The sequence below is a fragment of the Actinoplanes sp. L3-i22 genome, from assembly GCF_019704555.1.
GTDB lineage: Bacteria > Actinomycetota > Actinomycetes > Mycobacteriales > Micromonosporaceae > Actinoplanes.
The window spans coordinates 11822282-11879952 of sequence record NZ_AP024745.1; the positions used below are offsets into that span (position 1 = coordinate 11822282).

Annotated in this window: 47 protein-coding genes and 3 tRNA genes (1 of these 50 cut by a window edge); 24 read left to right on the forward strand and 26 right to left on the reverse strand. The window is 70.5% G+C overall.

Annotation, left to right across the window (positions count from 1 at the left end):
• The 7 genes in view from L3i22_RS52410 to L3i22_RS52440 are tightly spaced (at most 23 nt apart) and all read left to right on the forward strand, a layout consistent with a single transcriptional unit that may run on beyond the window.
• Positions 1-698, forward strand: partial view of a hypothetical protein gene (locus L3i22_RS52410; protein ID WP_221324816.1) — the 3' end only. 1924 nt of this gene lie to the left of the window's left edge; 698 of the gene's 2622 nt are visible here — the last part of the coding sequence; the start codon falls outside the window, past its left edge; its stop codon occupies positions 696-698.
• Between the two features lie 2 nt (positions 699-700).
• Positions 701-1909, forward strand: a complete 1209-nt coding sequence (locus tag L3i22_RS52415) for a hypothetical protein (protein ID WP_221324817.1) — start codon at positions 701-703, stop codon at positions 1907-1909.
• A gap of 1 nt (position 1910) precedes the next feature.
• Positions 1911-4235: a GTPase-associated protein 1-related protein gene (locus L3i22_RS52420; RefSeq protein ID WP_221324818.1), complete on the forward strand. Its 2325-nt coding sequence runs from the start codon at positions 1911-1913 to the stop codon at positions 4233-4235.
• 23 nt (positions 4236-4258) lie between these two features.
• Positions 4259-5725 (forward strand): hypothetical protein, encoded by a 1467-nt coding sequence (locus tag L3i22_RS52425; protein WP_255658805.1) that lies wholly within the window; start codon positions 4259-4261, stop codon positions 5723-5725.
• 1 nt (position 5726) lies between these two features.
• Complete coding sequence (locus L3i22_RS52430) at positions 5727-5870, forward strand: hypothetical protein (RefSeq protein WP_221324820.1); 144 nt, start codon at positions 5727-5729, stop codon at positions 5868-5870.
• 20 nt (positions 5871-5890) lie between these two features.
• A complete protein-coding gene (locus tag L3i22_RS52435) occupies positions 5891-8497 on the forward strand; it encodes a CHAT domain-containing protein (RefSeq protein ID WP_221324821.1) in 2607 nt (868 codons plus the stop codon).
• On the forward strand, positions 8497-10326 hold the full coding sequence (locus L3i22_RS52440) for a hypothetical protein (protein ID WP_221324822.1): 1830 nt from the start codon (positions 8497-8499) through the stop codon (positions 10324-10326). Before L3i22_RS52435 ends, L3i22_RS52440 begins: the two co-directional genes overlap by 1 nt.
• On the opposite strand, the gene L3i22_RS52445 is transcribed toward L3i22_RS52440, so the two are convergent.
• Positions 10320-12104 (reverse strand): caspase family protein, encoded by a 1785-nt coding sequence (locus L3i22_RS52445; RefSeq protein WP_221324823.1) that lies wholly within the window; start codon positions 12102-12104, stop codon positions 10320-10322. The genes L3i22_RS52440 and L3i22_RS52445 overlap by 7 nt on opposite strands.
• A 107-nt stretch (positions 12105-12211) precedes the next feature.
• Here L3i22_RS52445 and L3i22_RS52450 point away from each other — a divergent pair, with 107 nt between their 5' ends.
• Together L3i22_RS52450 and L3i22_RS52455 are read left to right on the forward strand one after the other, a co-directional pair.
• Complete coding sequence (locus L3i22_RS52450; protein ID WP_221324824.1) at positions 12212-12724, forward strand: SigE family RNA polymerase sigma factor; 513 nt, start codon at positions 12212-12214, stop codon at positions 12722-12724.
• 28 nt (positions 12725-12752) lie between these two features.
• Positions 12753-13523 carry a hypothetical protein gene (locus tag L3i22_RS52455; RefSeq protein WP_221324825.1) on the forward strand — a complete coding sequence of 257 codons (771 nt, stop codon included), beginning with the start codon at positions 12753-12755 and terminating at the stop codon, positions 13521-13523.
• A 67-nt stretch (positions 13524-13590) separates the two neighbouring features.
• Here L3i22_RS52455 and L3i22_RS52460 read toward each other — a convergent pair whose 3' ends face one another.
• The 3 genes from L3i22_RS52460 to L3i22_RS52470 all read right to left on the reverse strand — a co-directional run bounded on the left by L3i22_RS52460 (position 13591) and on the right by L3i22_RS52470 (position 19293).
• Positions 13591-15912 carry an Ig-like domain-containing protein gene (locus L3i22_RS52460; RefSeq protein WP_221324826.1) on the reverse strand — a complete coding sequence of 774 codons (2322 nt, stop codon included), beginning with the start codon at positions 15910-15912 and terminating at the stop codon, positions 13591-13593.
• Between the two features lie 75 nt (positions 15913-15987).
• Positions 15988-18477, reverse strand: coding sequence for a hypothetical protein (locus L3i22_RS52465; RefSeq protein WP_221324827.1), 2490 nt, complete (start codon positions 18475-18477; stop codon positions 15988-15990).
• 69 nt (positions 18478-18546) lie between these two features.
• Positions 18547-19293, reverse strand: coding sequence for a helix-turn-helix domain-containing protein (locus L3i22_RS52470; protein ID WP_221324828.1), 747 nt, complete (start codon positions 19291-19293; stop codon positions 18547-18549).
• Between the two features lie 226 nt (positions 19294-19519).
• On the opposite strand from L3i22_RS52470, the gene L3i22_RS52475 reads away from it, so the two are divergent.
• Genes L3i22_RS52475 through L3i22_RS52485 form a run of 3 tightly spaced genes read left to right on the forward strand, consistent with a single transcriptional unit; the run spans position 19520 to position 21934 of the window.
• On the forward strand, positions 19520-20182 hold the full coding sequence (locus L3i22_RS52475) for a DUF4097 family beta strand repeat-containing protein (protein WP_221324829.1): 663 nt from the start codon (positions 19520-19522) through the stop codon (positions 20180-20182).
• A 28-nt stretch (positions 20183-20210) separates the two neighbouring features.
• The gene (locus tag L3i22_RS52480) at positions 20211-21155 is read left to right on the forward strand and encodes an ATP-binding cassette domain-containing protein (RefSeq protein ID WP_221324830.1); all 945 of its coding nucleotides are present in this window, start codon (positions 20211-20213) and stop codon (positions 21153-21155) included.
• Positions 21152-21934, forward strand: coding sequence for an ABC transporter permease (locus L3i22_RS52485; protein WP_221324831.1), 783 nt, complete (start codon positions 21152-21154; stop codon positions 21932-21934). The genes L3i22_RS52480 and L3i22_RS52485 overlap by 4 nt, the downstream gene beginning before the upstream one ends.
• Positions 21935-21996: 62 nt before the next feature.
• Here L3i22_RS52485 and L3i22_RS52490 read toward each other — a convergent pair whose 3' ends face one another.
• Entirely contained in the window at positions 21997-24018 is a 2022-nt protein-coding gene (locus L3i22_RS52490) for a hypothetical protein (protein ID WP_221324832.1), read from the reverse strand.
• Between the two features lie 87 nt (positions 24019-24105).
• A complete protein-coding gene (locus L3i22_RS52495; RefSeq protein WP_221324833.1) occupies positions 24106-25710 on the reverse strand; it encodes a chitinase in 1605 nt (534 codons plus the stop codon).
• A 342-nt stretch (positions 25711-26052) separates the two neighbouring features.
• Here L3i22_RS52495 and L3i22_RS52500 point away from each other — a divergent pair, with 342 nt between their 5' ends.
• From L3i22_RS52500 to L3i22_RS52510, 3 genes are all read left to right on the forward strand, one after another.
• Positions 26053-28944, forward strand: a complete 2892-nt coding sequence (locus L3i22_RS52500) for an EAL domain-containing protein (protein WP_255657807.1) — start codon at positions 26053-26055, stop codon at positions 28942-28944.
• Positions 28945-29115: 171 nt separating this feature from the next.
• The gene (locus L3i22_RS52505; protein WP_221324835.1) at positions 29116-30129 is read left to right on the forward strand and encodes a hypothetical protein; all 1014 of its coding nucleotides are present in this window, start codon (positions 29116-29118) and stop codon (positions 30127-30129) included.
• Positions 30130-30322: 193 nt separating this feature from the next.
• Positions 30323-31924 carry a beta-1,3-glucanase family protein gene (locus L3i22_RS52510; protein ID WP_221324836.1) on the forward strand — a complete coding sequence of 534 codons (1602 nt, stop codon included), beginning with the start codon at positions 30323-30325 and terminating at the stop codon, positions 31922-31924.
• A gap of 45 nt (positions 31925-31969) precedes the next feature.
• Here the strand turns inward: L3i22_RS52510 and eno are convergent, their stop codons facing one another.
• Complete coding sequence (gene eno / locus L3i22_RS52515; protein WP_221324837.1) at positions 31970-33229, reverse strand: phosphopyruvate hydratase; 1260 nt, start codon at positions 33227-33229, stop codon at positions 31970-31972.
• A 175-nt stretch (positions 33230-33404) separates the two neighbouring features.
• Between eno and L3i22_RS52520 the strand changes: the two genes are divergently transcribed.
• The gene (locus L3i22_RS52520) at positions 33405-34589 is read left to right on the forward strand and encodes an Ig-like domain-containing protein (RefSeq protein WP_221324838.1); all 1185 of its coding nucleotides are present in this window, start codon (positions 33405-33407) and stop codon (positions 34587-34589) included.
• A 57-nt stretch (positions 34590-34646) separates the two neighbouring features.
• Here the strand turns inward: L3i22_RS52520 and L3i22_RS52525 are convergent, their stop codons facing one another.
• From L3i22_RS52525 to L3i22_RS52560, 8 genes are all read right to left on the reverse strand, one after another.
• Positions 34647-35408: a hypothetical protein gene (locus tag L3i22_RS52525; RefSeq protein WP_221324839.1), complete on the reverse strand. Its 762-nt coding sequence runs from the start codon at positions 35406-35408 to the stop codon at positions 34647-34649.
• Complete coding sequence (locus L3i22_RS52530) at positions 35393-35947, reverse strand: RNA polymerase sigma factor (RefSeq protein ID WP_221324840.1); 555 nt, start codon at positions 35945-35947, stop codon at positions 35393-35395. The genes L3i22_RS52525 and L3i22_RS52530 overlap by 16 nt, the downstream gene beginning before the upstream one ends.
• Before the next feature lie 159 nt (positions 35948-36106).
• Positions 36107-36739: a hypothetical protein gene (locus L3i22_RS52535; protein WP_221324841.1), complete on the reverse strand. Its 633-nt coding sequence runs from the start codon at positions 36737-36739 to the stop codon at positions 36107-36109.
• 10 nt (positions 36740-36749) lie between these two features.
• Positions 36750-37229 carry a sigma-70 family RNA polymerase sigma factor gene (locus tag L3i22_RS52540; RefSeq protein ID WP_255657808.1) on the reverse strand — a complete coding sequence of 160 codons (480 nt, stop codon included), beginning with the start codon at positions 37227-37229 and terminating at the stop codon, positions 36750-36752.
• 179 nt (positions 37230-37408) lie between these two features.
• Positions 37409-38875, reverse strand: coding sequence for a calcium-binding protein (locus tag L3i22_RS52545; RefSeq protein WP_221324843.1), 1467 nt, complete (start codon positions 38873-38875; stop codon positions 37409-37411).
• A gap of 243 nt (positions 38876-39118) precedes the next feature.
• A complete protein-coding gene (locus tag L3i22_RS52550; RefSeq protein ID WP_221324844.1) occupies positions 39119-39445 on the reverse strand; it encodes a hypothetical protein in 327 nt (108 codons plus the stop codon).
• A gap of 100 nt (positions 39446-39545) precedes the next feature.
• Positions 39546-39618: transfer RNA gene (locus L3i22_RS52555), tRNA-Arg, on the reverse strand.
• Between the two features lie 39 nt (positions 39619-39657).
• Positions 39658-39748 (reverse strand) — tRNA-Ser (locus L3i22_RS52560).
• Between the two features lie 568 nt (positions 39749-40316).
• Between L3i22_RS52560 and L3i22_RS52565 the strand changes: the two genes are divergently transcribed.
• Entirely contained in the window at positions 40317-40931 is a 615-nt protein-coding gene (locus L3i22_RS52565) for a hypothetical protein (protein WP_221324845.1), read from the forward strand.
• Here the strand turns inward: L3i22_RS52565 and L3i22_RS52570 are convergent.
• Positions 40880-41662 carry a CPBP family intramembrane glutamic endopeptidase gene (locus tag L3i22_RS52570; protein ID WP_221324846.1) on the reverse strand — a complete coding sequence of 261 codons (783 nt, stop codon included), beginning with the start codon at positions 41660-41662 and terminating at the stop codon, positions 40880-40882. The two genes, L3i22_RS52565 and L3i22_RS52570, sit on opposite strands and share 52 nt — an antisense overlap.
• 107 nt (positions 41663-41769) lie before the next feature.
• Here L3i22_RS52570 and L3i22_RS52575 point away from each other — a divergent pair, with 107 nt between their 5' ends.
• The gene (locus L3i22_RS52575; protein WP_221324847.1) at positions 41770-42882 is read left to right on the forward strand and encodes a globin domain-containing protein; all 1113 of its coding nucleotides are present in this window, start codon (positions 41770-41772) and stop codon (positions 42880-42882) included.
• Here L3i22_RS52575 and L3i22_RS52580 read toward each other — a convergent pair.
• A complete protein-coding gene (locus tag L3i22_RS52580; protein WP_221324848.1) occupies positions 42876-44402 on the reverse strand; it encodes a peptide deformylase in 1527 nt (508 codons plus the stop codon). The two genes, L3i22_RS52575 and L3i22_RS52580, sit on opposite strands and share 7 nt — an antisense overlap.
• A 318-nt stretch (positions 44403-44720) precedes the next feature.
• On the opposite strand from L3i22_RS52580, the gene L3i22_RS52585 reads away from it, so the two are divergent.
• Positions 44721-45437, forward strand: coding sequence for a hypothetical protein (locus L3i22_RS52585; protein ID WP_370644593.1), 717 nt, complete (start codon positions 44721-44723; stop codon positions 45435-45437).
• A 524-nt stretch (positions 45438-45961) separates the two neighbouring features.
• Here L3i22_RS52585 and L3i22_RS52590 read toward each other — a convergent pair.
• Positions 45962-47950, reverse strand: coding sequence for a hypothetical protein (locus L3i22_RS52590; RefSeq protein WP_221324850.1), 1989 nt, complete (start codon positions 47948-47950; stop codon positions 45962-45964).
• A 278-nt stretch (positions 47951-48228) separates the two neighbouring features.
• Here L3i22_RS52590 and L3i22_RS52595 point away from each other — a divergent pair, with 278 nt between their 5' ends.
• Positions 48229-48942 carry a bifunctional 2-polyprenyl-6-hydroxyphenol methylase/3-demethylubiquinol 3-O-methyltransferase UbiG gene (locus L3i22_RS52595; protein ID WP_221324851.1) on the forward strand — a complete coding sequence of 238 codons (714 nt, stop codon included), beginning with the start codon at positions 48229-48231 and terminating at the stop codon, positions 48940-48942.
• A 260-nt stretch (positions 48943-49202) separates the two neighbouring features.
• On the opposite strand, the gene L3i22_RS52600 is transcribed toward L3i22_RS52595, so the two are convergent.
• From L3i22_RS52600 to L3i22_RS52615, 4 genes are all read right to left on the reverse strand, one after another.
• Complete coding sequence (locus tag L3i22_RS52600) at positions 49203-49733, reverse strand: YbhB/YbcL family Raf kinase inhibitor-like protein (protein WP_221324852.1); 531 nt, start codon at positions 49731-49733, stop codon at positions 49203-49205.
• 270 nt (positions 49734-50003) lie between these two features.
• Entirely contained in the window at positions 50004-50645 is a 642-nt protein-coding gene (locus L3i22_RS54250; protein WP_255657810.1) for a C40 family peptidase, read from the reverse strand.
• A 465-nt stretch (positions 50646-51110) separates the two neighbouring features.
• Positions 51111-51725 (reverse strand): DUF4352 domain-containing protein, encoded by a 615-nt coding sequence (locus tag L3i22_RS52610; RefSeq protein WP_255657811.1) that lies wholly within the window; start codon positions 51723-51725, stop codon positions 51111-51113.
• A gap of 153 nt (positions 51726-51878) precedes the next feature.
• Entirely contained in the window at positions 51879-52841 is a 963-nt protein-coding gene (locus L3i22_RS52615) for an NAD(P)H-quinone oxidoreductase (protein ID WP_221324854.1), read from the reverse strand.
• A gap of 77 nt (positions 52842-52918) precedes the next feature.
• Here L3i22_RS52615 and L3i22_RS52620 point away from each other — a divergent pair.
• A tRNA-Ser gene (locus tag L3i22_RS52620) sits at positions 52919-53003 on the forward strand.
• Positions 53004-53093: 90 nt separating this feature from the next.
• Here L3i22_RS52620 and L3i22_RS52625 read toward each other — a convergent pair.
• Both L3i22_RS52625 and L3i22_RS52630 read right to left on the reverse strand, forming a co-directional pair.
• On the reverse strand, positions 53094-53570 hold the full coding sequence (locus L3i22_RS52625) for a hypothetical protein (protein ID WP_221324855.1): 477 nt from the start codon (positions 53568-53570) through the stop codon (positions 53094-53096).
• Positions 53571-53718: 148 nt separating this feature from the next.
• Positions 53719-54633 (reverse strand): hypothetical protein, encoded by a 915-nt coding sequence (locus L3i22_RS52630; protein ID WP_255657813.1) that lies wholly within the window; start codon positions 54631-54633, stop codon positions 53719-53721.
• A gap of 54 nt (positions 54634-54687) precedes the next feature.
• On the opposite strand from L3i22_RS52630, the gene L3i22_RS52635 reads away from it, so the two are divergent.
• The gene (locus L3i22_RS52635; protein ID WP_221330613.1) at positions 54688-54840 is read left to right on the forward strand and encodes a hypothetical protein; all 153 of its coding nucleotides are present in this window, start codon (positions 54688-54690) and stop codon (positions 54838-54840) included.
• A 325-nt stretch (positions 54841-55165) separates the two neighbouring features.
• Here L3i22_RS52635 and soxR read toward each other — a convergent pair whose 3' ends face one another.
• Positions 55166-55627, reverse strand: coding sequence for a redox-sensitive transcriptional activator SoxR (gene soxR / locus L3i22_RS52640; RefSeq protein ID WP_221324857.1), 462 nt, complete (start codon positions 55625-55627; stop codon positions 55166-55168).
• 47 nt (positions 55628-55674) lie between these two features.
• Here soxR and L3i22_RS52645 point away from each other — a divergent pair, with 47 nt between their 5' ends.
• Both L3i22_RS52645 and L3i22_RS52650 read left to right on the forward strand, forming a co-directional pair.
• Complete coding sequence (locus tag L3i22_RS52645) at positions 55675-56316, forward strand: thiamine pyrophosphate-dependent enzyme (protein ID WP_221324858.1); 642 nt, start codon at positions 55675-55677, stop codon at positions 56314-56316.
• A complete protein-coding gene (locus L3i22_RS52650; protein ID WP_221324859.1) occupies positions 56309-57187 on the forward strand; it encodes a transketolase family protein in 879 nt (292 codons plus the stop codon). Before L3i22_RS52645 ends, L3i22_RS52650 begins: the two co-directional genes overlap by 8 nt.
• Here the strand turns inward: L3i22_RS52650 and L3i22_RS52655 are convergent.
• On the reverse strand, positions 57170-57514 hold the full coding sequence (locus L3i22_RS52655) for a hypothetical protein (RefSeq protein ID WP_370644332.1): 345 nt from the start codon (positions 57512-57514) through the stop codon (positions 57170-57172). The two genes, L3i22_RS52650 and L3i22_RS52655, sit on opposite strands and share 18 nt — an antisense overlap.
• Positions 57515-57671: the final 157 nt, after the last annotated feature.

A 57671-nucleotide genomic window follows, 5' to 3' on the forward strand; every position in this document is an offset into this window, starting at 1 on the left:
TGACCCTCCCGATGCCCGCCGGGCGGATCTTCGTCACCGCCTTCAGCGTCGGCGGCGGGCGCGTGGTCGTCGGGCCGACCGTCGCGGTCACCAACCTCGCGCCGGTCACCGGCCTGCAGGCCCGCCGGGTCGGCCCCGCGGTGCGGCTGAGCTGGACCTGGCCGGAGGGTGTCGCGCTGGTCCGGGTCCGCTGGTGGCCGGAGGACGGCTCGCCGGAGCGGGCCGAGCAGGTCGACTGCTGGCTGCGCGCCTACCGCGACGACGGCGGTCTGCAACTCACCACCGGCATCCGGGCGGTCCGGATCTCGGTGTCCACGGTCAGCCGGGACGGCGAGGGCGAGACCGTCGGCACCCCGGTGAGTGCCCGGGTGGGCGGCAGCGGCGTGCCGGTGCACTACAGGTTCACCCAGGCCGGCGTGTTCCGGCGGACGACCCGGCTGGAGCTGACCGCGGACCAGTCGTGCCCGCTGCCCGACCTGGTCGTGGTGCAGTCGCCGGGCCGGGTGGTGCCGCTGCGGGCGGACCAGGGCACGCCGGTCGCGCGGATCCCGGCGCAGCGCCTGGAGCCCGGGCAGCCGCTGACCGTCGAGGTGCCGGTGCAGGGCGCGCGGGGGCCGTACCGGCTCGGCTGTTTCGTCGACGACCACACCGGCGGCGGGTCGGACGTGGTGCTCAAGGGTATTCCGGGGAGCGGCTGACCATGGCGCGACTGACCTGCCCGTACTGCTATCGGACGTTCGCCGAGAAGGAGATGCTGTTCCGCTGCAGCGGAACCCGGGCGGCCGACGGCACGGCCTGCGTGTCGGAGCCCGATCCGGTCCGGGTCCGGCTCGGCGACCGGGACGAGGTGCCACCGGTGGTCGAGGGCGACGGCCGGAAGCTCTCCGCGGTGTGTCAGCGCTGCCGGAACACCGCGACGATCCAGATCTGCCCGCACTGCCACGCCCAGCTGCCGGTGCACTACGGCAAGATCGACACGCACATCATCGCGATGATCGGCGCCAAGTTCAGCGGCAAGTCGGTCTACACCACGGTGCTGATGCACGAGCTGATCCACCGGGTCGGCCGCCGGTTCGACGCGGCCGTGGTCGGGGCGGACGAGCGGACCCGCAAGGAGTTCCGCGGCGAGGAACACGCGCTCTACGCCGAGGGCGTGCTCCCGGTGACCACCCGGCCGGCCGGGGCCGACGAGCAGGGCCGCCAGCCGTTCGTCTTCAAGTTCTCGCTCGGCGAGCGCAAGCGGTTCCGCAGCACGCTGCGGCACACCGTGCTCTCGTTCTTCGACACCGCCGGCGAGGACCTGGAGTCGGCGCGCGGCGTGGCGCAGAACGTCGGCTACCTGAGCAGCGCGAACGGCCTGATCGTGCTGCTCGACCCGCTGACCGTGCCCGGCCTGGTGCAGACCCTCGGCCTGGACCCGGGCGTGCTGCCGGACCGGTCGCAGCGCGAGGCGGCGGTCGGCGACACCCCGATCAACATCCTCACCCGGGTCACCGAGGTGCTGCAGAAACTGCCCGGCGTCGGCCCGAACCGCATGATCGACATCCCGGTGGCGATCGCGTTCTCCAAGGTGGACGCGCTCTGGGACGCACTCCCGGCGGACAGTCCGCTGCGCCAGCCGGCCCCGGACGGCGCGTGGTTCCCCGAGCCGGACAGCCGCGCGCTGCACGATCACGTCCAGGCGCTGCTGCACGAGTGGGACGGCGGGCAGATCGACCAGCTGCTGCACAAGCACTACCGCACCTACCGGTACTTCGGCCTCTCCGCGCTCGGGGCGGTCCCGCCCGCCAAGGAGCCGCAGCAGGCCCGGCAGCGGGTCGCCAAGTCGGGCATCCAGCCGCACCGGGTGGAGGACCCGTTCCTGTGGCTGCTCAGCCGGCTCAAGGTGATCGAGACGGGGAGGGAGTGAGATGGGCGTCCCGCAGATGTACTACACGTCGTGCGAGTCCGGCCTGGCCGGTTTCCCGGGCTTCCAGTTCAACGCGGCCACCCCGGGCGTGCCGGGGGCGGTGCTGCGGCGGGTGGAGCAGGCGACGTCGTACGAGCCACCCCGCTCGATCGGTTACGAGCCGACCGCCGACCAGCTCGCCGCCACCCCGGTCAACCTCTGCTACCTGCCGGGCAGCGGCGGCGAGCCGGCGATCCTGGCGAACACCGTCTTCATCGGCAACGACTACTCGCAGCGCTTCGGGAACTACTTCGTGCACGCGCTCAGCGTCACCCCGCGGGACCTGGGCGGGGCCCGGCCGATCGACTTCTGGGGCGCGGCGTTCTGGGCCCGGGACGAGGTGCGCGGGGCTGAGCTTCCGGAGTTGGAACCCGTACCGTCGCAAGCCTTTGAAGCGGCCTGGACCGACGCCTTCCTGGCCGAAGGCCGCAGCGGCCGGGTGGCGCGGATGCTGACCGCGGTCGAGCGGGCGATCGTCACCGGCGACCGGCCGGTGATCGTGGTGGCCGAGCGGACCGCGGACGTCGCGCACTGGATCGCCGCGCTCTGCGAGCTGCTGCCGCCGGCGATGGTCGGCCGGTTCGCGTTCGCCACCTACCAGTTCCGCCCCGGACGCGGCCGGGAACATCTCGTCGGTACCGTCCCGACCAGCGATTTCACCGTGACCGACGCGGCGCTGCGCAGCTTCGCGGTCTTCGATCTGGCCGGTGGCGCCGAGTCCGGCGGCGACGAGCATCCGCTGGCCGAGCTGGTGGCCGCGATCGGCGCCGAGGACGTCCGGCTGGTCTGGGAGCTGGCCGACCAGCTCGCCGCCGGCACCGAACGGGACTTCGACGGGTGGTACCCGGTGGCCGCGTCCGCCGCGCTCTGCGCCCGGCTGCCGGTCAACGACGGTGACCTGGCCGCGGTCCTGGCCTGGCTGCCCGGCAACGCGGCCCGGCTGGCGCCGGAGACGGTCGCCCAGATCGCCGAGGAGTGTCTCGACCACGAGGCGCTGACCCTGCCGCAGTGCCTGGTCCTGGTCGCCGTCGCGGCCGGCGCGCAGAGCCCGGACCTGCACGCGAACACCGAGGTCAGCGCGTTCGAGCGGCTGCTGCGCGACCCGGCCGCGGCGCCCGCCGACGTGCCCCGGCTGGCCACCCGGGCCGGCGCGGAGTACGCCCGTCAGCAGGTCACCACCCGCCTCGACGGGGCCGCGCCGGACGCCGGCTCGGTGGCCGTGCTGAGCCTGGCCGTACGCACCCGGGTCGAGCTCTCCGACGGCGAGTTCGAGGGCTATGGCCACGACCTGATCACCCCGCTGCTGCTGGCCGACCCGGAGCAGCCGCCCCCGGCCGTCCTGCGCAGCGTCCCGGCCCTGCGGCGCGGCCTGCTCCGCGGGCTCGACGAGGCGCTCGCCGCCCGGGCCCGCGGCGTGCTGGCCGCCCTGGTCCGGCTGGCCGGCGACGCCGTGCCGGAGGAGGAGTTCAAGGCGCATCGTCCACTGTGGCGACTGCTCGCGGTGTCCCGCGCGGCCGACGACCCGCGCGAGCGGATCCCGGCCCTGAAGCGGCTCACCGACGCCGGGCCGCCGGAGCGGGCGGTGGTCGCCGCGCTCTGGCCGCAGGGCTGGCAGCTGGACGACGCGGCCGAGGCGGTCCGGGCCGTACCGAAGCGGTTCTGGGAGTCGGACGCGCTGCTCGGCCTGCTGGACGACGTGCTGTCGGCGACCCGGGTGCCGGCCGGCGGCTGGGCGCATTACGTCACGGCGAGCGACTTCGCCGCCGAGAACGGGCTCACCGGCCGGCTGTCCGAGCCCGCCCGCGCCCACGTCGAGCAGCTGCGCCGGGCCCGGGACCTGGTCCGCAAGCCGAAGTCGGCCCGCGAGGCGATCGCGTACTACGGGCAGATCGAGCCGCCGGCCCGCGCCTGGCTCGGCGGTCAGCTGCCCGGCCTGCTGCTCCGGCTGGACGCCAGGACGCTGTCCGAGGTGCTGCTGGAGGTGCCCTCGGAGATCCGCCGGCACTACCGCGAGCAGCTGGCCGAGGAGCTGAAGGCGGCCGACCTGGACGCCGCGGCGACCGCCTTCGAGCTGTTCCACCGGTTCACCGGCGTCCAGCCGGACCACGCCCGCAAGCTCGACGAGGTGCTCACCGCCACCGTCGCCCGCTGGCGGTCCCGGGACCTGGACACCCTGGAGAAGCTGCTCTCCCAGAGCAAAGTCGACGGACTGGCCGAACACGTCACGGAGTGGCGGGAGACCCGGGTGCCGCGCGGCCTCGGGCGCTTCCTGCCACGCCGGCGTTGAGCGAGGAGCGCCCGGTGTTCTACATGGTCTTCGCCCTCATCTGGTACGTGCTGGTCGCCGCCATCTTCGTGGTGGTCGGCGTCCCGCTGGTGGCCGTGGCCAGCTGCGTCTTCCTGGTCCTGGGCACCCTCGCCTACCTGCGGGCCAGCCGGCTGGCGCTGGGCGACGAGGCGCTGCCGGTCCCGGTGCCCAAGGAGGGCGAGGTGCCGGCCTACGTGCACTACCTCTCCGGGCCGGCCGGGCGGGACATGCAGCATCTCGCCGAGCTGACCGTGCGGGAGATGCGGGAGCTGGCCGAGAAGACCCGGACCTGGATCAAGAACCAGTTCTTCTACTACGGCATGGACAACTACCGGAAGGCCGTCGGCGTGCTCGTCACGGCCGGCGTGGTGGTCGGCGCGCTGATCACCGGGCTGGTGATGGTGGTCGTGACGATCGGCGCGCTGCTCGTCTGGGGCCTGCTCTTCGTGCTGGCCAAGGGGCTGCTCTACACGCTGCGCGGGGTGGACTCCGGGCTGTCGCACCTGCGCGGGGTCAAGCTGACCTGCCCGGCCTGTCATCACCGGGTGGTCTATCCGGCCTACGACTGCCCGAACCCGGGCTGCGCGCACCGGCACGAGGACGTCCGGCCCGGGAAGTACGGCCTGCTGCGCCGCACCTGCGCCTGCGGCTACCGGATGCCGACGCTGCTGCTGCTCGGCAGTCACAAGATGACCGCGTACTGCCCGCACTGCGAGGCGCCGATGGCCGAGGGCGCCGGGACCGTGCGAGAGATCGTGGTGCCGATGCTCGGCGCGACCACGGCCGGCAAGACCCGGATGATGCTGGCCCTGGCCGACACGATGACCGGCACGCTGGCCGCGACCGCCGCGGACGGGCCGACCGCGGGTTCCCTCACCCGGATGCGGGCGGCCCTGGACGCCCGCGGCGACACCGGCAAGACGATCGCGGAGGACGCGGTCCGGGCCTACTCGTTCAACCTCGGTCGCCGGCTCGTGCACATCTACGACCCGCCCGGCGAGGACTTCGCCGACTCGTCGCGGCTGCAGCTGCGGCTCTTCCTGCGCAACGCGCACGCGTTCGTGTTCGTGGTCGACCCGTTCGCGATCCCGGACGTCTGGAACTCCCTCGAACCCCAGGCGCAGCGCGATTACCAGGCGATCCGCTCGTCGCAGCCGCCGAGCTACATCTTCGAGCAGGTGCTCGAGAACCTGACCGGGATGGGCGTGAAGATCGCCGCCACGTCGCTGGCGGTCGCGGTCACCAAGAGCGATCTGACCACGGGCCTGCCGATCTGCGCGGACCTCGACGACGACGTCCGCGCCTGGCTGACCGACCGGGTCGGGATGGCCAACATGGTGCGCTCGATCGAGAAGTCGTTCGGCACCGTGCGGTACTTCCACACCACCGCCCGGAGCACCGCGGACGGCGTCGATCCGCACGTGCGGGACCTGCTCAAATGGACGCTCGGCCGGAACGGGGTGCACTGAGATGGTGGCTGTGAATCCGTACCGGCGCTGGCGCAGAGCCATCCACGTGGCCGGCGTCGCGATGGTCTGCCTGCTCACCGCGGCGGTCCTGGGCACCCTGCTGCTCGTGGTGATCCAGGTGTTCACGAACGGCCGCACGGTGTGACCTTTCAAGATCAACAGCAATTGCGGACGTACGCCGCAATCGCGCTGGCCGCCTCCGGAAACGGCGACCCGATCGAGGCGGTCGCCGCCCTGGAGCGGTTGCCGGCCGACGCGCCCGCCCGTGGCACCCTGGCCACCGCCCTGCTCTGGCCGCTACTGGCGAACCTGCAGGTAGATCTAACGACGCTGGATCGGCTGGCCCGGGTGCTCGCGATCGCCGAGGCGGATCCGCCGGCCACCCCCAAGTGGCCCGGTCTGCGGGCCGGCGCCCGGGTCGCCGCGCTGATGGCGGACACCCTGGCCGACCGGGTCACCGACCCGCACGCCGCCCTGGCCGAGCTGGACCGGCTCGCCACCGAGGCCGGCCCGGACACCCCGTTCGTCCCGATCCTCGAGTCCGCCCGGATCGGTCTCACCCTGATGACCGCCCTGCACGACGGCGACGAGTCGGCCTACCGCCGGCTGCCGGAACAACTGGCGGCGATGCGCGCCCGGGCCGGCCCGGGCGCGCGGTCGCTGCCGCTCGAGCCGCAGCTCGCGCTGATCGACGCGCTCGTCGAGGCGATGCACGCGCGGCGGCGCGGCACCGACCCGGCCGTGGCACTGCGCCGGGTCCGGGCGGCCGCCGAGCGGCTGCCGGCCGACGATCCGCTGCGCGGCATGGCGCTGCAGCACCTGGGCGTGCTGGCCGGCGACACCACGCCGCCCGGCACGGACTGGACCACCGATCAGGACCGGGCCCTGCACCGGGGGTTCGCCGCGGCCCAGATGCTCGGCCGGGGCGAGGAGACCGACCCGGCGAAGATCGAGACGGCGATCGGGCACCTGCGCGAGGCGGTCGCACTGACCCCGCCGGACGACCTCAACCGCGCGTTCCACCTGGCCGGCCTCGCGATGGGCCTGTTCCGGCGGACCGAGGTGACCAACTCGACCGCCGGGCTGGACGAGGCGCTGGCGGTGATCACCGAGGCCCGGCGGCTGGCCGGGGACGCCGACCACCCGCACTGGTCGCTGATCAACGACATCCTCGACGCCGTGCAGCAGCGCCTCGGCCACGCCCCGACCCCGGCCTGGCAGGACGCGATGCGCGGGCACACGTTCCACGTGATGGTCCAGTCCGACCTGGCCGGGGCGACCATGGCGGCCGCCGACGCGGGCCGGGACGCGCTCGACTTCGCCCGCCGCAGCCTGCACGACCGCGACCCGGCCGGCGCGATCCGGGCGCTGGACGCCGGCCGCGGCCTGGCCCTGTTCGCCGCGACCGAGGTGGGCCGGGTCCCGGCCCGGCTGCGCGCGGCCGGGCGGGCCGACCTGGCGGTGCGCTGGGACGCCGCGCTGGCCTCGGGCGACCCCGAACGGTTGCCGACCACGCTGCGCCGGGAGGCGTTCCGGGTGCTGACCGGGCAGGGCATGGCGGCCCTGCTGGACCCGCCCGAGCTGCCGGAGATCCGGGCGGCGCTGCGCAAGCTGGACGCCGACGTGCTGGTCTACCTGGCCCCGGGCGAGCGCGGCCTACCCGGGCACGCGGTGCTCGCCCCGGCCGACGGCCCGCCCGCCTATCTCACCCTGCCGAACCTGCACCTGGACCAGGACGTCGACGTCGAGCGGTACCTGAGCACCGCCGCGCGACGGGACCTGGGCCCGGCCGACGACGAGCCGGACGCGGCGTTCACCGGCAGCCTGGACGCGTTGTGCCGGTGGGCGTGGCGGGCCGCGATGGGCCCGATCGTCGACCAGTACCTGCCCCGCCTGCGGGACCAGCCGTCCGGGCGCCCACCCCGGATTGTGCTGGTCCCGACCGGTCGGCTGGCGCTCATCCCCTGGCCGGCGGCCCGCCGCCCGGACGGCCGGTACGCGATCGAGTCGGCCGCGATCTCCCAGGTGGTCTCGGCGCGGATGCTGTGCCACGCGGCCGCGCTCCCGCCGGTGCCGCTCGCGCCGACCGGCCTGATCGTCGGCGACCCGGACACCGGCGGGGTGGCCGACGACCTGCCGGCGGCGCGCGTCGAGGCGTACGCGATCCGCCGCACCTTCTACCCCGGCGCCCGCTACGTCGGCCGCCGCCGCGACGACAGCGTCAGCCCCACCGGCCCGGGCACCGCCGCCGAGGTCCGGGACTGGCTGGTCTCGTCCTCCCCGGGCGCCGGCGCGGTCCTGCACCTGGCCTGCCACGGTTTCGCCTCGACCGGCACGGGCACGGCCTACCTGCTGCTCGCCGGCGGTGACCGGCTCGCCGCCGAGACGCTCGGCCCGCTGCTGGCCCGCGCGCCGGAGCGGGCGATCGGCCTGATCGTGCTGGCCGGCTGCCACACCGGGCGGGCGATCAGCGGCTACGACGAGGCGTACAGCCTGGGCACCGCGTTCCTGGCGGCCGGCGTGCGCTCGGTGCTCTCCACGCTGTGGCCGATCCCGGACGCCGCCACCTCGGTGCTGATGTTCATGTTCCACCACTACCTGCGGGTCGAGCGTCGCCCGGTCTGGGACGCCCTGCACCAGGCGCAACTCTGGATGATCGACCCGAAGCGGCGGCTGCCCGACCGGATGCCCGGCGAGTTGCGCGACGAGCTGGCCCGCACCGATCCGGCCGAGGCCGCCGCCTGGGCCGGGTTCGTCCACTGGGGACGCTGATGGCCGACGTCGACGACGTGCGCCGGGAGCTGGGCCGTCAGACCGGGGCGGCCCGGGTGCCGCACCTGCAGGAGCTGGCCCGGATCCAGACCGACCGCTACTGGCGGGCCGGGACCGGCCAGGCCCGGGCGCTGCCCGAGCTGACCGAGGCGATCGGGGCGCTGGACGAGGCGTACCGCTGGTTCGCCCCCGGGGACAGCCTGCGCGCGCCGGTCGCGGCCCAGCTCGGCACGTTGCTGGCCGCCCGGTACATCGGGCACAGCGGGCCGGACTCCGACCGGGACAACGGCATCGCGCTGCTCACCGAGGCGCTCGCGAGCCCGCGACTGCCGTTCGGGCCGGGCGTGCTGGCCCGGCTGATGCTCGGGCAGCTCCAGATGCGGGTGGCGCTCGGCTCGGTCCGTACCGGCGGCGTGCTCCCGGCGCTGCGGCCCGGCGGCGGACCGCAGGTCGAGGCGGCCCGCGCCGCGGCCGGGTGTTTCCGCGAGGTCCTCGCCGGGCCGGAACTGTCCCCGCAGGTCACCACGGTCACCCGGACCATGCTGGCGATCGCCGAGGGCTTCGTCGAGGCGTTCCGCGGCGTCGGGATGAACGTCGGCGCGGTCAGCCGCGCGGCCCGCAACTTCCAGCAGGCCCAGAAGCAGTGGCGCGACCTCGGCATGGGCTCGCTCTTCACGGCCGGCACCCGGCTCGCGCGGACCGACCCGCTGGACCGCCCGGTCCTCCTGATCGAGGGCGACGACGAGCCCGCCCAGGAACCGGCGAAACCCGAAGACCGGCCCGCCACCAGGTCCGCCGATCCGCGCCGGGAGCTGCAAAAACTATTTCGGTACGAGGAAGCCGGCGCCCTCCTGGCGCACCCGGACGTGGCCTTCGCCGACGAGTTGGTCGCGCTGGCCACCGCGGTCCTGCACGGCGACGACGCCCGGCCCGCCGACCACCTGCCGCTCGCGCTCGGCCTCACCCTGCGGGCCCGCGCCGACCGCGGCCCCGGCGCGGACGACGACACCACCGACGCCCGCGACAGCCTGCGCGCCGCCGCCGCGAGCGACCTGCCGCCGGACGCGTTTCCACTGCTCCTGCGCCTGTCCCAGGCGCTCGACGAGCCGTGCGTCCCGGACGTCACCGCGGCGCTGCGCACGGTCGGCGCCGACGCCCTGGCCGTCCCGCAGCCGGACGGGACGCTCCTGCTGCACGCCGCCACCGGCCGGGTCGTGCTCGGCACCGGGCGCTCGCTGCCGCGCCGCACGCTGATCGTCACCGACCGCCCGCCGGCCGGCACCGGGTCGATCGTCTCCAGCCTGGCCGGGCACCGGCAGCTGCTCGACCTGGCCCGGCGCAAGCGGCGGCCGATCATCGCGGAGCCGGTGCTGCTGGCCGGCCCGGACCTGGCCCGTGCCGAGGAGCTGCGGCGCTGCTACGGACGCGGCGAGCTGCTGGCGCGGGCCACGCCGGCCGACGTGCTGGACCGGCTCGGCGCGACCGTGCTGCACCTGGACTGCCCGGCCGGGCCGACCGGTGGCCTGCTGCTGGCCGGGCCGGCCGAGCTGACCGCGGCGATGGTCGCGGACGCCCGGATCCGGCGCGGCGGCGGGCTCGTCGTGCTCCCGCCGGGAGTCGCGTTTCCGCAGCTCGCCGACGCGTTCCTGACCGCCGGTCTGGCCGGGGCGATCGGCTGGCTGCACCCCGTCGAGCAGCCCGCCGAGGTCTACCGGGAGCTGCACCGGCGGCTCGGCGTGGAGCGGCAGGAGCCGGCCGCGGCCGTGCAGGCGGTCCGGCGGCAGCTGCGGGACGCCGCCCGCGGCCTGGTCCACCGCGGCGTCTACTGAGGAAGCTCGGTGACCATCGGGACGGTCACAGTGGTCCAGTCGCAGGCGGGCTCGGCGTCCGCCCGGAAGTGCGGCCCGCGCAGCCGGATCGGGCCACGCCGGGGGTCACCGGCCGCGTCGATGCCGGGCAGCTCGAACGGTGCCGAGCCGAACTGCTCCTCGGCGACCAGCAGCTTCAGCCAGTCCCGCAGCGGCTCCACGGTCGGCGCCGGCCGCCACCAGGAGCGGCGGCCCGGCTCGGCGGCCGATCTCGTGATCCGCACCGGTTTGCGGCCCAGCGCCCAGCCGGTCGACCGGGCGTCGAGGAACGCGCCCGGGAACAGCCCGGCGTGCACCCGGTACCGGCTGGTCAGGTTGAGGAGCACGCAGTAGAGCGGACGGTCGGTGCGGTTGTACATCCGGATGTAGACCTGGTCGGACGCCAGGTGGATGACGCCGCCCTCGGGCTCGATCGGCTCGGCGTCCGGATCACCCGGGCGGAGCTCCAGGGCGACCGCCCCGGCCAGGCGGGACAGCGGATTCGCCAGGGCACGGATCTGCCGCCAGCGGGCGACGTGCTCCAGGCGCTGCGGCACCGTCCCGGGACCGGCCGGCACCTCGCCCTCCGGTGACACGATCCGGGCGCCGCCGACCACGCGCAGCTCCGGCTCCTCGTCGGGGGCGGCCGGGCGTACAAAAGCTGATCTTTGAATCTCCTCGGCCGGAAGGCCGGTGACCGTGGTCCTCGGCGGCGGCACCCGGGAGAACACCACCGGGTACTGCCGCTCCGGATCGGGCGCCCAGCCGAGCGGGGTGACCAGACTGCGCTCGGTCAGCACCCGGGTCACCCGGGCCTCGCGCGGCCGGCCGGCATCCACCACCGCGACCCGCAGCTCGTCGTCGCCCACCGGCAGGCCGTGGCAGGCGCCGGCGTCCAGCTCCCAGCCGTCCCGGCCGTGCCGGAGCAGCATCCCGGCGCCGGGCGCGGCCGTCGCGCCGCCGAGAAATGGCTGGTCGGCTAGGCCCGGCAGCTCCGGATCGAGCTGCGGGACCTGCCCGGCCACCCGGGCCTCGACGTCGACCCGGGCCGCGACCAGCAGCCGGCGGTAGGTCGCCGAGCCGCCGAGCCGGCCTAGCGCCCGCAGCAGCGCCCAGCTGAAGACCCCGCGCGGCGCGCCGTCCAGCTCCAGCTCCTGGGCGAGCTCGGTGCGCCGGGCCGCGGCCAGCGCGACGTGCCGGACGTCCGCCCGGCCGACCTCCGCGTACGGCCGCCCGCCCAGCTCGGGCAGCAGCACCGGCGGCCGGTCCGCGACCCGCAGGCTGGGCCGCACCGACCGCACCCGGACCGTCCGCCGGCTCGCCCCCGCGCTGTGACAGCTGTCCAGCACCACCACGACGTGCGCGCCCCGCCCGGCGATCGCGTCCAGCAGCAGCGACAACTCCTTGTCGAGCAGGTCCGGCACGCCCGGGGTGCGGCTGTCCGCGCAGACCAGGGTCTGCATCATCGGGCCGGTCTCCAGGTGCGCCAAGCCCGGCGGCACCCGGACCTGCGAGCCGTGGCCGCTGAACCAGAACAGCGCGGTGTCGCCCGGGCCGGCCTGGCCGAGGTGCCGGTGCAGCCCGTCGATCACGGCGGCCCGGGTGGCCGCCGCGTCGTGCAGCCGCAGCACGCGGGCCGCGGTGCTCCGGCTGGCCAGGAACGCCGCGGCGGCGACCACGTCGTTGCGGCATCCGCGCAGGTCGGGGACGTCTTTCGCGGCGTACGCGTCAATCCCGGCAAGCAGCGCGAAAACCGTCACCGCGCCAGTATCGCCAGGCCGGCGGTCCGCCGTCAGTCCGGTGGAAGCCGGCCGAAGAGCCGGTTCTTCCCGGTAAACCTTTGCCGGGCCACCGGCGTGTAAGCCATGTGACCCCCCGAAGCGAACCGACGGACTCGACCGACGCCGGATACGTGGCTTTCGTCGCGGCCGGCTGGAGCCGCTATCTGTGGATGGCGAGCCTCATCACCGGCGACCGGCACCATGGCGAGGAGCTCCTGCAGGAGTCCCTGGTCAACCTGTACACCAAGTGGAAGCGCGTGGCCCGCGACGGCAACCCGCACGCCTACCTGCGCAAGATGCTGGTGAACGGCAACGTCAGCCGCTGGCGGCGCTGGCGGCGCGAGGAGCCGGTGGCCGAGACGCCCGAGCGGCAGGACGGCCGGTCCGCGCTGATCGAGCCGCACGACTCCCTGCAGCGGGCCGTGCTGCGCCTGCCCCGGCAGCAGCGGGCCGTGATCGTCCTGCGCTATTTCGAGGATCTGTCCGAGAAGGACGCGGCCGCCGTGCTCGGCTGCTCCGTCGGCGCGCTGAAGTCCACCCACTCCCGTGCCCTGGCCAAGTTGCGCGCCGAGTCGGCGCTCCTCGAGACCCGCGGCTGACCCTCCCCAACCCTCGAAAGGAACTCCCGTGAGCGACCTCAAGACCTCCCTGCACGAGTGGGCCGCCCGCACCGATGCCGGCCAGGCACCCGTCGGCGACCTGATCGCGGCCGGTACCAAGCTCCGCAACCGCCGCCGGGCCGGTGCCGTCGGCACCTCCGCCCTGGCCCTCGCCGCGGTGGCCGGTGTCGCGTTCTCGCTGTCCGGCACGACCGCGCCGGCCACCCCGACCGCGGCCGGCGACCCCGGCACCGCCGCCACCCCGGCGATGGAGCTGGCCGCGGCGGCCACCTCGACCGCGGGCTCCAGCTTCAAGTTCGCGGTGAAGTCGACGCTGACCCTGGCCGAGTGGAAGATCGACCACGTCACCTCGGTCTGCAGCGGCGCGCTCGACCCGGGTAAGGAGACCGGCTTCGTCGAGGGCGGCGTGTTCGGGACCCGGGTGGTCGACGGCCACTACTACGTCCGCAAGTCCACGCTCTGGGTGGACCGGGGTAAGGGCACGCTCGCCGAGGCGATGCTCTGCAGCGACGCCAAGGCCCCGGCCGGCCTGGCCGCCGACCCGACCGCCGAGCTGAAGACCCTGGCGAAGCAGACCAAGGTCACCAAGACCGCGACCGGTTACACGTTCGTCGGCGACGAGGTCCACGGCACCGTCAAGGTGTCCGGCGGCAAGGTCACCGAGCTCTCCTACTCGATCGACCACAAGAAGTCGGCCGACTACCCGGCCTACACCCGGGAGACCACCCTCAAGCTGTCCGGCTACGGCGAGAAGGTCTCGGTCAAGAAGCCGCTCTGACCCCCGCTGAAACGGGAAAGGGCCTGAACCGTCCTGGTTCAGGCCCTTCGTGCCGTGATCATGGGGGTCAGCGGCGATAGGTCCGCTTGGTCGTCACCTTGAGGTTGCCCGCCCGGTCGTAGGCGCGCAGTTGCACGGTGAACGTCTTGCCGTACTTCTTCGGGTTGAGCGTGAACGTGTAGGCCGACCTGGTGTCGGTCGCGACCACCTTGCCGTTGACCAGCAGCTGGACCTTGGCGATGCCGTTGCGGTCGGTCGCCGTGGCCTTGACCGTGACAGTCTTGCGCAGCTTCGCCTTGTTCGCCGGCGCGCTCTTGAACGCCACCGCCGGAGCGGTGTTGTCGACGATCACGGTCCGCTTGAGGTACGCGTAGTTGCCCAGCTTGTCGATCATCACCCAGGTGACCGTCCGCGCGCCGTCCCGGCCGGTCCGGACCCGGGCCGAGGTCAGCGGGCCGACATTGTCCGGCGCCTCGAGAGCGGTGTAGGCGATGCCGTTGCGGTCGGTGGCCTTGATCGTGGTGACGAACGTGGTGCCCCGGACCAGCGTGTTCTGCGCCGGGGTCACGGTCGCCGCCGGGGCGGCCTTGTCGATGTTCACCGGGAACGACTTCGACGACGGGTTGCCGGCCGCGTCCCAGATCCGCAGCTCCACGGTCGCGGTCGGCGCGGTGATCGCCTGGGCGTCCCACTCGAACGTCGGGAACGACGTCGAGACCAAAGACCCGTTCACCCACCATTCGGTACGGGTGATCGGCGACTCGTCGGTGACCTCGGCCCGCACGTAGCTACGCGCGCCGACCCACCCGGTGCCCTCGTCCAGGCGGTTCGACGAGTACGAGCCGTCGAACAGCACCTGGTCGATGACCGGGTTCTCGTCGTCGACGATGTAGTCGGTGCAGTGGGTCATCAGGTTGCCGGCCGGATCGGCCGCCTGGAAACACGGCGGGGTCGCGCTGTCGGTGGCGTTCCAGGCGTAGGACCACGGCGCGGCGGTGAGCGTGGTCAGCAGCGGGCCACCCAAGCCGTCCGTCACCTTCACCGAGGTCACGTCGGCCGACATGTCCGGCAGGGTGATGGTGACCGGGCCGGACCGCAACGACGACTTGGCCGCCGGCGACAACGAGTAACTGGGCCGCTTGTTGTCCACGTGGACCGGGACGACGACGGGATCACTGACGTTGCCGGCCGCGTCATAGGCCTTGACGGTGATCGTGCTGTCCAGCTCGTTGTCGAATCCCTGCGTCAGGACGATCTTGCAGACCCACTTGTCGGGCTGGGCGGTCGACTTGCCGCAATTGCCGTACGGACCGACCAGCGACGTCGAGGTGACCTCAAGCCGGGTGACCGCGACGTTGTCCGTCACGGTCGCATAGAACGGGTGGACCGCCCGGACCGGCTGGTTCGCGACCAGACCGCTGTCCCGGATGACCGGGGCGGTGACGTCCGGCACCGCGGCGGTCGTGGTGACCACCAGCGACGCCTTGTCGTTCGACTTGTCGCGGTCCTTGGTCCACCGATCACACTGGCACGTCGGGTTGACCTCGATCGGCACGGTGACGTCGCCGAGCTGGTCGAGCCGCAGGGTGATCTTGAAGGTGGCGGTCTCGCCCACCTTGAACAGGTCCGGGGACTGGCACCCGTAGTGGGTCGGCGCACTCAGCACCTGGTAGCAGCCGGGCGCGCTGACCACCGAGGTCCCGGCCGGGATGGTCACGTCGACGAATCCGGGCGACGTACCGCTCCGGGTCATGTTCAGCGTGGCCGGGCCGTCGTTGCGCACGCCGACCTCGGCCTCGACCACGGTGCCGAGCGTGCCGGTGACCGTGCCACCGATCGCGACCAGGTCGCTGCCCTGCTCGCCGGTCACGGCGACCCCGATGTGCTGCCAGTCGCCGTCCTCGCTGGTCCCGAGCCGGTCGCCGGCCGCCAGCCGCAGGGTCGAGCCGGTGCCCGGGGTGCCGGACGCCTGGTGCCCGGCCGCGGGCAGCCAGTGGTAGACGCCGTAGAGGGTGCTCGGCGCGTAGGTGTCCGCCCGGGCCCGGTACGGCAGGACCACCCGGTACGACGCACCCGGCGCGATGGTCTGGTCGAAGGTGCAGGCCTGGGCCTGGCCACCCGTGTAATCACAGTTGGCGTACTGCTCGAGGTTCTCGAAACCCCAGTCGGTGTCGATGGTGACGGTCAGGCCGTCGACCGGCTCCGCGCCGGTGTTGGTGACCGAGAGCGTCGCGTCGAAACGCCCGCCCGGCGCGGCGGCGACGTTCGCCACGACGCCGGCGGTCAGGGTGGGCCCATCGGCCGCGTAGGCCGGAACGGCGAGCCCGGCGACCGACAGCGCGGACGCGGTCAGGCCGCCGAGGAAAAGACGAGAAATGGGGTGCTGCAACGGGTTCCTCCCCGCCGAAGATCAATTGATTCGCATCTTAAAGATCTTCGGCGAGGCTCGCTGTCCCCGTACGGCTCATTTCTTGATCTTGATGGTCGAGCTGACCGCTTTCCCTGCGTAATGTCCGGTCCGCTTGGCGATCACGGTCACCGTCAGCTTCTTCCCGGCCCATGACTTCTTCAGCTTCAGCGACGACGAGGTCGCCACCAGCACGCCGTTGACCCGCCACTCGTACCCGTAGGAGCTGGCCCGCGGCGACCAGACACCGACCGAGACCTTGACCGTCCGGTTCACCTTGACCGTGCCGGTGATCTTCGGCTTGGTGGTGGCCTTGGCCGCCGGCCCATAACCGACGACGTACGCCGCGGTGGTCACCGTGTTGTCCCGATAGCCGAGGCGGTGACCGATAACGGTCACGGTGAGGCGCTGCCCGCGCAGGGTCGCCGGGATGGTGAACGAGGCGTCCCGCGCCCCGCGGATCGCCTCCCCGTTGGCGTACCAGTAGTAGGAGTAGTAATCCACCGCCGGGCTCCACACGCCCGGCTTCACGGTCACCTTGGCGTCGGCCACCACCGGGCCGCTGATCGTCGGCCCGGTGGTCACCGCGAGCTGCGGCTCCAGCACCGTCACCCGGTCGTCGACGAACGTGCGCTCCGGCCGGCCGTAGGAGGTGGCCGTCACCTCGTACGACCCGGGCTCGACGCCGGTCAGGTCGATCTCGGCGGTGTAGAAGGTCCGGCTCGGGTCGACCGACCGCACCACGATCGGCACGATCTGCCTGCCGTACTGGGTGAGCGTCACGGTGTCCTGCTGGTGCAGGGCGTTGCCGTAGATCTTGACGGTCGCCTTGCTCCCGGCGGTCAGGTTGTACAGGCCGCCGACCGAGAAGCTCGCCCGGTCGCAGAACAGGTCGGCGCACGTCGCCTCGGCCCGGAACGGCCCGGTCCCGGTCGCCAGGAACGCGATCAGCGCCCGGTCGCCGGACGGGGCCGGCCGCGGCGAGCAGGTCCAGGTGGCGCCGTTCCCGGCACAGCGGGCGATGGTGCCCTGGCCGTTGATCACCCACGGGACGGCATTCTCGACGGTGAGCCGGAAGTCGTCCTCCAGGCCCATCGGGACGGAGACGCAGGCGGCGCGGTCGGTGGCGGTGAACGTGCCGGTGATCGGGCCGAAGCCGTACGCCGTGCTGTCGGTGAGCACGTCACAGTCGACCGGCTCGGCGTAGTCGTAGCCGACCGCCCAGGTGTCCAGCCGGTAGTCGACCGGCTCGGCGCCGCTCACGATCACCTCGCCGGACGCCAGGCAGGGCAGCGTCGCGCAGGTGTAGAGGCCACCGTCCCAGCCGAAGCGCCGGACGGTCGGCGTGGACGCGCTGTCCGGCGCGGTCCCGATCCAGGAGTTGTCGGTGACCCGGTAGCAGCGCACGTCGCCGGGGACCGCGATCGAGCCGGCGGTCGGCACGCCGCCGAACGCGGTGGAGGCGGGCGCGGCGCAGTTCGCGGCGATCGCGGTGACCTGGCTGATCCGGAACTTCCCGGCGCCGGTGGCGGACCGCACCACCACCATGTGCGAGGAGTCGCCGAGGGTGCAGCCGATCTGCTGGTACGCCGCGGCGGTCTCGTCGGCACACCGCAGGATGCCGTCGTAGTCGTACACCGAGAGCCGGGCCGTGCCGTCACCCTCGACCCGGTCCAGGGTGAGGACCTCCTCGGAGCCGGACCCACCGGCCGGCACGGCGAAGCAGGTCACGAAGTCCGCGCCGGAGAGCGGCACGGTCATCGAGCCGGGCGCGCCCGGCTTACCCGGCGCCAGGGCGGCACAGGTGTTCCCGCGGCCCAGCCGCTGCAACCCGACCTGGTAGTCACCGGCCGCCGGCCCCTGGTTCACCACGATCAGCCGGGTCGGCCGGTCGATCCGGACGGTGCAGCCGGCCGTGGTCGTGACCGGGGCGTTGCACAGGAACGCGTCGCCCTCCTGGACGAGCTGCGTCAGCGGCTGCCGGCCAGGCGCGGCCGGCGGCAGGGTGACCTGGTACTGGCCGGTCGCCACGGGCAGCTCCAGACAGCCCACCGCGCCCACGTGCGCGAACGTTCCGCGGTACGCGTCGCTGAAGCCCTGCCCGGTCACCGGCTCGCAGCCGGCGCCGAACAGCCCGGCCACGGTCGCCCGGAACGGCTCGGCGTACGGCTGCCCGGCGCCCGGGTCGACCACCAGGTAGTAGGTGCCCGCCGACAGGTTGCAGAACGCCTGCGCGCAGGCCATCGAGCCGCTGTAGCCGTAGACCGCGCTGGGCAGCGTCGCGTTGTCCGCGTCGGCCGCCCGGGCCAGGTAGGAGGTGTAGCCCCCGGTGACGGTGAACCGGCGGCACGCGCCACCGGCCAGTTCATCGGTCGGGGCCGCGCCGAACTCGATCGGCGCGGTGACCGCGCACGCCGCCGGATCGACCGGGATCGTCCCCGGCGGCCCACCCGCGGCGGCCGGCGCACCGGTCAGGACGAGACCGGAAGTGATCACCACCAGCGCGGTCGAGGCAGCGGTCAGCATCCGGCGGATCATGGTGCTCACGTCGTGAATGTCTCCCCCGTGCGTGGACGCCCGAGCATGGCGTCCGGCGGAGATCATAAATGGACTCGGCTACCCATGATCATCAACCGTTTCGGCCTTTGTGTACTCGTCCTTCGTGTAGAGCACCTCGCGCGCCTGCTCCGCGGACCGGAAGATCGCCTCGCTGACGAAGTCGAGGAAGCGGGCGATGTTCATCAGCCGGACGGCGGCCGGGCTGTCCGGGCCGAGGACACTGCCGCCCTGCCGGGCGATCTCGGCGAGCCGCACGTTGGCCTGCGCGCTGGCGATCGTCGACTGGTACCACAGCTCGTTGTCCACCGAGTACCGCTCGCGGCGGCGGTCGTCGCGCACCCGGCGGACCAGCTCCTGACTCTCCAGGAACGCGATCGACTTGGAGATCGTCGCCGGGCTGACCTCGAGGCGCTGGACCAGGTCGGCCGCGGTGAGGCTGCCGCCGTCACTGATGTAGAGGCAGGCCAGCACCCGCGACATCATCTTGGCCAGGCCGGACTGGATGAAGATCTCGGTCAGCGTCTCCTCGTACGCCCGGACCGCCGCGGCGTCGCGCCCGTCCGGCTGGGCCGGCGCCTCGGCGCTGCGGGCGGTGGTCGCCCGGCGCTGCCGGGAGCGCCGCTCGGTGGCGTGGTGGGCCAGCTCGGCGCGGTAGCCGCCGGGGCCACCGTTGCGCATCACCTCGCGGGTGACCGTCGACGTCGGACGGTCGAGCTGCCGCGCGATCTCCGCGTAGGCCAGGCCGTCGGCCAGCCCTGACGCGATCTGCTGGCGCTCCTGCTGGCTGAGCCTGCCTCCCGGCATCGCGATCTCCCTCGTCCGTGTCTCCCTGGCGCCGCCAGCATAGCGTTCACTCTCATGCCATTGCAACGAATAGACGGGCGCTGTTGCATTAGCTTCAGGACCATTGCAACGATTTCTCTGCTCTGAGCTGCGGTTATGAGTTTTACGTGCAACAAGCTCGTTGCCTGGATAGCGAACGCAACGTAGCGTTTCCCTCATCGGAAACAACGCATCGAAGGAGCACACAGTGCACAAGTTCGAGACCACCGCCCCGATCGCCGCCGTCCTCGAGATCGCCGCCGGCCGCATCCAGGTCCTCGCCGCCGACCGGTCCGACACCGTGGTCGAGGTCCGGCCGGCCGACGCCTCGAAGAGCCGCGACGTCAAGGCGGCCGAGGAGACCCGGGTCGCCTTCACCGACGGGGTCCTGCGGGTCGAGGGCACCACCACGAACCGGATCTTCGGCAGCTCCGGCTACGTCGAGGTGACCGTCCAGCTGCCGGCCGGCTCGCGGATCGAGGCCAAGGCGGCCGCCGCGGACCTGCGCGGTGTCGGCCGGCTCGGCGACGTGACCTTCGAGGCCGCGCAGGGCGAGATCAAGCTCGACGAGGCGGCCGGCGTCCGCTCCACCACCGCCGCCGGCGACGTGGTGATCGGCCGCCTCACCGGCCCGGCCGCGATCACCACCAGCAAGGGCGACATCCGGATCGCCGAGGCGTCCCGCGGCGAGGTGGTGCTGAGCACCCAGGCCGGCTCGATCTCGATCGGCGCCGCCACCGGGGTCTCCGCGGCGCTCGATGCCCGCACCGGCTACGGCCAGATCAGCAACAGCCTGAAGAACGACGGCTCGATCGCGCTCGACATCCACGCCACCACCTCGTACGGCGACATCGCCGCCACGAGCAACTGACCAGCACACGACTGAGGAGACCCCGGACATGACGAATTCGGCCATCGCGGCGAGCGGGCTGCGCAAGTCGTACGGCGACAAGGTGGTGCTCGACGGGGTCGACATCGCCGTACCGGAAGGAACAATCTTCGCTCTTCTGGGTCCGAACGGCGCCGGCAAGACCACCGCCGTGAAGATCCTCTCCACGCTCCTCTCCGCGGGTCCCGCCTCCGGCGAGATCCGGGTCGGCGGTCACGACCTGGCCGCCGACCCGCAGGCGGTGCGCGCCGCGATCGGCGTCACCGGACAGTTCTCCGCGGTCGACGGCCTGATCACCGGCGAGGAGAACATGCTGCTGATGGCGGACCTGCACCACCTGTCCCGGGCCGAGGGCCGCCGGATCACCGCCGAACTGCTGGAGCGCTTCGACCTGGTGGAGGCGGCGCGGAAACCGGCCTCCACCTACTCCGGCGGCATGAAACGCCGCCTCGACATCGCGATGACCCTGGTCGGCCGGCCGCGGATCATCTTCCTCGACGAGCCGACCACCGGCCTCGACCCGCGCAGCCGGCACAACATGTGGCAGATCATCCGCGAGCTGGTCGCGAGCGGCGTCACCGTCTTCCTCACCACGCAGTACCTGGAGGAGGCCGACGAGCTCGCCGACCGGATCGCGGTGCTCAACGACGGGAAGATCGTCGCCGAGGGCACCGCCGGCGAGCTCAAGCGACTCATCCCGGGCGGCCACGTCCGGCTCCGCTTCACCGACCCGGAGGCGTACCAGGCGGCCGCCGCCGCGCTCCCGGACGCCGCCCGCGACGAGGAGTCGCTGTCCCTGCAGATCCTCAGCGACGGCAGCCAGCGCGACCTGCGCTCGGTCCTGGACCGGCTGGACTCGGCCGGCGTCGAGGCCGACGAGCTGACCGTGCACACCCCCGACCTCGACGACGTGTTCTTCGCCCTGACCGCCAAGCTTGAGGAGACTGTCCGATGAGCACCCTGTCCCTGGCCGTCCGCGACTCGTCGACGATGCTGCGCCGCAACCTGCTGCACGCCCGGCGCTACCCGTCGCTCACGCTGAACCTGCTGCTCACCCCGATCATGTTGCTGCTGCTCTTCGTCTACATATTCGGCGACACCCTGGGCGCGGGGCTCGGCGGCGGGCGGGCCGAGTACATCGCGTACCTGGTGCCCGGCCTGCTGCTGATGACCATCGGCAGCACGGTGATCGGCACCGCGGTCTCGGTCTCCACCGACATGACCGAGGGGATCATCGCCCGCTTCCGCACGATGGCCATCCACCGCGGATCAGTGCTGGTCGGGCACGTGATCGGCAGCGTCCTGCAGTCCGTGGCCAGCGTGGTGCTGGTCGGCCTGGTCGGCGTCGCCATCGGCTTCCGGTCGACGGACGCGACGGTGCTGGACTGGCTGGCCGCGTTCGGGCTGCTGGTGCTCTTCGCCCTGGCGCTCACCTGGATCGCGGTCGGCATGGGCCTGATCAGCCCGAGCGCCGAGGCGGCCAGCAACAACGCGATGCCGCTGATCCTGCTGCCGCTGCTGTCCAGCGCGTTCGTCCCGATCGACAAGATGCCCGGCTGGTTCCAGCCGATCGCCGAGTATCAGCCGTTCACCCCGGCCATCGAGACCCTGCGCGGCCTGCTCCTGGGCACCCCGATCGGGCACAACGGCTGGCTGGCCGTGGCCTGGTGCGTCGGCCTCGCGATCCTCGGCTACTTCTGGTCCACCGCCAAGTTCAACAACGATCCGCACTGACAAGATCAAGACCAAGGGCCTGACCATCGCGTACGCGGTCAGGCCCTTGGTCTTTTGACGAATTACCTGGTGAAGGTGAAGTACCGGTACGAGCCGTAGGCGGTGACGTTCGCCGTGTCCCCCGAGCTCCGGGCGAGGTAGGCGGCCCGGACCCGATAGCGCACCCCGGTCGTGTGGGTGCCGGTCAGCGTCCGCACCGATTTCCCGGCCGAGGTCAGCCCGTAGTAGGCGCCGCTCGCCTTGACCCACTTGCCGCCCTTGTACACATCCACCTGGAAGTACTGCTTCCGGCCCGGGTACGGGTTGAGCACCGTGGTGAACACCGGGTTCGTCGTCTTCCGGAAGTAGTAGTACGACGTCGAGCCGATCTTCCCGATCTTGTACTGCTTGGCGACCGTGGTCGCGACGCTCGCCCGCACGCTGACCGCCGAGGTCACGGTCTTCGCCGGAGTGAAGTCGTCACCGGCGAAGACCGCGGTGATCGTCGTGTTGCGGGTCAGCTTGAGGCTCGCGGTCTTGCTGCCGGTGCCGTCGACATTACCCGCCGCGATCCGTCGATTCGGCTGGTCGCTGCCGGCCGGGTCGGCGAAGATCTGAACCTCCCGGCCGCGGTAGGTGGCGCCGAGCTTGGCCGTGAACGTGACGGTCGCGCCGTTCGCCCAGACGGTGCCGTTGCGGTCGAGGGTGAGCGTGGTGGGCCGGGTCGTGCCGGCATCCACCCCATTGGTGTCCGACGCGGCGGCGTACACGTCGTCGCCGGGGAAGCTGATCACGTAGGTGACCCGGCCGGCGACCGTCTGCACGTCCTGGAACTCGAAGCTGCCGGACGCGGGGACCGTCTCCGGCCCGACCCGCCGGCCGCCGGGCGTCGCGGGATCGGTGCGGGTGATCACCAGCGGCAGACCGGCCACCGCGGGTGTCACGGAGCCGGAAACGGTGTAGGCCTGGCCGACCTCGACCGTGGCCGGCGGCCAGATCCCGACGCTCACCGGCTTCCTGATCGGGTCGTTCAGCACCTGCAACGACAGGATCGGGTCGGGGTGCGACGCCATGCTGGAGGACTTGATCGCCACCGCGAACAGCCGCTTCCCACCGGGCTCCCAGGCCGCGACCGGGGCGGGCGCGGTGAGGCTGAGCGAGATCGGGTTGCCGTCGGCGTCGAGCGCCTGCCCCAGGTCGAGCTGCTTGGTCGGGGCGGCTGTCCCGGGCGTGTAGACCGCGATCGCGTTCTGGTAGCCGTGCGAGGAGCCGGCCGGGACCGCGACCGTGCCGTCGTCGCGCACCGCGGGCCGGCCCGGGAAGGTGTCCGTGGCCTGGTAGCTCTCGACCGTGGACAGATCGGTCGTGGAAAGCGCGGCGACGGTGTTCTGCGGCCCGGTCACGATCAACCGGCTGCCGTCCGGGCTGAAGGCGAGGCCCGCACCGTTGTGGACAGCGCGGTGCGCGATCAGGATCGGCGGATCGGCGGAGACATCGAGCAGGGCCGCCGTGCTGGCCGACGATCCCGGCTCCATGGTGGCGACGAGGTCGGGATTGCTCGGCGAGGTGACGATCATGGGCGGGTAGTCCCATAGATCAAAGATGTCCGGGAACGGTCCGTCGGCGTTGGGGATGTCCGAACGGTGGACGACCACCGGCTCGGGGCCGGAGAGGTCGATCGAGCCGAGACCCTGCCGGCCTTCCCCGAACCAGATCTTGCCGGCCGCCGCGCCGAGCGTCTTCGGCGTGCCGCCGGTGTCGTAGGTCGCCGCCTTCGCCGACGTCGCCGGGTTGAACGCGACGATCGTGCCGGCCTCCGGCACCGCGGCGTACAGCCGGTCGGTGAGCAGCAGGTCACGGACGCCGGGCAGGCCGTCGGTGGTGGCCAGCACCTTGCCCGCGTAGTCGGTGGTGATCACCCGGCCGCCGGTCGGATCGCTCAGGAAGATCCGCTGGTGGGCACCGTCGACGACCAGGTCGCCGACCGAGGTGCTGGGAAGCAGGGTCGCCGAGTCGGCCGCGGCCGGCCCGGTGGAGAGTTGCAGGGCCACCGCGGTGGTACCGGTCATCACGGCCACGGCGACGGCCGCACGAGTCACATGCACCCGCCGAGAGTAGACGATCTTCGACGTGACGCCCGCGACGAAGGGTCGCGGGCGTCTCGTCGTACGGGAAAAGCGGATTTTGATCTTTTAGTTGGTGGACGGCTCGCCGGGGACGTTGAAGAGGGGGAGCCACGGGTCGTCCGCGTCAGTGGGGAATTCCGTCGACGGGGCCTCGCCCTTGGTGTTCCACCGCGCCTCGTAGGGCAGGTCGTTGTAGAGCACCCGGCCGCCCCGCTTGTACGTGCTGTCCGGCGTCCACTGCTTGGTGACGTCCTTGACCAGCGGAACCGGCGTGGGCGCCTTGTCGACCGGGTTGACCGGGCCGATCACCGACCACGCGGTCTGGGTGCCGGCCGGCGGCGCCGCGGACGGGTCGTTGCCGGAGTTGGCCCACTTGGCCTCGTAGACGACGCCGTGCCAGACGACCTTGTAGCCGGTGACGTAGAGCGCGGTGAGCCGCCAGATCGGGTACGGGCTGGTCTTCGGGTCGTCGACGGTGGCCGCCTGGTCCGGGATCTCGACCGAGTCCTGCTTGTCGCCGCTCGATCCCTTGCCGGGCAGCCCGGCGAAGACCTTGGAGAAGGCCAGCGACTCCTGGTCGACGCCGCTGCACGTGTTGGAGTGCACGACGACGTTGGCGAAGGTGCCCTGGCAGGGCGCGTCCCGGTTGATCGACCACATGGAGACCCGGCCGAGGCCCCGGTCGATCGCGAAGTTCGCCAGGCCCTGGGCGTCGTCGACGGTGAAGCGCTCGGCGTCGACGTCGTTCTGGCCGATCATCGGGGTGGCGCCGATCCGCGACCAGGCCTGCGGCGACGTCAGCTTCTGGCCGAGCTGCAGGTACAGGTCGGTGATCTGCTTGTGGGTGCCGTTCAGCGCGCTGGTGCTCAGCGCCAGCATGTCCGGGTGCTTGTCGCCGTTGTTGAAGTCCATCGTCATCACGTTGACGCCGCGCAGCGTGACACCGCCGTCGAGCATGCCGCGGACGACACCGACGCCGTCGGCGGTCAGCCCGTCCGGCGTGACCGGCAGGGTCAGCCACACGGCGAGCGGCTTGCCGGCGCCGGCCCGCTCCTTCTGGACCGCGGCGACGGCCTGCACGCGGCGCTGCAGGGAGGCCTGGTCGGCGGTCGCGGTGCCCTCGATGTCGAGGTCGAGGGTGTTCACGTCGTACCGCTTGATCAGCTCGCGGTACGCGTCGGTGAGCCGGGTCTGGTCGGTACAGGCCACCGCGAGCTCTTTGTTGTTGAGCCCGCCCAGGCTGAGCGTGATGTCGCCGCCGGCCTGCCGCAACTGGTCGATCCGGCGGTCGAGCTCGAGCGCCGAGGCCGCCTCGTCGAGCGTGTACGCGCCGCCCCAGCTCGGGGTGCAGGCGCTCTTCGGGTGGGCGACGACGAAGCCGAGCGCCACGGTGTTGGCCGGGTTCGCGGTCGGGTCCTGGAACTGGAACGTCGGCGTCAGCGTGACGTCCACGTAGGGCACCGCCCAGGACTTCGCGGTCGGGCCGGCGGTGTCCCGCAGGTGGATCACGCCCATCGTGCCGCCGGCGCCGATCAGGCCCAGCGCGAGGAACAGAACTCCCAGCCTCGTCCATGACAGCCGGCGGCGTGGCGGCGCCGGTTCCTGCCAGTCCGGGTCGGCGAGCGGATCGTAATCCGGCCGCGCGGCTACGGGGGTGGCACGGTCCGTCATGAAGGCCCTTTCGTGTTATCGAGTCGTCACACGCTGGCGCACCGGGCCGACTTTTGCGATCGGGCAAAGGGATGACGACCGGGGGGTCGCGGGCACAGTCGCTCCAATCCGGACAAACGAGCGCCAAATCGCGATCTTGCAACGACAATTCCGCCGGGTACTGCCTCGCGGTACCGACGCAAATCGCACCGAAAGGCCCAGACACGCATGCCACGCAAACCGGCGGACCAGCGCAAGCGCGACGCTCAGCGCCAATGGGGGGCCGACCGGAGGACGGATCCTCATCCGATCGTCCCGCCTCCGGTCTCCGAAGGCAGGATCACCCGGGGCCGACTCGCCATCGTGGTGACCATCACGGTCTGGGCCTGCTACCTCGCCTACACGATCTTCCAGCAGTTCATCGAGGGGCATGCCTACACTGCCCGGCTCGGTGCCGAGGCGATCGTGTACATGCTCGTCATCACCGGGCTGGCGGCGTCCGCGATCGCCTACCTGATCACCCGGATCGGCTACTTCTACCGCGGCCGTGGCCACCAGCGTGCGCCGCGGATCATGCTCGACGAGTTCATCGGCGGGAAGACCCCGAGTCTTACGGTTCTGGTCCCCTCGTATCAGGAGGACCTGCGGACCAACCGGAACACGCTGCTGTCGGCCGCCCTGCAGGAGTACCCCGGCCTGCGGGTGACGCTGCTGATCGACGACCCGCGGACGCCGAAGACCCGGGAGGCGCGGGACATGCTCCTCGCCGCCCGCGCGCTGCCCGGCGAGATCGAGGCTGAGCTGAAGGTCCCGTTCCACCGGGTCTCGAACGGCTTCGCGAGCTTCGACGAGCAGGTCCGCTTCCGCGGCGGCTACCTGGTGGTGCCGGACGACATGCGCCGGCTCGCCGACGAGTACCAGTTCTCCTCGGACTGGCTGTACGACCTCGGCGCCCGGCAGGAGATCGTCGACCACACCGACACGTTCTTCGTCGAGCACATCCTGCACCCGCTCGCCGCGGACCTCGGCCAGATCGCCGGCGCGCTGGTCAAGGGCGCCGAGGAGCAGGTCGCCCTGCCGATGGCGCGGATGAACCAGCTCTACCGGCGGCTGCTCGCGATCTTCGACGCGCAGGTCAGCAGCTTCGAGCGCAAGAAGTACGTGTCGCTGTCGCACGAGCCCAACAAGGCGATGAACCTGAACAGCTACGTCGGGCTGATGGGCGGCGCGTACCAGGAGATCAACACGCCGCTGGGCACCGCGCTGGTCACCGCCGGACCGAACCGGGCCCACCTGGTCGTCCCGGACCCGGACTACGTGCTGACCCTGGACGCGGACAGCGTGCTGCTGCCCGAGTACGCGCTGCGCCTGGTCCACCTGATGGAGCAGGGCGCGTACGCGCAGACCGCCGTGTCGCAGACGCCGTACAGCGCGTACCCCGGCTCGGCGACCCGGGTCGAGCGGATCTCCGGCGCGACCACCGACATCCAGTACATCGTGCACCAGGGGATGACCCACTACGGCGCGACGTTCTGGGTGGGGGCCAACGCCGTACTGCGGAAAAAGGCTCTTGATCAGATCTGTGAGGTCTCCTACGAGGGCGACTGGGAGATCAAGCGCTACATCCAGGACCGCACGGTCATCGAGGACACCGAGTCGACGATCGACCTCGGGGTCAACGGCTGGACGCTGCACAACTACCCGGAACGGCTCGCCTACAGCGCGACCCCGCCGGACTTCGGCTCGCTCGCCATCCAGCGTCAGCGCTGGGCCAACGGCGGTCTGCTGATCCTGTCCCGGCTGAAGGACCAGTTCCGGGCGAAGTCGAAGCGTGAGGACAAGAACCGCTTCGGCGAGTACTTCCTCCGGGTCAACTACATGGCCTCCATCTTCTGGAGCTCCGTGTGCCTGGTCGTGATGCTGGTCTACCCGTTCAACAACGACCTGCTCAACCCGATCCTGCTGCTGGTGTCGGTGCCGTACTTCTTCATGATGGCGGCCGACCTGAAGCACCTGGGTTACAAGCGCTCCGACATGCTGCGGATCTACGGCTTCAACCTGATCCTGCTGCCGGTCAACCTGTCCGGCAGCATCGCCTCGCTGCTGCAGCTGCTGACCGGTGAGAAGAGCTCGTTCAAGCGCACCCCGAAGGTCCGCGACCGCACCACCGCGGCCACCTCCTACCTGCTGCTGCCGCTGGCCCTGATCGCGCTCTGTATCTACACCGTGTGGCACGACATCCAGCTGCGGCAGTGGAACAACCTGGTCTTCGCCGGCCTGAACCTGCTGCTGTCGACGTACGCCATGATCGCGTTCGTCGGTCTCGGCAACACCGTCGTCGACCTGGTCACGCACCTGCGCGACTGGCTGGTCCCCACGGTCAAGCCGAAGAAGGTCAAGAAGAAGAAGGCGGAGAAGAAGGTGGCCGGCGCCCCGGCGCCGAAGGCTCCCGCGGTCGGCGACTGGGCGACGGTGCTGCACTACCGCCAGGAGCACGGCCAGGCGGCCGGCCAGGTCACCGTGCGGCTGCAGCGCAACGACGCCGGCGCGTGGCAGACCGACCGGTCGAAGTCCTCGTCCACCCGCGCGCACCTGTTCGAGGAGTTCAGCTTCTTCACGGTGTTCCAGCCGATCATCAACATGATCAACGGGCACGTCGTCGGGTACGAGGCGCTCACCCGCTTCGCCGACGGCAGCAACCCGCGCGAGGGTCTCGAGGCGGCCGCCCAGCGCGGCGTGCACATCGCCCTGGACGCCGCGCTGCTGCAGGCCGCGATCGCCTCCGCGAACTCGCTGCCGAACGGCACCTGGCTGGCCGTCAACGTCACCACCGACCTGCTGCGCCGCCCGCACGAGCTGGCGCCGCTGCTCGCCGAGGCGAAGCGGCCGCTGGTGCTCGAGGTCGGCGACGCGGCCCCGGCGGACCTCGCGCAGCTCGGCGGCGTACGGATCGCCGTCGACGACCTGGGCGCGGGCTACGAGACGCTCGCCCACCTCGAGTCGCTGCGCCCGGCCTTCCTGAAGCTGGGCCTGGACACCATCGAGGGCCTGGAGAACGAGACCGCGCGCCAGGCCGCGATCCGGTCGCTCGTCGAGTTCGCCGAGCAGCACGGTTGCACGATCATCGCCGAGGGGATCGAGACCGCGGCGCAGCGGGACGCGCTGGTGGCCTGCGGGGTGCCCTTCGGCCAGGGCTTCTACCTGGGCAAGCCGGTCCCGGTCGAGCGCGTCCTGGCCGGCGTCGGCGGCTGGTAGACCCACCCGGTCTGTTTGCCGAAGCGGCCGTGATCAGCATTTTCGCTGGTCACGGCCGCTTTCTTGGTCCGTCGGAAAAATTCTCGAAAAAGTTTGGCGGAGGTGTCACCTGAGATGTGGGTGAGGTGGCGTCTATACAGGCGTCAGTCACTCATAGCAGGGAGCAAGAAAATGCGCGCCACCAAGACCGTTCTGATCATGGCCGCCGCCGCCACCATTGCCGGCCTCACCGGTTGCGCCGGAAACAGCAAGCCGGCAGCCAGCCCGGCGGCGCCGGCCGTCACCCCTGGTCAGCAGCGCGCAGTCGAGCCGGTCGCAAACGTCACCGCGCTGAACGGCACATTCTTCTACATGGGCGGCTACAACATTTCCGGCGAGTTCTTCTCGGTCCAGAACGGAAAGAAGAAGACCGTTGCCGCGGACACCCGGGACGGATTTCAGTATTACGCGTCGGTCTCCCCGGACGGAAAGCACGTCGCCTATCTCGGCTCCGGAATGAAGGTGGTCGTCTCCGATGTCGACGGCCGCAACAAGAAGACGTTCGCGGTGAAGCTCGGCCTCGAAGCGCACGGTCCGGCATGGACCGCCGACAGTACCGGGGTGATCGGGGCGCTGGCCGCGAAGTCGGGCCCGTCGACCGCCGGTGTGGTCCGGATCGCCGACGGCCGGTTCATCGCGCTGCCGAAGTCGGTGCAGGGCGGCTACCACTACCGGATGTCCGGTGACGGCAAGCGGATCTTCTGGGTGTCCTCGAAGATGGCGGTCTACTCGGCGGCCGTGGACGGCAGTGCGGTGCGGCGGATGCCGGTCTTCGGCCTCGACACCACCAAGGCGCAGAACCCGAAGCACCTGCTCGCCGGCGACCTGGGGCAGGTCGACTTCACCGGTAGCCGGGTGACCGTCGCGGTGCGCGGCTGGGCGAACACGCACGCCGTCGACGCGTTGGGCGCCGACCGGTCCGACACGCTCGTCGACACCGCGACCGGCCAGGTCCTGCCGCTCCCGCTGAAGGGCTACGTCCTGCACGTCATGCTGCTGCCGGACGGCTCGGTGCTGACGCTCAGCGGCGAGGGCGACTCCGCGGCGAAGAGCCCGGTGTTCACCCTCTTCTCGAAGGACCTGAAGAAGGTCCTGACCCAGCCCACCAAGCTCGGCAACAACGTGCTCCGCGACTACCGTATGTAAACACCAGCCCCGATGCCCGGTCCTTAACAGGGGCCGGGCATTTGTGTCTCCACGGTTAAGAATATTGACAGTCACCTTCGCCTTGGCGATTATCTGAGAGCGCTCTCTCGAACCCGCTGACATCACCGTCGCTCCCCCCGACAGCTCCGAGACCTCAGCGGGCACGTCCTCCACCGCACCCCGAGGAGTCCCCATGTCCACCCGAACCAGGCTGCTGAGCGCGCTCGCCGCGCTCGTCGCGGCGATCCCGATCGGTGCGGCCGTCGCCGCGCCGGCCGCCCAGGCCGTCGGCCCAAACCTGCTGCCGTTCACGGTGAGTAACAGCACCGGGCGCGGCGACGCCGTCTACCTCTACGTCATCGGCGTCAACCTGAACACCGGCCGGCTCGGGTACGTCACCGCCGGCGGCACGTTCAACGCCTGGCCGGCCGGCTCGCTCCCGCCGTCCCCCGCGCCGGACGTCGCCATCGGCGGACCGGGCAACGGCGGCAGCACCACCGTCCAGTTGCCGCGCAACTTCTCCGGCCGGATGTACATGTCCCTCGGCGCGAAGCTGAAGTTCTTCCTCACCCCGGACGGCCTGGTCCAGCCCGCGCCGTGGGCGTCCGGCGACCCCAACCACGACATCCTGTTCGACTGGAGCGAGTTCACCTACAACGACTCCGGCCTGTGGCTGAACAGCTCGCAGGTGGACATGTTCGCGGTCCCGCACGTGGTCACCGTCTCCGGCAGCGACGGCACGAAGAGCACCGGCGCGGTCGTCGCCAACGGCCGGCAGAACGTCATCGACCAGATCAAGGCGCAGTCCGGCTGGGCGAACACCGTGGTCACCCGCTCGGACGGGACCGTGCTGCGGGTGCTCTCGCCGGGCAAGGCCGCCGGTGCGGGGCTGCTCAGCAGCACGTACCTCGACTCGTACATCAGCTCGGCCTGGAACGCCTACGCGAGCAAGACGCTCACCGTCGTTCCGTTCGGCGACCAACCCAACACCAAATTCCTCGGACGTACGTCGGGCAACACGATGACCTTCACCAACACGTCGGGTGCGCAGGTCGCGTCGTTCAACAAGCCGTCCAGTGCGAACGTCTGGGGCTGTGACGGCAACCTCGCCGCCCCGAACGACCTGGTCGTCGGCCCGATCGCGCGCACTCTGTGCGCGGCGCTGAACCGGGGCACGCTCGGCACCATCGACACGCAGCCCGGTGGCTCGGCGGCCGACTTCTACAAGAACAGCCCGACGAACCAGTACGCGCGGATCATCCACGCGAACATGGCGGACGGGAAGGCTTACGCGTTCGCGTTTGACGACGTACAAAATCAAGAGTCTCTGGTCTATTCGAACAATCCCTCGTCGGCCGGAGTCACCCTCTCGCCGTTCACCGGCGGCACCGGAGGTGGCGGCGGCAGCACCGGCGCCACCACCATCGCCGCGCCCGGCGGCAAGTGCGTCGACGTGGCCGGCGACGACATCGGCGGTGACGGCGCCGCCGTGCAGCTGTGGGACTGCCAGTCCTACGCCGTCGACCAGCACTGGGCGTGGACCGGCCAGTCGCTGACCACGCTCGGGATGTGCCTGGACATCGCCGGCGGCGGCACCGCCAACGGCAGCGTGCTGCAGCTGCACAACTGCACCGGCAACGCGGCGCAGACGTGGATCGCCAACAGCAACGGCAGCATCAGCAACCCGCAGTCCGGCCGGTGTATCGACACGCCGTCCGGCAACACCGCCAACGGCACCCGCCTGCAGATCTGGGACTGCAACGGGACCGCCGCCCAGAAGTTCGCCAAGTCCTGACCGCCGGGTCCCCGGACACCCTCGGGGGTGTCCGGGGATCGCGTTTCAGTTCCCGTAGCGCGCCGACCGGCCGAGCTCCTCCTCGATCCGGATGAGCTGGTTGTACTTGGCGGTCCGGTCACTGCGCGACAGCGACCCGGTCTTGATCTGCCCGCATCCGGTGGCGACGGCCAGGTCCGCGATCGTGGTGTCCTCGGTCTCGCCGGAGCGGTGCGACATCACCACCCGGTAGCCCGCCCGGTGCGCGGTGTCGACCGTACGCAAGGTCTCGGTCAGCGTGCCGATCTGGTTGACCTTCACCAGGATCGCGTTCGCGTAGCCGCCCTCGATGCCACCGCGCAGCCGGTCGGCGTCGGTGCAGAACACGTCGTCGCCGACCAGCTGGAGCCGGTCGCCGGCCTGCGCGGTGAGCTTCTTCCAGCCGGCGAAGTCGTCCTCGGCCATCGGGTCCTCGATCGAGCTGATCGGGTACCGCCCGGCCAGGTCCAGCAGGTAGGCGATGTGCTCGTCGACGGTCCGGGTGCGCCCCTCCCCGGAGTACCGGTAGACCCCGTCACGGAAGAACTCCGAGCTGGCCGGGTCGAGACAGACGGTGATGTCGACACCGGGCCGGTAACCGGAGTCCTCGATCGCCCGCACCACGAACCGCAGCGCCTCGTCGGCGTCCCCGAAGTTCGGCGCGAACCCGCCCTCGTCACCCACGTTGGTGCTGTGCCCGGCCGCGGCCAGCTGCCCCCGCAGGGTATGAAAAACCTCGGATCCCATCCGTACGGCCTCGAAGAAGCTCGCCGCCCCGACCGGCGCGATCATGAACTCCTGGAAATCGAGCGGGTTGTCGGCGTGCGCCCCGCCGTTGATGATGTTCATCATCGGCACCGGCAGTGGTCGCTCCCCGACCCCACCGACGTAGCGGTAGAGCGGCAGCCGGTGGGCCTGAGCCGCCGCCTTCACCGTCGCCAGGGACACCCCGAGGATCGCGTTGGCACCGAGCCTGCCCTTGTCCTTGGTCCCGTCCAGCTCGATCATCGTCGTGTCGATCAGCCCCTGCTCCTCGGCGTCCAGCCCGGTCACCGCGGCGGCGATCGCCCCGTTGACCGCCGCGACCGCCCGACTGACCCCCTTGCCGTGGAACCGCTCCGGGTCACCGTCACGCAGCTCGACCGCCTCGTTCGCCCCCGTCGACGCGCCGGACGGCACCGCCGCCCGCCCGAACGAGCCGTCCACCAGCACCACATCGACCTCGACACTCGGGTTGCCCCGGCTGTCGAGGATCTGCCGCCCGATCACCCGGCTGATAGCCGTCATCGCCAACTCCCTGGTCCCGTCGTCACTGGCCGGGACCAGCCTGGCCGCCCACGGGCCGCCCTGTCACCGCGACAAGGATCGCGTTGACCCGCACCCCGAGGTACGGGTCTAGAGTCCCCGACTCTCCCGATCAGAGCTGCTATAGGCTGCCGTCGCAGTGATCTTGGGGGATGTCTTGACTCTCGCACTCCGGCACACCGGATTCGTCACCGCGGCCGCACTGGTCGCCTCACTCATCACCACCTCACCGGCCTTCGCCGCCACCGCGGCGCCGAAGGTCTACGCGTTCACCTCGCAATACTGGGTCGGTGGCGTCACGCCGGTGACCTTCGAGACGCAACCGGGCGAGGACCTGGCCGCGGTCACCAGCCTGACCCTGTTCGCCGACGGCAAGGAGGTCGGCACGGACACCGCCGCGCCCTGGGGCATCGACTGGGACACCACCGGTTTCGACGGTCTGCTGCTCCTGAGCACCCGGGCCACCACGGCGAGCGGTTCGGTCACGACGGACGGCGTCCATGTCAACGTCGACAACAACGCGCCGACCGACCTGACCGTCGGGTTCCCCCGGCAGAACGGTTACATCGGCCAGGGCGGTGAACTCGCCGTGGACGCGAACGACGACGTCTTCGTCATCGGCTCCGAGCTGATCGTCAACGGCGAGGTGGTCTCGTCGAAGAACCTCGCCGACGGCGGCAACCTCGACCTGCCCTGGAACGTGGCGGTTCCGAACGGCCCCACCAGCATGACGGTTCGCGTCCGGGACAAGGTCGGCAACGTGACCGCCCTGACCAGGACGGTCATCGTCGACAACGACCGCCCGGTGATCACCGGCAGCACCACCGCCGGCAGCGTGGTCCGGGGCAGCTTCACCGTCTCGCTGAGCGGCTACCGGGACACCAGCCCGTTCATCGCCTTCGAGGCCTCGCTCGACACCCCGACGCACTTCCGCTCGTACGGCCGGGAGAACTCCCGCACGGTCGCCATCAACAGCCGCGAGGTTCCGGACGGGAAGTACACGCTCGGCTGGCACGCCTTCGACGCGGCCGGCAACGAGGCGGTCCTGAGCCGGTCCCTGATCGTCGACAACCGGGCGCCCACGGTGTCGATCGGCAAAGCGCCGAAGAACCAGGCGAAGGTCGGGAAGAAGTTCGCGGTCCTCGCGAAGGCGAGCGACACCTACGGCATCGCCAAGGTGCAACTGCTGGTCAACGGCAAGGTCGTCAAGACCGACACCGCCGCGAGCTACTCCTTCGTGATCGACCCGAAGAAATACGGCAAGAAATTTACGGTACGAATCCGCGCCTACGACCGGGCCGGCAACGTCCGCGACACCACGACGCGAACCTACAAGCGCTAGCCCGCACACCGATGCGCCGCGTCCGGGACCCCGGTCCCGCGCGGCGCATCGGGACGGTTACGGCAGCTCGGACGGGCGGTGGGTGGTCGTCCCGGCGGCGGTGTGCACGACGACCGTCAGCTTGTCGACCTCGCCGCCCTCCGCGCCCGGCCACCAGGCGGCCCACCAACCCGCCTTCACGCTGGCCTGGAAGACCTTGCCGCGGTCCAGCCGGACCTCGACGCCGGTGACCCCGGGACCGGCCAGGCCGACGATGTTGGACCACATGCCGCGGCCGGAACCCAGCGAGCTCATCGTCTCCAGGGTGACCCCGTTCGGGGCCGGGGCCGGCGGCTTCGACGTCGCGTCGGTCAGGCCCATCGACGCGAACTGGTCGGCGCCGGCGGCGAGACACTCGATGACGGCGTCCCCCTTGCGCATGATCAGCAGAGTGGCCCTACCGCGCTGCTCGGCCAGCAGCACGTCGGCCGGGTCAGCGGTCGTCGCGCCGCCGCCGACCTGGTTGCCGGCGCACTCCCGGGCCTGCGGCAGCACCTGGTCACCGGTCCGGGAGGTGGGCGCGGCCGTCCAGGACGCCACCGCTTCCTCGGCCGCGCCGGGGATCAGGGCCGGCACCACGACCGCCCCCACGACACCGGCCACGGCGGCCGCGGCCCCGGCGAGCAGCCAGCGGCGACGGGACAGCCGGGCCGGCTGTCCGGCGGTCATCATCCGCTCCACGGCGGCCTGCGAGCGGGTCCATTCCATGGCACTGGGCTCGCGCCCCCGGGCCGGGTCGAGCACGGCGAGGCTCCGCAGGTCGTTCATGCGTTCGTCCATGACTGCTGCTCCTTGAAAACGGAGGAGAAAGAGGCGGTGGAGGCGGTGCCACCGGGGTCGAGGGCGGTCTGCAGCCGGGTCCGGGCGCGGGACAGCCGCATCGCGAACGTCGACCGCCGGCAGCCCAGCACGGTCGCCGCCTGCTCGGCGGTCAGTCCGTCGAAGGCGACCAGCGCGAGCACCTCACGGTCCGCGGCACTCAGCGACCGCCAGGCCGCGGCCAGGTCGACCCGGTCCGCGGCCGCACCGGCGCCGTCCGGCGCGTGCTGGACCTCGACCCGCATGAGCCGGACGTCGAGGGCGCGGCGCCGCAGCCACCCACGGGTCTGATTCGCCATGGTCTTCCGGGCGACCGCGAACAGCCACGGCCGGGTGTCCTCGGGCAGCTCGTCGAGCCGCCGCCACGCGGTCATGAAGACCGTCGAGACGACGTCCTCCGCCTCGTCGGGCGGGACGCGCCGCTCGACGAACCGCAGAAGGTCGGCGAACGTGTCCCGGTGCAGCGCCCGGAACCGTTCCGCGTCCTCCGCGCGCCTCATCTGCGTACTCCTTGGTAGTCCATGCCCCACACCTGTCCGGCCCGGCGGCACGTGTCACACCCCGTACCAAATTTTCTTGTCGGTCTTGATCGGCAGTTTGTCCGGACATGACAAGGGCCTGTCCGCGAATCCGCGGACAGGCCCGTCACCGGAACCGGGTCAGCCGATCTTGCGGCAGTTCATCGGGGCGCCCTTGGTGACCAGGGACTTGCCGAACTTGTTGAAGTCGCCGCTGCCGGTCACCGAGAAGACGCTGAAGTAGACCTCGCTGCCCTTGGGCATCACCGTCGGGTTGATGACCAGGTCGTACCGGGAAGATCCGCCGGTCAGCACCTGCTTGACCTGGAAGACCTTGTCGGACTCGGGGAGCTCCGCGCCCTTCGGCTCACAGAGCACGCCGGACTTGACGACGGCCGGGATGCCCGCGCCGGCCAGGGCCTTCTCCAGGACCGTGGGGTCCAGCAGCTTCTTCGGGTCGAGGGTGACCTTCACCGAGCCGTCGGTCGCCTTGGCCAGGGTGAATCCGACCGTCTCCATGGCCGGTGCGCTGGTCGCGGTGCCGCCGTCGGCGAGCGGCTGGGTGGTGGTGGGGGTGGTGGTGCCGGACTGGCCTCCGGAGAACGCGACCGCGAGCGCGGCCACGGCGGCGAGTCCGCCACCGGCCACCGCGCCGAACAGGTTGCGGTTGCGCCGCCGGGTCCGGCCACGCTCCTCGATCGCTTCGACCGGGCGGTCCATCTGCACGTCAGAAAGGGTCTGCTTCACGGCGTTCAACACCTCATCGTCGTTCATGATCAATTCCCTAGCTGGCTACGGGCGTCAACTGCGCCCGCAGAGTGGCGATGGCACGAGACAGATGGACAGCTACCGTCGGGGCGGCGATCCCCAGTTCTTCGGCGACCGTTCGCGTGTCGAGGTCCAGCCAGATGCGCAGGACCACCACCTCGCGTTGCCGGCGCGGCAGCGACCGGACGGCGGCGAGCAGGGACGCGTCCGCACCTGAGCTCACCTCGCCGAGCCGCTGGTCATGGCCGTCGAGCGCGACCTCACGCCGACGCCGGCGCCACCACGACACCCGGACGTTCAGGGCGGTGCGCACCACCCAGGCCGCCGGTGCGGGATGCCGGCTCACCTTCGACCAGGACGACCAGGCCCGGGCGAACGCCTCCGCGACCAGGTCCTCGGCCAGCGCGCGATCCCCCGTACCAGCAAGGACGGCGCGCAGGCAGTTGTCCCTGGAGCGCTGGTAGAAGTCCGCGAAGTCCTTCCGTTCTCGTTCCACACCCGGCTTACGCATCAGCGCCCCGATCCATTTACCGCCCGGCCGGAGAATTTTGGCCACGCCCGGCCCGACCACGGTCTCCAAGGACGGGGGTGCGGGGATCGAAAACCAGAAAAACGGCCGTGATCCTGTTCTCACAGGTCACGGCCGTTTCTTGACGTGCGTCTTGGTCGTCTCCGTCAGCGGATCCCGCCCGGCACCGGGCCAGGCCAGTACTGCTCGGAGTACTCGCAGTTCACGGTGACGTCGGCCTCGCTCGCGTAGCAGTTGTCCCCCTTGTCGGTGGCGTTGTCGCCGCCGTCCAGGTGGTCCGTCTCCGTGCCGAGGCCGCCGCCGGTGTCCAGCCAGTCGTCGCCGGCCTCGCCGGACAGCGTGTCGTTGCCGTCGTCGCCGGAGAGCAGGTCGTTGCCGGCGCCACCGCGGAGCACGTCGTCGCCGCTCTCACCGAACAGCCGGTTGTCCGACGCGTTGCCGGTCAGGTGGTCCGAGCCCTGGCCGCCGACGACCATCTCGACGTCCGAGCCGACCGTGTCGTGCTCGCCGGCCTGGCCGTCGTCCCGGGACGCGCCGTCCAGGTCGACGGTGATCGGCCGGGTGTAGCCGAAGTAGTCGACGGTGTCCTGGCCGGCGCCGCCGAGCAGGATGTCCGCGACAGCGCTCGCCGAGTCGTAGTCGCCGACCAGCGTGTCGTTGCCGTCGCCACCCTCGAGCCGGTCCTGGCCGGTCCCGCCGTCGAGGTAGTCGTTGCCGCCCAGGCCGCGCAGGGTGTCGTTGCCGGGGCCGCCGGTCAGCAGGTCGTACCCGGCGTGGCCGGTCAGCCGGTCGTTGCCGTTGCCGCCCTCGATCCCCTCGAGGTCGGCCAGCAGCGTGTCGTGCTCGCCCGCCTGGCCGTCGTCACCCTTGACGCCGTCCAGGTCTGCGGTGATCGCCTTGGTCCGGCCCTGGTAGGAGACGAAGTCGACGCCACTACCGCCGCTGATCACGTCGGCGCCGCTGGAGGCGTACGGGATGGGGTTCTGGTAGAGCCGGTCCTCGCCGGCCCCGCCGTACTCGCTGTCGTTCCCCGGGCCGCCGTCGATCGCGTCCTGGCCGGCGTCACCGTACAACCGGTCGTTGCCCTCCGAGCCGTCGAGGGAGTCGTTACCGGCCTCGCCGTGCAGCTGGTCGGCACCGAGCCCACCGAAGAGATGATCGTTGCCGGCGCGGGCCCAGATCTGATCGTTGCCGTCGCCGCCGGTCAGCGAGTCGGCGCGCGGACCGCCGTAGATCTTGTCGTTGCCGTCCCCGCCCCACGCGGAGAGCGACAGGTCGGACTTGTTGACCACCGAGTCGTTCTTGGCGCCGAGCGAGACGCTGACCCGGGTCGGCGTCGTGCCGGTCGTGCAGCGGACCTTTGACGTGTCGACCTTCTTGCAGCCCTTGCCGGGCTTGACGGCCACCACGTCGTCGATCGTGACGGTCCGCCCGGAGCGGGTGATCACGACCCGGTTCGTCTTGTTGGAGCCTGCGGTGAAGACCACCTTGGTGCCACTGACCGACGCGACGCCGGTGGTGGCCGCTTGCGCCGGCGCGGCGAGCACGCCGACCGTGGCGGTGGAGGTGAGAAGGACCAGACCGGCCCTGGAGAGCCAGAGTGAGCGGGACATCGAAAAACTCCCCCGAATCAGAAACTGATCAGGATCATAGATGCCTTGTACGGTTTGGACGATCCCGTTTCGTCGCTCCCCGAATCGGCCTGGGCCGGGTCGGGCACCCGTCCATCATCGACATCGATGTCCAGGCCGTGACGACCTGCGATGGTTCTCGCCAGCCGCGGCCATCGAGCCGGCGCCAGCCGGTGACCGGGCCGGCCCGGCACCCTCGCCCGAGAGTGCCGTCTGTCGTTCGTACTAGCGGCTGCCCGGCCAGCCGCTCAGGTACTCCTCGAAGGTGGGGCCGGTGTGCGACGTGTCGCCGACCTCCGAGTACTCGCCCTCGGGGGGATCGTCGGCAACCATCTGGTCGTACCGCTGGCTGAACTCCCGGACCGACTCCAGCGGGTGACCAACGTGATCAGCCAGGAACTTCCAGACCGACTTGGCCAGCTCCGGCTGACGCCAATTGGGCTCCTTGCTTCCCACCGCAAAGTAGATGATCCGGGTGTCGTCCTGGATCGCCTTGCCGAGCCAGATGTAGACGCGGCAGTCCACGCAGAGCAGATAGCCGTACTCGCTCACGCTCGCCCCTTACCTCGGCAGCTACACCGCGATCTTCCCAGGCCCAAAAAAAAGGCCCCGTGGCCGCTATTTCAGCAGCTCACAGGACCTTTCACAAAAGTGCGCCCGAAGGGACTCGAACCCCTAACCTTCTGATCCGTAGTCAGATGCTCTATCCATTGAGCTACGGGCGCTCGTTCAGTGCTCGACCAGCATACACACCGGTTTTCGCGCGGAGACTCCGGGATTCGAACCCGGGAGGGGCTATAAAACCCCAACCGCATTAGCAGTGCGGCGCCATAGACCAGACTAGGCGAAGTCTCCTCCGGTGACCTGCAACAGCCACCGAGGTCTGAGAATACCGGACCCGTTCGGCGCCGCACAAAGAGGTCGGCCCGAAACCTCCCGAAGATCTGCCGCGAAGGCCGCGAACAGGCGAAACGTCGCGGTTGCGACTACGCTGCGCAGGATGGAGGAGAACCAGACGCCGCGTGCCCGGGATCCGCGTGCCCCCTTCAGCGCCCCGGCGCCTGAGCAGCCGCCGGCTCAGCCGTCGCGCCGCGGGGCACCGCCGGCGGTCACCTTTCAACCGCCCCAGCCCGAGGCAAGTGCCGAAGGTCACCCTTCAAAGACCACCCCAACCCCACTTTCGGGTACGGACGAGGAGCCCCCCGTGGTCCTCCCGGTCCCGAGGCCCGCCACGAAAGTGGCGAAAGCCACAAAAGCCCCCGCCAAAAAGGTCGCGGCCCCACGAGCCCGCCCGGCCGCGAAAAGCGCCGCGAACAGCACCGCAGCCGTGACCGAGCCGACAAAGCCGCCCCGCCCCCGCAAAACCGCAGCAAAGCCGGCCGTCGAAGTAAAGCCAGCCGTAGAAGCGCAGGCAGCAACAGCGGTGGAAACCCCGGTAGTAGTACAGGCGGAAACCCCGGTAGTAGTACAGGACAAGCCGGAAACCCCAGCCCTGGACCAACTACTCCTGGACCTCTGGCCCCGCCTACTCGCCGACCCCCGCAACGCCCCCAGACTCCTCGCCGACACCGCGGTCCAAACCCTCGGCCCCCGAGCCGCCACCTGGGCCGCCCGCACCCGCGCCACCTACCCCACCGCCACCCCGCAGGCCCTGGCCCGCCTGGCCACGGCCCAGTTCACCCGGGCCGCCGAGCGCCGAGCCCTGCTCAGCGCCCTGTCCGGCTCGTACGCCCCGGCCGCCCTGGTCGCCACGGCCGCGCTCACGCACGCGGACCTGGTGCTACACCTGGCCGCGGCGTACGGCCTGAATCCGAGCGACCCGGACCGGGCAGCGGAGATCCTGGTCCTCCTGCCGGGTTATCGCAGCGGTGCGGCCTGGGCCGCGCTGCGGCTCGCCGACCGTTACCTGCCGGGGGCGGCCCTGCTGGGCGCCGTTCTCGGTGGCCGGAACACGGCCGAGGCGGTCGCCACCCGGGCGGAGCGCCGCTACGGGTGGTATTCGAGCCAGCTGAGCCAGGAGTCGGGGAGCAGGTCGTAGCCGACGAACGCGGTGATGTCGAGCAGGCTGTGCGCCACGATCAGCGGCATCACCCGTTTCGTCCGCAGGTAGAACAGCGCGAACACGATGCCCATCACCACGTTGCCGATGAAGCCGCCGAAGCCCTGGTAGAGGTGGTACGACCCGCGCAGCACCGCCGAGCACAGGATGATCAGCGGCATGCTCAGCCGGCCGATCTGCTGCAGTCGCGTGATCAGATAGCCGACGACCAGCACTTCCTCCAGGATCGCGTTCTGGATCGCGGCGAGAATCAAAACCGGGACCGTCCACCAGTACGGCTTCAACCCGCTCGGCACGATCTGTGCGCTCAATCCGAGCTGGAGTGCGGCGTACACCAGAAGCAGTCCGGGAATGCCGATGCCGGCCGCCAGGCCGGCGCCCCAGCCCAGGTCGTAGCCGGGGCGTCGGTAATCGATGCCGAGCTCGCGGCCGGGCCGGAGGCCGTCGCGGCGCAGCAGGTACCAGGCGAGCGCGACCGGCACCAGGTCGAAGAAGATGTTCAGCAGTTGATTGGTCAGGTCCAGGTACGGCCGCGGCGAGTAACTCGGGTTCAGTGTCGCGGTCTGGCTCGCCAGTGGTTTGTCCGCGGTGAGCTTGGCGGTCAGCGAGACGACCGACCAGATCGCCGACTGTCCGAGGGACAGCAGCAGGACGATGGCTATCTCGACGGGGTACGCCGATCGGGTGGACTGCTGTCGCTCAAGGGTCACGCGCCCAACTTTACGAGGGCACAAAATCGGTCATATAGACAAGCAGTAGGTGACGAGTCGCACTGAGCGTGCGTCGTGTTCCCGACTGTGCTGACCACCCTGAATGCATGGGAGACCTCGCACGCTTGCTCAAGGAGAGCTGGAGTCTCGTCGAGGAGCATCAGGACAAGGTGGCCGGCTACTTCTACGCCCGGTTGTTCCTCTCGCACCCGGACCTGCGCGAGCTCTTCCCGGTCCACATGGACGTGCAGCGGACCCGGTTGCTGAACGCGATCGTGACCTCGGTGCAGACCCTGGAGGATCCCGAGAAGTTCGAGGACTACCTGCGTTCGCTCGGGCGGGACCATCGGAAGTTCCATGTGGTGCCGGAACACTACGAGGTGGTGGGCGGGGCGTTGATCGAGGCGATGCGGTCCTTCGCGGGCGAGCAGTGGGGCGTCGAGTACGACCAGGCGTGGGCCGACGCGTACGCGGTGATCGCCGCGAAGATGCTGGCCGGCGCGGAGGCCGATCAGAATCCGCCGTACTGGTACGGCGAGGTCGTCGCGCACGAGCGCCGGTCCCGGGACATCGCGGTCTTCACCGTGCTGCCGCTGCAGCCGCTGGAGTACCGGGCCGGGCAGTACCTGAGCCTGGAGGCGACCCGCTACCAGCCCCGGCTGTGGCGTACGTACTCCCCGGCGAACGCCCCGCGCCGGGACAACACGCTGGACTTCCACGTCCGGGCGGTGGGTGCAGGCTGGGTGTCCAGCGCCCTGGTCCGCAAGCTGCGGGTCGGCGACATGATCAAGCTGGCCGCCCCGATGGGCTCGATGACCCTGGACCGAAGATCGACCCGGGACGCCGTGTTCGTCGCCGGTGGCACTGGCCTGGCTCCGATCAAGTCGCTGCTGGAAGAGCTGACCCGGTACAACCGGACCCGCTGGGTGCACGTCTTCTTCGGCGCGAAGAACCGCGAGGACCTGTACGACCTGGCCGATCTGAACCGGCTGGCCGCCCGCTATCCCTGGCTCTCGGTGGTGACCGCGTGCAGCGACGACCCGGGGTTCGCCGGCGAGCAGGGTGACATCGCGGAGGTGGTGGCCCGGTACGGCCCGTGGAACGAGCACGACTTCTTCGTCTCCGGCTCGGGCTCCATGGTGAAGACGACCCTGAAGAAGCTGGCCGAGCTGCAGGTCCCGTCGGTCCGGATAAAGTACGACAGCTTCAACGATCAGTAGTCCCAGGGGCGACCGGTCTGCTGGTACTGCGCGATCGGGACCAACTTGGCGTCCGGGTCCATCCGATCCACGTACAACCGGCCCTCGAGATGGTCGATCTCGTGGCTGACCAGCCGGGCCAGGGCCCGCTCGAAGGCGGTCACCACCCGGGTCCCGTCGAACCGGGCGTGCTCCACCTCGATCCGTAACGGCCGGGCGACCAGGCCGCGGTAGTCGAAGAAGGACAGACAGCCCTCGTACTGCTCGTCGCACTCCCGGGACTCGGCGACCACCCGCGGGTTGAGCAGCACGACCGGGTCGAGCTCGCGTTCCGGCGGGCGGACCACGGCGGCCGCCACCGGGATCCCGATCTGCGGCGCGGCCAGCCCGACCCCCTTGCTGAACTCGTGCAGGTCCTCGAGCTGGGCGAGCGAGGTGAGCAGCCGGGTGACGGTCTCCCGGGCGGCCGGCGCCTCCCGGGGCAGCTGGAAGTGCCGGGCCCGCTGCCGGAGCAGGTCGGACCCGCGCTGGATGATGCCGATGCCGCGCATCCGGTGCGAGGCCCGTGGCAGGACCGGCTCGGAGGGCGCGAGTTCGTCGAATTGCGGCGCGTCGGCGCCACGGAACCGCCACTCCAGGCGGTACCGGGCGTTCAACAAAGGCTGATCGGTGGACCACTCGAAGATGGCGCGACCTCCCTCGTTGCGGCGTTCCAGGGGACTGCGCACCGGGACTTCCGCGTTCAGCGAGACCTCGACGCCCCAGACCTGGGGTTCGAAGTGCTCCGGGAAGTTCAGGCGCACGGTGAGCGAGCGGGTGGGCAGCCGCACGGCGCGCTGGAACCACTGGCCCCACTTCTCCTCGCCGACCGTGTACGCGTACTCGATCGTGGTCCGCTCGCCGGGGTAGAGCGGGAACTGGCCCCGGTCGTTCGCGAACAGCAGCCAGATCTCCTTGGCCGCGTCCCGGTCGAGCTTGACCCGCCACTGCATCGGCTCGGCCGCGTCGCCCTCGCCGGCCACCGCGTGCACGTCCATGTCGTCGAACGTCAGCGGGTGCTCCCGGTGGTGCCGGTTGGAGCCGGGCGGGTCGTTCGGGTACCGGTCGACGGCGATCTTGACGAGGTAGCGGGTCACCGCCTCGACGCCGGCGTTGTAGAGCGACCGGCTCACCCGGCACCGGTAGCCCCCGCCGATGTACGCCAGCTCGGCGACCTCGCGTTCGACCACCAGGCCGGTGCCCGGCGGCAGCCATTGGGCCGGGACCGGTGGGTCCCGGTGCATCGCCCCGCGGGCGTGCCGGAGCTCGTCGTACTCCTGGAAGCGCTGCCAGATCGCACCACCGGCACCCAGCACCGCCTCGGCCCGGCGGGCGAAGTCCTCGGTCGGCTTGTGGCGACGCCCCTCGACGTGGCTGACGTAGGAGGGGTCGAAACCCATCCGCGCGGCCAGCTGCTTCTTCGTCATTCCGCGCTCGACCCGCCATTGCGCAAGCGCCGAGACGAACTGATCTGCGGCCCGGTCAATGGGCGAGGTGGTCATCACGGATGTCCCCTTCGCGACGGCACTCTCAGTGTCACGGCGTCGGGTGTCCGGATGGGGCTAGTAGCGCGTTGCCGACAGGTATCTTGACAAAACCGGCAACATTGCCACGCTACGTTAGGTAATCCTTGCAGAGGGTATTCGCCCGAAAGATCCCGGCTCGAGGTGTTGGTTAGGCTACCCTTAACCGAGTACGCTCGGTCGCCTTGAGGCGCTGCATGGATGCGGTTAGGTGGAGAAGCTGGTGAACGCGTGACCGTCACCCTGGAACTCACCGGTTCCCACCCCCTGGCCCCCGTGACCGAATCGCTCGCGACCATGTTCGGCGGCCTCCAGGCTCCCTCGCTGGCACCCGGCCTCACCGTGCCTGACCAGGCAGGCTGGACCCCCACGAGCGACCTTGCCGGCCCCGCCCTGGGCACCCTCCTGGAGTCCGCCGGCCGCCGGTGGAACGCGCAGCCGCACGCCGCCGCCGCACTCGCCTGGAAGGCCTACACCTACTGGCTGGCCCTGCCCGCGGTGCTCGGCTGGGCCTCCGCCCGGCGAGTGCCGTTGATCACCGCCAGTAACGTGCTGATGAGCTTCGACAACCCGACGGTGATGATCACGCTCGGTGTTCGCGCCGGCATCCCGGTCGCGGTCCTGCCGACCGACCCGCTCGCACTCGCCGGTCACCCGGACGCGGTCGTCGTCCCGGATGAGGACGCTCTGCTCGCGGAATTCCGCCGGGCCCTGCTCGACGAGCACCTGACCCCGCTGCTGGCCGCCATCCACGACCGCGTCCGCCTGGGCAAGCGCCCCCTGCTCGGCTCGCTGGCCTCGGGCATCGCCTACGGCATCCTGCGCTCCGCCGACACCACCCCGGGCCGCTCCTCGGAGTCGATCGACCTGCTGCTGGGCGCGCTGGGCATCCGCGACCTGATCGACCTGGTCCCGGCCCGCAACGGCCAGCTCGACGTCCAACGCAAGACCTGCTGCCTGGCCTTCACCCTGCCGACGCCGAAACTCTGCCCCGGCTGCTGCATCAAACCCTGATCGGGCCCGACCCCCACCCCGGCCGCGCCGACCCTGGCCACGCCGATCCTGGCCACGCCGATCCTCTCCCCGGCCGCGCCGATTGCTGCCCGGGCCGCCGCACCACACCCTGATCGCGCCGATTCCGGTTTATCGGATTACGACCGCAACTCCCCGCAATCCGGCATTCCCCAGATCACCCGGTTTCCGCGACGTTCCGGCCGCTTCCCGGACAACCCCTCAAGATCAACTTCAAGTTCTTTCTTGCCTCGGCTGCGGCCAATAACTGATCGTCGCTCCCGCGGGGACCCTTCCGGGCCTCGCAGGGCGCGGGGCGCCCAAAAACGCGAGCCCCTCCAGGGCGACGTCCGAGGGTGGTCGCGGTTTCGAAAACCCCGCCCCGCCTCGGAAACACTCGTGCCTACGGACCGACCCGCAAGGCAGGCAAAAGTCGGCCAGCAGAAAACCCCACCGGAATGCTCACGGTGGGGTTTGCAGAAAACCGGGCCGGCCCACCACCGGCATGCGCACGGTGGTGGGCGACCTCAGCTGGTGCCCTCGGCGGTGATGACCGCGTCCGGGTCGTCGACCAGGTTCCGCACGTCCCACATCCAGACACCGTTGGTCCAGGTCGGCCGGAAGCCGACCAGGTCCGACATCGCGCGCAGCATCTCGATGTCGCGCGGCTGCGGCGTGAGCACGATCACCGCGGCCTTCCAGTACCGCAGGTCGGCGAGGGTCATCTCGCGCCGCGCGTCGGTCACCATCGGCAGCGGGTTGCCCTGCCGGACCGAGGCGATCAGCCCGCTGGTCGGCCGCCACGGCGGAGCGAACGCGGCCGTCCGGTCGGTCGGCTCCGACGGGTTCTGGGTGGGGAGCAGCGCGTACGCCCCGGCGATCCGCATGTCCTGCTTGGTGTAGGCGCTCCAGCGCAGCGGGTCCGGGTACGAGCTGTCCGGCAGCGGCAGGGCGACGACGGTGTGCTCGTCGTCCACGTACTGCCGCCACTGGCCGGAGGTCACGAACGCCGGCACCGGGTCCATCTTCACCGTGTCGATCTGGGCCGGCACGAGCGGCACGAGCGCCATCGCGACCGCGGTGATCATCGCGACCCGGACCGGGCCGCGGGTGTGCGGCTGGGCGCGGACCAGCTCGGCGGCGCGCTGGCAGCCGAGGGCCAGCATGATCCCGACGACCGGGGCGATCGCCATCGCCCAGCGGGTCGGCACGGCCGAGTTCAGCACCGGCAGGTGGTGCAGGAAAGCCCAGATGCCCGGTACGCCGGTGTCCTTCCCGTTCAGGTAAATGCGCGGTCCGAGCGACATCGCCCCGAACAGCAGGGCCAGGAAACCGAGGATCAGCACCGTCGCGCTGCGCCGCAGCCAGAGGATCAGCCCGAAGAACAGGACGACCAGGCCCCAGCCGAAGAACGCGTTCTGCTCGGACGGGTTCTGCGCCAGCTTGAGCGGGATCTCCGGGTTGCCGGCCACCGAGTGCGTCGAGTACGCCGTGAAGGAGGCGAGGTCGGCGCCGAAGCTCCGAACATAAACGGACAGACCCTGGTACGACTCCGGGCCGAAGAACTGCACGCTGAGCGGGTAGGCGAGCGCCGCGATCGTGATCGCGGCGGCGACGCTCAGCCCGCGCAGGAAGGCGAGCGCCTCACCGCGGTGCCGCTTGCGCCGGACCAGGCCGATCACCGCGCAGAAGACGCCGAGCCCGACCGCGGTCATGAACAGGATCTCGAGGTTGATGAACGCCTGCCAGATCAGCAGGCCCCCGAGGAACAGGCCGTTTCGGACCGCGCGACCGGGAACCCGCAGCTCCGTGGTCCGCCAGATGATCAGTGGAACCAGGAACTGGGAGACGATGTTCGGGTGGCCGTTGGCGTGCGAGATCATGCTCGGCGCGAACGTCGCGAACAGCGCGCCCACCCACGCCGCCAGGCGCGAGGCCACCACGCGGCGCGAGAGCACCAAATACCACGAGGCACCGGTTAATGCCAATGCGCCGGTGAGAAATACGTTGAACGACACATGTGGGCCGAACAGAAGAGTGATCGGCGTCAGTGGCAACGAAACGGCCAACACCGAGGTGTTGGCCATCATGTTCACCCCATCGGGGTAATTCATGCGATCCGAGAAGAACGGATATACGCCATCCGTGAGCACGCGGGCACCGTGCGCCAGCATCCACTCGAAGAAAGCCTGATCCTGCGGATCATCGCGTATCTCATGATCAAGATTGAGCCACAACGGGGCCGTGACGAAGAGCGCAACGGCAAGGAAACTTGCTATCGCGAGAACGTCCGGCCAGGTCACCAGGCGCCACAGAGGACGGCGGCGGGCAGGCTCCGTGGCCTGCTCAGCAGCCTTTTCCCCGGCAGGCGCGGGGGAGAGCGGTGCGACCGTGTCGATACCGCCCTCAAGCGCCCGCAGCTCGGCGTCCAGGTCCTCGGCTGCGGTCACTTGGCGGGGCGGCAGAACGTTCTCACCGGCCGTCTGGCCCGTCGAGTCATAACCCGTAATCGTCATAGCATCGGCGAGCCTAACCGAGGTGGGGAAGAGTTCCTCGCTGAGCGCCCGCAGCGTGATAGAGACGATATGTACGCGTGTTTTCCGCGTGTCCTTCGATCAACCTCAGAGGAACCTGGGAGCGACGCGTAACCCACCGACATACCCGAACCGGCTATGTCTCAATCAGGCCAAAAAATCGGCGCGAGCCTGCGCTCAACTTTCGGATAGCGGCGGTAGATGGTTAACTTCACCGGTCCTGCTGTCAGCTCGATCGGCAAGATGAGGGAACCTCACCTATGGCAGACATCACTGGAGACCAGCGGATCCAGTCCGAAGTGCTCGAAGGCCTCGCCACGGCCGTGAACCACCGACGGTGGTTCGTTGAGCTCGCTCTCCCATACCTTGGGGACAACCCCATCGAGATCGGCAGCGGCCTCGGGGATTATGCGGTTGAGTGGGCCGAGCACCTTCCGCGGTTCACCGCGACCGAGGCGGACCCGGATCGACTCGTCCTGCTCAAGGAGCGGATGGCCGACCACTCGAACATCGAGGTCCGGCAGATGCTGCTCCCCGCGCAGGACGCGGACGGGCAGTACAGTGCCGCCGTCTCGTACAACGTGCTCGAGCACATCGAGGACCACGTGGGCGCGCTCCGCAGCATGCGTGAGCTGGTCCGCCCGGGCGGCCGCGTAATCATCATCGTGCCGGCGTTCATGTTCGCGATGAGCCAGGTCGACATCGCCACCGGCCACATCCGGCGGTACACGAAGAAGACCCTGGGCGCCGCGTTCGCCGAGGCGGGCCTGCAGATGGAGAAGATCCACTACGCGAACGCGCTGGGTCTGATCGGCTACTACGGCGCGACCAGCATCTTCAAGCTGGCGCCGAAGGAGGGCCCGATGGTGAAGGTGTACGACTCGGTCGTGCTCCCGGTCACCAAGGCCGCCGAGCGGATCGTCCGGCCGCCGTTCGGCCAGTCGGTCTTCGCCGTGGCGCGCACGCCCCACTGACGTACCGAAGCAATCGAGGCGGTGGCCGACCCGGCCGCCGCCTCGTCGTTTCGCGCGGACCTGGACCGCCGCCGCGCAGCCGGCCGCCGCGTTCCAGCGACCGTGAGCCGGGGCAAGTTCGGACACGCGTGCCCAGCGGGCCGTGAACGACAGCCGCGCTCCTTCGCCGGCGGCGGGTGCTCAGGCATGCGTTTTCGACGGCCCTCCGAGCGGCGGGTGCTCAGGCATGCGCTTTCGACGGCTCCCCGAGCGGCGCGCGCCTAGCCACGGACCTCGAAGGTCGGGCGGATCGTCGCCCGGGCCAGCGTGTGAAAGGCCAGGTTGAAGCCGACGTAGGCGGGCGTCGCGTCCGGCGTCACCGCGAGCGCGTCGACGTCGATCGCGTGCACGGCGAAGACGTAGCGGTGCGCGCGGTCGCCGGGCGGCGGCGCGGCACCCCCGTAACTCCGCTCGCCGTAGTCGTTCCGGACGCAGAAACCGTCCTCCGGCACCGGGTCGGCACCCCGATCGAGAACGGTCACCGAGGACGGCAGGTTGACCAGCACCCAGTGCCAGAAGCCGCTGCCGGTGGGCGCATCCGGGTCGAAACAGGTGACCACGAAGCCACGGGTCTCGGCCGGAAACCCGGACCAGGACAGCTGCGGCGAAAGATTCTTCCCGCCGACGCTGGGGTGCGCGAACAACTCGTCGAGCGGCTGCCCGTCCGCCACATCCGTGCTGGTCACCGGGAAGGACGGGACCTCCGGCAGAAGATCGTACGGATCGGGGGCCAGAGCTCGGTCAAGACTCATCGGGTCCTCCGGCGATGCTGATCTGCGTTCCCGCGATGAGCCGAGACTAACCGCCGCAGGTGTCGCCCGCCTTTCCGCGGTGTTGCCCGCGCAGGTCACTCTTCCGGGTAAACGCACAGGTGGTGCGCACCGTCGGCGCGATGGTCGGCGATGCTTCTGTCAGACATCCGACCGGGTGCGTGTGGCCGAGATCCCCGCGCCCGGTAGCGATCGGTCCAAGCCAGCCGGCACCCGTCTGACGGGTGTCGGCTGGACCACTTTCCGCATCGCTCAGCGGATCCGCTTGACCGTCAGACCCCGGTAGACCTTGCGGTAGCTCACCCCGGTCCGGTGGTTCCCGGCGTCGATCATCATGCCCCGGCCCATGTAGATGCCCACGTGCCCGGGCCCGACCACCAGGTCGCCCGGCTGGGCCTGCCCCCGCGGGACGTTGCGGGCCCGCGCGGCCTGCGCGCGCGACGAGTGCGGCAGCCGCATCCCGGCCCGCGCGTACGCCTGCCGGGTCAGCCCCGAGCAGTCGAATCCGCCGCGACCCTCGCCGCCGGTGACGTACCGCTTGCCGAGCTGCGACCGGGCATACGCGAGCACCGCCCCCATCTGCCCGCCACGGGCCAGCCGCAGCGGCCGTTCCACGGTCCGCCGCACCGACCTGCGCACCATGCCACGGTGCGACACGGTGGTCCGCCGCTGGGCGACCACCACCCGGCGCTGCTCGCGGACCGCCTGCCGGCGCAGCACGCTGCGTTCGGCACGGCCGGTGCGTTCGGCGCGCTGGAAGTGCTGGGGTGCCCGGGTGGCCGGGCGTCGTGGTGTGCCGAGCGGCGCCGAGCGGCGCAACGGCAGGGCCGTAGCCGGTCGGACCCGCAACGGCGCGAGTGGCGCGGGCCGGACCACGCCGGACCGGCGCTGCATCGCCCGGCTGGCGCGCGCGGAGGCCGACTGGCGCTGCTGGTACAGACTTTCGTCGAGTCCGCCCGGGACAGCCCGGGCGGCGATGCCGTCCGCGGCGCTTCCGGCCGGATAAGCGGGTAGTTCCGGATTCGCCGGCGAGGCCGACGGAGCTTGGACAGCCTCCGCGGCGTGCTCGGCAGGGTCTACGGCCGGTGCGATGACAGCGAGCGCTAGTGCGCCGGCGGTCAGCACGCGGCGTGTGGACGTACCGTGCAGTGTTGCCTCCGAAATAGGCCCGGGGCACTCACGCGAATCCCATCATCAGCACGGGTGAACCTGCTCTACCGCGCTATTGCCGCCGTCTAAGGAGGGCAATGGGAACCCGGACAACTTTGTGTATTCCGTGGACCATGCCAACACACCTTGAAATTTGGCGTGGCTGAATTCAGATAATTATCCCCCAGATCTCGAACAGATAAAGGCGCGCTACTGCTCGGCGACCGGCAGGGACATCCGGATACCCGGCGTGGATCCGGAACCGCGCAACGACAGCTCGCTGAGCTGGGAATCCTTCGGTACGTCGAAGGGCAGCACGCCGTTCACCGACGCTCCGGGACGAATCTCGTCGAGCAGTGTCGGACTGCCATCGTTGAGAAATACCGCGGCCTCGTCGGCAACGGCGTAGGCTCCACCCGCGGTGTCGTAGACGCGTTGCGCGGAGCTGTCGAACAGTTCCGGCTCGGTGCCGTTGTTGGTGACTCGCACGTCGAGCAGACAGAACTGTCCGTCGGCGCGCTGTTCCAGCCCTTCCGGGCCGATCGCGGAGACGCCGCACCGCACGTTCCGCACCCGCAGGCCGAATCCACTGGGTGCCGAGTCGTGGTAATCCGCCGGCGGCAGCCCCCGGATCACCGCCGGGCCGCCGGACGGGCGATCCGCGGTCGCCACCGCCCAGATCCCGAAGGTGACCAGGGACAGGGCGGCGAGCAGGCCGCCGCCCACCCAGATCCGGGTCCGCCAGCGCAGCGCCCACTCGTCCACACCGTCGTCATCCGGATCGTGCACCCGGATGGTCGTGGCACGGTGCGGTGTGTACGTCACGGGGGCTCCCAGCGAACGGATCCGGCGCGCGGCCGAGGATCGGACGCGCTGTCCGTCCATGCTGGGTTCGCCACGGCCACACGCCGACGCGACACTCCGCAAAAACGACTTTATCGGTCATATCAATAGTCGGATATTCCCCCGATCGGGTGATCAGCGGAGCAGAAGCAGCTTTCCGAGGTGATCGCTGGACTCCATCACCCGCTGCGCCTCGGCCGCCTCGGCGAGCGGGAACGTGGTGTGGATCACCGGCTTCACCAGACCGGCGGCGACCAGCGGCCACACCTGATCCCGGACACCGGCGACGATCCGGGCCTTCTCCGGCACCGGGCGGGCCCGCAACGAGGTGGAGGAGATGCTGCCCCGCTTGGCCATCAACGCGCCCAGGTCGAGCTCGGCGCGGGTGCCACCCTGGAAGCCGATCACCGAGATCCGCCCGTTCGTCGCGAGGGCCTCGATGTTCCGCGCCAGATACTTCGCGCCGATGATGTCGAGCACCACATCGGCGCCCCGGCCGTCGGTGACGTCGTGCACCACCCGTACAAAATCCTGCTCTGAATAATCGATCGTCACGTCGGCGCCGAGTGCCCGCAGCCGCTCGTGTTTCGCCGCTCGCGCGGTCACCAGCACCCGCGCGCCCAGCGCCGTGCCCAACTGGACCGCGAACGTGCCGATGCCGCTGCCACCCCCGTGCACCAGCAACGTCTCGCCGGCCCGCAGCCGGTCGTGCGCCACCGTGTTGGACCACACCGTGCACGCCACCTCGGGCAGCGCGGCCGCCTCGACCAGCGACAACCCGGCCGGAATCGGAAGCAGCTGACCGGCCGGCACGGCAACCCGCTCCGCATAACCACCGCCGGCCAGCAGCGCGCAGACCCGCTCGCCCACGTGGTGGCCCTCGACACCCGGCCCGACCGCGCTGATCACCCCGGAGCACTCCAGCCCCGGATAGGCCGGCGCACCCGGCGGAGGCGGATAGTTCCCCTGCCGTTGCAGCAGGTCAGCCCGGTTCACCGCGGCGGCGGTCACCTCGACCACCACCTCACCGGCACCGGCCTCCGGCTCCGGAACCTCGGCCCACCGCAGCTGCTTGTCCTCGATCACGATCGCGCGCATGCCCCCGACAATGCCGCACGGGTACGACACAAGCGACAGCAACGCCAAGGCATCTGGCAGACTGGAGCGGCAGTACTGGAGGACTCGCCTAGTGGCCGATGGCGCCGGTCTTGAAAACCGGTATGGGGAAACTCATCGTGGGTTCGAATCCCACGTCCTCCGCTCGATCATGAGCAGCAAAAACCCCCGTCGACCTGCGAGAACGCAGGACGGCGGGGGTTCGTCAGGTCAGCTCGTGAGTCTCACTCGATCTCACTCCGGACCGCTCGATCTCGCTCGTCGCGACCATGGTGCGACCACGAAGCCGAGCGGCTGCCCGTCACGCGGCCTGCGGATCTTCCCTCGGCGGGCCGCCGGCCGGCGAAGTAGAGACAGGCGAAGAACGCCACCAGCCGCGGCGAGAAGCGCGATTGCCTGCCACGGGTTGACGACGGATCGCCGGTCCACCTCGTCGCCGGCCTTCGGCGTCACCCACTGCACGTGATCCATCGGATGCGCCAGCAGAAGACGCAGCTCCACCGCGTACCGCAACGAGCCGTAGAACACCGCGCGCTTGCGGGCGATGGTGTTCGCCGCGGCCTGCTTGCCATCGGTGGTGCGCAGCGAGAGCGTGTCAAGCGCGGCGTCCTGCAAGGCGCCGCGCTTGACGCTGTTGGTGCTCAGCCACCGCACTGCGGGAGCGAGATCTTCCGGAGGCGGCCCGGCCTGCCGGCGCGTCGTGTTGAACACGTACGCATAGAGCGCTCGGCGAATGTCCGCATCGGACGGTGCACCGCGGGCAAGGCTACCGGTGGCAGGGCCGCGCGGCCCCTATCGAGGCGTAGCTCTCCGCGAAGGATCCGGTTGCCGTTGTCCGCGGCGCCGCTCTGCGAGCCGCTTATTTCCCCGCGGCTTTATCCGCTGGCGTTTCGTTCAAACCCAAACCACGCAGGATGTTATCGCGGTTCGCGTTTCCGCGCAGCGCGGTCAAGGAATTCAAGCGGCCCAGCAAAGTCGTGGAAGATGCCGGGCACTTCAAGTCCTGAATCGCCGACAAGGTTTTCTCGAAACGCTGGATGCGGCTTTCGAGGTCCGTTCCACTCGGCAAGCTCGCGTTCTTGAGCGCTACCTGCGCGTTCACCTGGGCTTGCGTGGGCGGGCAGCGACCGGGGACGTTTACCCCGGTAGGACCCACGCGGTCGGCCGTCGCGTTCGGATTGCCCGGGCTGAAACCCAGCGCCGGCACCAAAGCGTCAATGTTTCCGGAACTGGCTCCGGCGTTCCCTGTCGCTCCACCCGCGGCCGCGTCACCGGATCCTGTGGCGGCGGCTTTATCCGCTGGCGTTTCGTTCAAACCCAAACCACGCAGGACGTTATCGCGGTTCGCGTTTCCACGTAGCGCGGTCAACGAATTCAAGCGGCCCAGCAAAGTCGTGGAAGATGCCGGACACTTCAAGTCCTGAATCGCCGACAAGGTTTTCTCGAAACGCTGGATGCGGCTTTCAAGGTCCGTTCCACTCGGCAAGCTCGCGTTCTTGAGCGCTACCTGCGCGTTCACCTGGGCTTGCGTGGGCGGGCAGCGACCGGGAACCTTTACCCCGGTAGGACCCACGCGGTCGGCCGTCGCGTTCGGATTGCCCGGGCTGAAACCCAGCGCCGGCACCAAAGCGTTAATGTCACCGGAACTGGCTCCGGGTTGAACAGCGGCCTGGCTCATCCCCGTGCCGACCGCGAGCGCCGAACCGAGCAGCGCCGCTGCGGCACCTCCAATCACCAGCTTGCGCGTCCGGCTGCTGACTCCGCGTCGATACATGCACGGCTCCTCTTCGTTCCGGTACTGCTTGTGCCGAGATATACGAGCAGTGATGTGGCAGCAGTTCAGGACGCCGAGCAAGCGTTCCTTAAAGTTTCTTTAACGAGACTCCCGGGGCGTGCAGCCGCCGGCATCGTCGCCGACCAGCTCGGCGACGGTGAGCTGACCGCGGGCGCCGGCCTGCTTGCGCAGCAAAACCGCCGCTGACCTGGACCAACTCAAGTCAGCGGCGGCCCTCGTCGGTCACCGGCCGGTCTCCCTCGAAGCCACTGAATCTCGCTCGTCACGGCAAATACGCGGCACCGGAATCTCAGCGTTCCTCCTGCTCATCGCCGCAATCCGGTGGCGGGCCCACTCGGCGACCCGGGTGCCCGCCCGCGTTGAGGGTTGCCAGGACACCGGTGTGCCCGCAGGCCATTCGGCCGGGCGGCATACGGCGTCCGCCGCTGCGCCGACGACAACGCGATGTGCCGCGCAGCCGCGAGTAGTGCTCGAATGGCAGGCCGTCGTCGGGGCGTTCCGGCGGCTGGGGTCATTCGCCGGCGGAGGGGTCCGCGGCCGGTGGGTTCAGTATCATCTGGGGGCCGGTTCCGCGGCTGGCCAGCCGGTCGCGTGGGTTGATCAGGCTGCAGCGTTGCAACGACAGGCACCCGCACCCGATGCACCCGGTGAGCTGATCCCGCAGCCGTTCCATCATGTGGATCCGCTCGTCCAGCCGGTGCCGCCAGTGGCTGGAGAGCCGGGACCAGTCGGCCTTCGTCGGGGTCCGGTTCTCCGGCAGTTCGGCGAGCGCCCCGCGGATCTCGTCGAGCGACACCCCGACCTGCTGGGCGATCTTGATGAAGGCGATCCGGCGGAGGTCGGCGCGTTCGTATCGCCGCTGGTTGCCGCCGGTCCGGGCGGCGTGCAGCAGGCCTTCCCGCTCGTAGTAGCGCAGCGCCGACGGCGCCACCCCGCTGCGGGCCGCCATCTCTCCGATCGTGAGGGTCTCCACCCGGTCCCCTTGAGTTGAAGTGAACTTCAAGTTGCAGCCTATCCGACATGACCGTCACGACGTTGCGTCGCCTGACCGGTGACGAGAAGCACGCGCCCAGCGCGTACTCCACACTGGACGTTCTGCGGGTCCTCTACGAGCGGGTTCTCCGGATCACCCCGGCGACCGCCGACGAGCCGGACCGGGATCGTTTCCTGCTCTCCAAGGGCCACGGGCCGGCCGCGTACTACGCGGTGCTCGCCGACCGCGGCTTCATCCCGGCCGACTGGCTGGACCGGATGGGCCGGTGGCACAGCCGGCTCGGCACCCACCCGGACCGGGTCCTGATCCCCGGCGTCGAGATCGGCACCGGGTCGCTCGGGCACGGGCTCGGGCTGGCCGTCGGGACGGCGCTCGGGCTGCGCGCCCAGGGCTACCCGGAGAGCCGCACGTTCGTGCTGCTCGGCGACGCGGAGCTGGACGAGGGGTCGAACCACGAGGCGATCGCGTACGCCGCCGCGATCCGGCTCCCGTTGACCGCGATCGTGGTCGACAACCACTCCGCCACCCACGGCTGGCCGGGCGGGATCCCGGCCCGGTTCCCCGGGTGGTCCGTCGCGCTGGTGGACGCGCACGACCACGACGAGATCGAGCGGGGACTGCTGGCCCGGACCGACCGGCCGCATCTGGTGGTGGCCGACCATGCGTGAGACCTTCGTCGCCACCACGACCGCCCTGTTGGACGAGGACCCGCGGACCGCGCTGGTGATCGCCGACATCTCCGCCGACGTCTTCGGGCCGGCGCTGCGCAGGCATCCGGACCGGGCGCTCAACGTGGGCATCCGGGAGCAGCTGATGGTCGGCGTCGGCGGTGGGCTCGCGCTCACCGGGATGCGGCCGTACCTGCACTCGTACGCCCCGTTCCTGGTCGACCGGGCGTACGAGCAGATCAAGCTGGACCTCGGGCACCAGGACACCGGCGCGGTGCTGGTCAGCATCGGCGGGTCGTACGACTCGGCCGCCTCCGGATACACCCATCAGTCCCCCGGCGACGTGGCGCTGCTGGACACCCTGGAGGGCTGGACGGTCCAGGTGCCCGGGCACCGCGACGAGGTGCCGGCGATGCTGCGCGAGGCGGCCCGGCACGACGACCGGGTGTACGTCCGGCTCGGCCTGCAGGAGAACAGCCGCCCCTACCCGGACGGCGGCCGGCTGCGGGTGCTGAAACGGGGTGGGCCGGTGGTGCTCGCGGTCGGGCCGATGCTCGACCCGGTGCTGGCCGCCACCCGGGATCTGGACGTCACGGTGGCGTACACCAACACGCCGCGGCCGCTGGACACCGAGGGACTACGGCTGCTGGTCGAGAGCGAGGTGGTGGTGGTCGAGCCGTATCTGGCCGGCACGTCGGCGCACCTGGTCAGCGCGGCGTTGAGCGGCCTGCCGCACCGGGCGCTGCACCTGGGCGTCGGACGGGCCGAGGTGCGCGACTACGGGACCTGGGAGGACCACGCCCGGGAACACGGCCTGGACGCGGCCGGCCTGCGCCGGTCCCTCCAGCGATTCCTAGGAGGCGGTGCCTAGGAACACTTCGCGCAGCTTCGACTCGAAGTGCCACACCGCGTCGGTGTTCGCGAACTTCATCCGGAACCGCTCGCGCACCCCGTCCACCGCGGTCGCGGCCATCTCCAGGGCCGGGCGGCTCAGGTCGGGGCGCCAGGTGACGTTGCTCAGGTGGCGCAGCTTGACGTTCAGGTGCAGGCGGAGCCGGTGCAGCACCGGGGTCCGCTGAATCACCACCAGGCGGCGGCGGGTGAGCAGCAGCAGGTATTCGCCGGCGAGCGGGGCCTCCGGGCGCGTGCACCGGGTCACCAGGACGGTGTCATCGCCGGCTTCGACGCAACGTTCCACGATCGGAAGGTGCCGGTGGGAAATGACCGTGCCGGCTTCGGTGGCGGCGGGAAGGAACGTACGCGAGATCACGTCCATGACATGTTTAACGGCCTGTGAACTGCAAGGCAGCGGCCTGAGCTGCTGAATAACGAATTACATCGAACGGGCTGCCATA

Coding starts and splice junctions, on each gene's coding strand:
- L3i22_RS52415 (WP_221324817.1), top strand. CDS start 701: ATGGCGCGACTGACCTGCCCGTACTGCTATCGGACGTTCGCCGAGAAG.
- L3i22_RS52420 (WP_221324818.1), top strand. CDS start 1,911: ATGGGCGTCCCGCAGATGTACTACACGTCGTGCGAGTCCGGCCTGGCC.
- L3i22_RS52425 (WP_255658805.1), top strand. CDS start 4,259: ATGGTCTTCGCCCTCATCTGGTACGTGCTGGTCGCCGCCATCTTCGTG.
- L3i22_RS52430 (WP_221324820.1), top strand. CDS start 5,727: ATGGTGGCTGTGAATCCGTACCGGCGCTGGCGCAGAGCCATCCACGTG.
- L3i22_RS52440 (WP_221324822.1), top strand. CDS start 8,497: ATGGCCGACGTCGACGACGTGCGCCGGGAGCTGGGCCGTCAGACCGGG.
- L3i22_RS52470 (WP_221324828.1), bottom strand. CDS start 19,293: ATGCCGGGAGGCAGGCTCAGCCAGCAGGAGCGCCAGCAGATCGCGTCA.
- L3i22_RS52480 (WP_221324830.1), top strand. CDS start 20,211: ATGACGAATTCGGCCATCGCGGCGAGCGGGCTGCGCAAGTCGTACGGC.
- L3i22_RS52485 (WP_221324831.1), top strand. CDS start 21,152: ATGAGCACCCTGTCCCTGGCCGTCCGCGACTCGTCGACGATGCTGCGC.
- L3i22_RS52495 (WP_221324833.1), bottom strand. CDS start 25,710: ATGACGGACCGTGCCACCCCCGTAGCCGCGCGGCCGGATTACGATCCG.
- L3i22_RS52505 (WP_221324835.1), top strand. CDS start 29,116: ATGCGCGCCACCAAGACCGTTCTGATCATGGCCGCCGCCGCCACCATT.
- L3i22_RS52510 (WP_221324836.1), top strand. CDS start 30,323: ATGTCCACCCGAACCAGGCTGCTGAGCGCGCTCGCCGCGCTCGTCGCG.
- eno (WP_221324837.1), bottom strand. CDS start 33,229: ATGACGGCTATCAGCCGGGTGATCGGGCGGCAGATCCTCGACAGCCGG.
- L3i22_RS52525 (WP_221324839.1), bottom strand. CDS start 35,408: ATGGACGAACGCATGAACGACCTGCGGAGCCTCGCCGTGCTCGACCCG.
- L3i22_RS52530 (WP_221324840.1), bottom strand. CDS start 35,947: ATGAGGCGCGCGGAGGACGCGGAACGGTTCCGGGCGCTGCACCGGGAC.
- L3i22_RS52535 (WP_221324841.1), bottom strand. CDS start 36,739: ATGAACGACGATGAGGTGTTGAACGCCGTGAAGCAGACCCTTTCTGAC.
- L3i22_RS52545 (WP_221324843.1), bottom strand. CDS start 38,875: ATGTCCCGCTCACTCTGGCTCTCCAGGGCCGGTCTGGTCCTTCTCACC.
- L3i22_RS52575 (WP_221324847.1), top strand. CDS start 41,770: ATGGGAGACCTCGCACGCTTGCTCAAGGAGAGCTGGAGTCTCGTCGAG.
- L3i22_RS52580 (WP_221324848.1), bottom strand. CDS start 44,402: ATGACCACCTCGCCCATTGACCGGGCCGCAGATCAGTTCGTCTCGGCG.
- L3i22_RS52585 (WP_370644593.1), top strand. CDS start 44,721: ATGTTCGGCGGCCTCCAGGCTCCCTCGCTGGCACCCGGCCTCACCGTG.
- L3i22_RS52590 (WP_221324850.1), bottom strand. CDS start 47,950: ATGACGATTACGGGTTATGACTCGACGGGCCAGACGGCCGGTGAGAAC.
- L3i22_RS52595 (WP_221324851.1), top strand. CDS start 48,229: ATGGCAGACATCACTGGAGACCAGCGGATCCAGTCCGAAGTGCTCGAA.
- L3i22_RS52600 (WP_221324852.1), bottom strand. CDS start 49,733: ATGAGTCTTGACCGAGCTCTGGCCCCCGATCCGTACGATCTTCTGCCG.
- L3i22_RS54250 (WP_255657810.1), bottom strand. CDS start 50,645: ATGCAGCGCCGGTCCGGCGTGGTCCGGCCCGCGCCACTCGCGCCGTTG.
- L3i22_RS52615 (WP_221324854.1), bottom strand. CDS start 52,841: ATGCGCGCGATCGTGATCGAGGACAAGCAGCTGCGGTGGGCCGAGGTT.
- L3i22_RS52630 (WP_255657813.1), bottom strand. CDS start 54,633: ATGTATCGACGCGGAGTCAGCAGCCGGACGCGCAAGCTGGTGATTGGA.
- L3i22_RS52645 (WP_221324858.1), top strand. CDS start 55,675: ATGACCGTCACGACGTTGCGTCGCCTGACCGGTGACGAGAAGCACGCG.
- L3i22_RS52650 (WP_221324859.1), top strand. CDS start 56,309: ATGCGTGAGACCTTCGTCGCCACCACGACCGCCCTGTTGGACGAGGAC.